The following is a 56,269-nucleotide window of genomic DNA, read 5'->3' as shown; positions in this document are numbered from 1 at the left end:
TAGTTCAGCGGCTGCCGTTGGCGTGGGGGCGCGAATGTCGGCAACAAAATCCGCGATGGTAAAATCAGTTTCATGCCCGACGCCGCTGATAACCGGAATGTCACTGGCAGCTATGGCGGATGCAACGATTTCTTCGTTGAATGCCCACAAATCTTCAATACTACCGCCGCCGCGGCACAGTATTAGCACATCACATTCTGCGCGCCGGTTTGCAACTGCTATAGCCTCTGCAATGGTGTTGGCGGCAGCTTTACCTTGTACCAGCGCCGGGTAGATGATCACCGGTAAGAATGGCATGCGCCGCCGCAATGTTGTTAGTACGTCGCGCAGCGCGGCCGTATCCGGGGAGGTGACGATACCAATTTGTTTGGGGAATGTGGGTAACGGTTTTTTCTTGATCGGATCAAACAATCCGGCTTTCTCCAGTTTGGCTTTAAGCTGCTCGAATGCTGCAAATAACTCACCCAGCCCGGCGCGCCGCATTGTTTCAACATTGAGCTGAAAATCGCCGCGTGGTTCATAGAGGGTGACAAGTGCAAGCACTTCAACCTGCATGCCATCTTTCGGTTGCCAATCGATATATTGATTTCTGTGACTGAATAGCACACAACGGATTTGCGCACCGCTGTCCTTGAGGGAAAAATACCAGTGGCCGGACTGATAGCACTTCAAATTCGAGATCTCGCCTCTGATCCACAGCAGTGGAATATTTTGTTCCAGGAATAGCTTGGTGCTGCTGTTTAGTTCGCTGACGGTCAGCACTTTATGCGTAAGATTCGAAATTGGAAATAGATTTATCATGGAGTTAGGCAATCTTCACCTGCTGATCGGAGCGGAGTCAGTGTAGCGTTTAAGTCCTGGAGAATGCTATAATTTTAAAGTAAATTATTGTTTATTAAACAGTATCGTTCGAGATTAAAAAATAATCAAACTAGAAAAAATGTTTGAATTGGGCAACTTAATTCTCGTATTGGTTACATACTCACAAACTTATCCACAGAAATTGTGGATAGAAAATCGGGTATTTTTTGCAGCAAGGCGGCGATCACGATACATTGCATGCCGAATCCAGCATCGTTATGAAATCAATTAATCGGGTAATATAGTAAGCCACAGAATAATACCCGGATCAATATAGAGAGTGAGGAGATTATCACGTGTTATCGTTAATTCAAGCAGCCGGATGGCCGATCTGGCCGATCATCATTGCTTCTGTCGTGGCTTTGGGCATCATTGGGGAACGTATGTGGACATTGCGGCTACGTGTTGTTTCACCAAAGGAATTACTGCCCAGGGTGTTAAACGAATATAAACGCAATGGTGTGAATGCAGAGATGCTGGCGCGTTTACAACAGCATTCGCCGCTGGGACAAATTCTTGCCGCCGGGCTTAAAAATGTTAAAAGCACCCGCGAGGTGATGAAAGAATCCATCGAAGAATCGGGCCGGGTGATCGCACACGATCTGAATCGCTATTTAACAACTTTGGGGACGATTGCCGCACTGAGTCCTTTGATGGGTTTGTTTGGAACATTAGTGGGTATGATCGAGATTTTCGGCTCGAATTCTCCAACGGGTAGCAATCCGGCGCAACTCGCGTACGGAATTTCAGTGGCTTTATATAATGCGGCTTTCGGGATACTGGTGGCGATTCCCAGCATGATTTTCTACCGTCATTTCCGTGCCAAAGTCGACGACATTGTCATAGAAATGGAATTGCAGGCCTTGAAGCTGGTTGAAATGGTTCACGGGGAACGGGAGAGCTGAGTAGTATGCTCCCAAATGCGCATCTTCTAACAGGATTAATCCGCGGTTATACAAGGATTATCCGGTCATAAACCGGAATGGCAGAGGTAGCAAAAACATGTCAGCAAAGTAGTAGTGTATACTTCGGCTGGATTAATTTTTGACTGGAAAAATGGCATTGGAACAGCCGGGGAGGGATAGTAATGGGAACTCGCCGTTATCAGTTGATTCACAAACCAGAAGTGCATTTGCTCAAACTACCCGCAAGGCTGATCAATAGTTTTCTGATATGAAATGCATGATTGTTTTACACGCACATGAATGAGAATATTCGCATCTTGAGAAATACAAACTCGATAATTAATCATGACTACCTGATGGTTATCTTGCTGTTTATTGGCATTATTGTGTTGCAAGGTTGCGCATCAGCTCCAAAGAATAGCAGTCAGGACTTGGATCCGGCCGATCCGCACGAAAACATTAATCGCGCTTCGTATGATATTACCGACAAAGTGGATCGGACCGTGTTTGTGCCGATTGTGAATGCCTACATTGACTATGTTCCCAATGCTGCGCAGCGGTCGATCGGAAATTTCTACGATAATTTGTCTTATCCTAACGTTGTGCTGAATTCTTTTCTGCAGGGAAAAGTGACGCAGGGTGCCTCGGATACCTTACGTTTTTTTGTGAATTCAACGGTCGGCATGTTCGGGCTTTTTGATATGGCGACGCATATGGGGCTACAAAAGCATGACGAGGATTTCGGCCAAACGTTGGGTGTTTGGGGAGTAAATCCCGGATCTTATCTGTTTATTCCGCTCGTGGGACCCAGCAGTGAGCGTGATGTCACGAATATTCCCGTCGGTATTTTCACCAATGTGCTTTTTTATGCCGGTCTTGTGGTGGGTTCCTACTTCGCGGCTCCTTTGACCATTCTGGGTGCGATCGATAAGCGCGCGCGTTTGATCGGTCCGATGCGGATTCGCGATGAAGCTGCAATCGACCCCTATTTGTTTGTGCGGGAAGCCTCGTTGCAGCAACGCGAGTTTCTTGTGCATGATGGCAAACTGCCATTAGATCTTTATGACTATGAGCATTTTCAGGATAATCCTTTTGATAAAGACGGAAAAAAGCAAAAGTAATGAGTCAGTGTGATCATCGTTTCATGGCTTTTGCAGCGAAGCATCGACAGGCTGCTGCTCTTATTTAGAAATAAAATCAGTTTGGATCGCAGCAAGTGTTTTATCCATTGGGTAATTTGTAACGTACAGTGTTAGGAATATATGGACGGACTTCAGAGAGTAGCGAATCTATCGCAGCAACAAAGTGATTTTACGGTTAACGGTGAAACCCCTGAATCGGATACGGCAACAACCCTGAATCAGGATGGCATCAACACCGCCGAGCTGGAAACGAAGTTTAACCAAGCTCGCTCAGCCATGCTGGCGTTACAAAATCCGGATGGACACTGGTGTTTTCCATTGGAAGCGGATTGCACGATTCCGGCCGAGTATATTTTAATGATGCACTTCATGGATGAGATCGATGTGATTTTGGAAAACAAGATCGCCCGTTTTATCCGTGACAAGCAGGACATGACGCACGGCGGCTGGCCGCTCTATTATGGCGGCGCGTTTGATATCAGCTGCACGATCAAGTCGTATTATGCGTTGAAGCTGGTGGGAGATTCGACTGATGCGCCGCACATGGTACGTGCACGGGAAGCTATTATGGAACGTGGCGGTGCTGCCAAAGCCAATGTGTTCACGCGCTTGTTGCTAGCCATGTACGATCAGATCCCGTGGCATGGCGTGCCGGTGGTGCCGTCGGAACTGGTGCTGTTGCCAAGCTGGTTTCCTTTTCATATCAGCAAAGTTTCGTACTGGTCACGTACCGTGATGATACCGCTATCTATTCTGTGCACCATGAAAGCGCGCGCGATCAATCCGCGTAAAGTGAATATTCGCGAATTGTTTATCGTGCCGCCGGAAGAGGAAAAAAATTATTTTCCCAGAGCGGATACCGTTCTGAAGCGTGCGTTTATGCTGGTTGAGCGTATTCTGTCGCGTGTGGAGCCGAAGCTGCCGCAATCAATCCGGCAATATTCGATCCGCAAAGCGGAACGCTGGACGCTTGAACGTCTGAATGGCGAATGCGGTATTGGTGCGATTTTCCCGGCTATGGTCAATGCGCATGAAGCATTGACGTTGTTGGGCTATGCCTATGATCACCCCAATCGGGTGCAATGCCGTAACGCGCTGCGTGGATTGCTGGTCGATGAAGGCGAGCGCATTTGGTGTCAGCCCTGTACATCGCCGGTATGGGATACGGTATTGACCAGCTTGGCATTGCAGGAAGATCCAACCACCGGTCAGGAGCCGGTATTGAAAGCATTGGATTGGCTGGTTGAACAGCAGGTTCTGGACGAGCCGGGCGACTGGCGCGACAAACGCCCCGAATTGTTGGGCGGCGGCTGGGCATTTCAGTACGCTAATCCGCACTATCCGGATCTGGACGATACAGCCGCTGTAGCATGGGCATTGGATCAAGGTGGCGCGGAGCGGCATCACAAATCCTTGGAGCGCGCGGCCAATTGGCTGGCAGGCATGCAATCGCGTAATGGCGGCTTTGCTGCTTTCGATATTGATAACACGCATCACTATTTGAATGAAATTCCTTTCGCCGATCATGGCGCTCTGATCGATCCGCCTACCAGCGATGTGACCGCGCGTTGTGTCGGTTTGCTGGGAAAATACGGCAGACACCAGCTCGAAGTGTGGCGCGGCATCAGCTTTTTGTTGCGCGAACAGGAGCAAGACGGTTCCTGGTTCGGGCGCTGGGGCACTAATTATATTTATGGCACATGGTCAGTGCTGGAAGCTTTCCAGCTGGCCAAGTTCGATATGCAACACCACTCGGTGCGCCGCGCCGTGAAGTGGTTGGAATCGGTGCAAAGAGCCGATGGCGGCTGGGGCGAAACCAATGATTCTTATTTGGATAAGCAGCTGGCGGGGCGGTTTCCCGAAACCAGCACGGCATTCCAGACCGCTTGGGCTGTATTGGGCTTAATGGCAGCGGGTGAAGTCAACAGCGAGTCGGTTCGCAGAGGAATTAATTATCTGTTGCACAATCAATCCAGCGATCACTTGTGGGAAGATCCTTGGTTTACCGCGCCTGGCTTCCCGCGCGTGTTCTATTTGCGCTATCACGGTTATTCAAAATTCTTCCCGATATGGGCGCTGGCGCGTTACCGTGCGCTGACCAGAACAGTCGCCGCGTGCGTGTAACCGGACTGGTGACAGCCTTACGGGCTGAAGCCAGTTGCATATCACCGGCGCGAATTCCATTCAATCAAATGGTGCAGCTGAATGACCATGCGCGTTTGTGGTTAAGCGGCATGGGCGCGCAGGCTGCGGGTGCGGCAGCCGAAGGGTTGTATCAACAGGGTACGATGGCGCTGGTGAGCTTTGGTGTTGCCGGTGCGCTGGATTCGACCCTAAAACCAGGCGACTTGGTTTTGCCGGATGTCATACACGCAGGTGAGCAGTTGTCGGTTGATCTGGCATGGCGTGACCGGTTGCAAAGTTTACTGCCCACGGATATTACCGTCGTCAACGGCGGCTTGGCGGACAGTGCCGTGCCGCTGACGGATGAAAAAGCCAAGCGAAATCTGGCGCAAGCAACAGGCGCCTGTGCGGTGGATATGGAAAGCGCCGCCGTGGCGCATGTGGCAGCGACAGCAGGTATTCCGTTCATCGCCGTGCGCGCCATTATCGATCCGGTTCATTTCTCCCCACCGGAAGCATTGCTCGGTGCCGTGTATCCCGATGGCGGCGTGAATCCGCTGCGCCTCACGGCATTGCTGCTGAAACGCTCGGTTCGTATCGGTACATTGCTGCAAATGGGTGCCGGTATGCGTGCGGCACGCAAAACTTTATCAAAGGTTATTCAATCCGCCGGTACAGGGTTGGCCTGAATCTAAGCCGGTGCCATTGATCTTGACTCTGTTTGAGCCGGCCGGGCATTGTCACTTGCCGCTGTCTATCCGAATCACATCCGATAATCATACTGTGTTACAGAATAAGTAACTGATCAGAATTGTATTTTTCTAATCAGGGTCGTTCCCGGCTCTTTGGGAAAATTCTGGCAGTTTGTATTTTTCCCTATCCAAATAATCATTCCGATCCAGTTCTAGGTTAAGTGTGACAAATTGCCGCTGTGGCAATTTGTCACTTTCGTACCCTCTTGGGTTAAGAAGATAATGGCAATTATCTTTAGCTCAAATCTCAAGCAGATGCCGCAAGTTACTCAAAAATATGAGAAACGATCGACCATGATCCTCGCATTCGGATCACTCATGCTGTTATCTTTTTTCCTGCCGCAAAACCCAGCAATGATGCTTGTCATTAACAGTGATTGGCACGACGGTTTTCATCATCCATTGGAAGGGTGGGATCATATTTTGACCATGATTGCGGTGGGAATATGGGCCGCGCAATCGCGCGGGCAAGCTGTCTGGGTATTACCCCTGGTATTTGCCAGCGTCATGAGTCTTGGCGGATTTGCCGGTGCAGTGGACATCGCACTACCTTATACCGAAAACATCATTCTGTTGTCCGTTCTGCTACTCAACGTATTCGTTATCCGGAAAATTCAATTTAGCGCCTCGTTTAATATTCTGATTATCGCGCTTTTTGCTTTTTTTCATGGCTACGCGCATGGCCAGGAAATATCGGCTTCCGCCAGTCTGATTTCCTATACCGCCGGATTTGTATTCGCCACCTTGCTACTGCACGGGACCGGCATACTGATTGCACGATTAGTGGTATTGGCATTGGCCTTTTCCGTCGGTAACAACGTGCAAGCTCAAGAAGCTGCTGAATTGATCAATGCGACCCCGAAGGCGATGACGGAAATTAAGCCTGAAAGCGGCAAAGCAAAATTGGTGGTATTCAACGAGATGCGCGTGACTGAGCGGGCCAATTCAATGATAGGTATCGCTGACAGCGCTTCTCAAGGTAACGTGGGGCAAGCCCAGATCAAATTCCGGCCGATTACGCGCCCGGCGGAAGTGCTGGAAACCATTCCCGGTATGATTGCCACACAGCACAGCGGCGAAGGTAAAGCCAATCAATTTTTTCTACGTGGATTCAATCTCGATCACGGCACCGATTTTCTAACCCAGATTGAAGGCGTGCCGGTCAATCAATTATCGCATTCCCACGGACAAGGCTGGACGGATACCAATTTTCTCATCCCTGAGCTGATCGAAACGCTGGAATACAAAAAAAGCATTCACTATGCCGAGAATGGAGATTTTTCCAGTACCGGTTCGGCCAATATCCGCTATTTTAAAAAGCTGCCGGAAACCATGGTCAGATTCACGGGAGGCAGCTTTGATTATTACCGCGGATTGATCGCCAGTTCCCGCGCATTAGGAACAGGTAATTTGTTGTATGCGGGAGAAATCGTGCACAACAATGGCCCGTGGACGGTTGGCAACGATTATTTGAAGTTTAACGGTCTGTTGCGATACAGCCAGGAGTATGGCAATCATGGCTGGAGTGTAACTGCCATGGCCACGAAGTCCGATTGGAAAGCGACCGATCAGATTGCCAGGCGCGCGCTTCAACAAGGCATCATCGGCCGCTTCGATGCGCTCGATCCTACCGATGGCGGCAGCAGCCAGCGTTATAGTCTGACCGGTGAATGGCATCACCGGGGGGAGAACAGTATCACCAAGTTAATGGTTTACGGGGTGAATTCCAAGCTGAGTCTGTTCTCAAACTTCACATTCTTTCTGGATGACAATGAGCACACCAACCTTGCCGGTTGTGCCGGTTTAACTGGATTGGATTCAGGGAGACAATTCAATCCAGCTCTTTTTAATACATGTGGCGATCAATTCGGCCAACCGGATGATCGTTGGACAACCGGCTTCAAAGGCAGCCATACGATTTTTCACACCATCGGTTCTGTTGATTCGGAAACCACCTTCGGCTTGCAAGTGCGTAACGATAATATTCACAACGCACTGACCAGAACGCATGCGCAAAGAAGAACCGGCATCACGCGCCAGGATACCCTATGGGTAACCAGTATCAGTCCGTACGCAGAAAACAAGCTGACCTGGACGGACTGGTTACGCACCAGTTTGGGGCTACGTTTCGACGGTTTCCGCTTTGATGTTGATCGCAGCAATATCAGACAAAACATGGGCGAACGCTACGATGGCTTGGTCAGCCCTAAATTTGGCATGGTTCTCGGACCTTGGGCGGATACCGAGTTTTATCTGAATGGCGGTCTTGGGTTTCATAGCAACGATGCGCGTGGCATCAACACCCGCATCGATCCGCTAAGTGGTGATTCCGTTCGGCGTGCCGATCCGCTGGTCCGTACTTACGGCGCGGAGGTTGGTGCACGCATGGTGCGGATTAAAGGATTGCAAAGCACGTTGGCGTTGTGGTGGCTGGATATTGACTCGGAGCTGCTATTTGTCGGGGATGCCGGCACGACGGAGGCCAGCCGTCCTAGCCGCCGCTACGGGCTTGAGTTTGCAAATTACTATTCGCCGACGGACTGGCTGACCTTTGACGCCGATGTCAGTTTCTCCCATGCACGTTTCCGCAATAAAGTACCGGATGAAGGTAATTATGTGCCGAATTCGGTCGAGGCCGTAGTTGCAACCGGCGCGACTTTTCATCATGTTTTTGGCGGTTTTTTCGGTGGCCCCCGGTTACGTTTCTTAGGGCCGCGGCCTTTAGTCGAAGACAACAGTAGACGCTCGGATTCCACGATTCTGCTGTCTGCCATGCTCGGTTATGAAGTCAACAGAAAATTAAGCTTGCAGGCCGAGGTGTTCAATATGCTCGATCGTAACGATCCTGCGATCACTTATTTTTATACGTCGCGGCTGCCCGGTGAATCAGCTGACGGCGTAAGGGATTTTCACTTTCATCCGGTAGAACCGGTGAGTTTCCGCTTGAGCTTCACATTGAAAATTTAAATTGATCCGGGATACCCGGAATTCATCACCAAAGGGGGGAAAACATGACCTTAAGAAAAATCTTTTTACTATGCACACTCATTTTGTCATCCGGTTTTGTGTTACCGGCCGGAGCTGAGCAGGTGCAACTCAAACCTTTTACTCCCGGCAGTTATCAGAGATTGCTTGATAGCAATGCGGATAAACCTTTCATGCTGGTTATTTGGTCGACCACCTGTTCATCATGCATGAAGAAAATGCCACTGCTGCATGATCTGGCAAAAAGCAGACCGGAAATCAATATCGTGATGCTATCCGCTGACGATGCCTCAGCAACCGGTTTAGTCCAAACCGTGTTGGCGAGAAACGAATTGACCAATTTGGAGCACTGGATTTTTACCGAAGAAAATGCACAAAAATTGCGCTATGAGATTGATCCTAAATGGTATGGCGAGTTACCCAGAACCTACTTCATCAATAAGAATCATGAACGCCATGGCATTAGCGGCGCGTTATCCAAGGAGGACTATAACAATATCTTCAAGGTACTCCTGAATTGAAACAGTGGATGTACGCAATGACCAATGACATGCAATCCGGAAGAAAACACGGATTGATTGTTTCCCTGAAAGTAGTTTGCCAGATCAGCTTAATGATTATTAGCTGCTCGCCGGGGCCGGTGCTGAGCATGGAGGTGCCGGAAAATACCACACTCAATCCGGCAAACAATACGGTTTATGCCAAATCGACGCTGGGTTTATACGATATTTCATCATTCGACGTTTATGTGGACAAAGAAACTATCCACCTCATCGCGAGCGGAAAATGCGTTGCCCATAATAAGCATGGCTCGATTCGCTATACACGTTCTGAAGATGGCGGGCGTCAATGGAAAAGTCCGGTGACTGTAAATGAGTCGTTGCCTGCCGCACTGGCCAGCCGTGGAAACGATGTTCAGCTGGCGGCTGACGGTAACCATTTGGTATCACTGTGGCAAACTGAAGGAGAGTTCCCGACGATGGGACCGATGGTCAGCGCTTATTCCGCGGATGCTGGCCAAACCTGGAAAAGAGGCGCCAATCCGGCCATGGACAATGACGGTAGCCAGGCTCACATCGATGTGGTTGCTGACTGGAAAGGCAACTTTCATGCGGTTTGGCTGGCGGATCCTAATGAAAATGGTTACCAAGGTTTGCACTATGCCCGGTCGATTGACCAAGGTAAACAGTGGAGTCAGCCGGTTACTTTGGATGACTCCACGTGCTCATGCTGTTGGAACACAGTGACAGTGTCACCTGACAATAAACTCGCTGTTCTTTATCGCAATACCGCACCTCGCGACATGTCGCTGGCGCAATCGCTCGATGCGGGATTAACCTGGCGGCACGCCAGCACAGTCGGTGATTTTCAATGGAAATTCGAAGGCTGTCCGCATGTTGGCGGCGCTTTAAAATATGCTGGCACAGACAATATCGCTCAACTGCACAGCGTTGTTTGGACCGGTATTGAAGACAAATCCGGTTTATATCATCTCTCTTCAAACGATAACGGCCAAACCTGGTCGATTCCCCGGAAACTCGGAAGTATGGCTATGCATGGCGATATTGCGGCGCGCAATCGCAATGCTGTTGCGGCCATTTGGAATGAAATGGAACCGGATGGAGCGAGTATTTTTTACACGAAATCAGAAGATGGCGGCACGACCTGGTCAGTGCCTAAACGACTAACCGAAGCAAAGTATTCCGCAACGCAACCCAAATTAGTGGCCACAAAACATGGATTTTTAGCCCTATGGACGGAAAAAAACAATCAGCATTCCAGTGAATTGGCTTGGTATGTTTTTGAATGATGAACAGTGCGGATTGCTACGACAATATTTTTACAGGAGAAAACGCTATGGCACGTTGCAGTATCTTTTTTTCAATGAATCTACTGATGTGTTTGTTCTTTATTACTTTCTCAATCTTACCGGAAGCCGCTCTCGCGCATGCTGTCATGGTGAAATCGATGCCTGAAAAAGACAGCACCATTAGCAAATCACCGAAGCAAGTGGATGTCTGGTTTAACGAGCATGTCAGGAGTGCTTTCAAATCGCTTGCCGTGATGAATAGTGCAGGAAAGCGTGTGGATAACAAAGATATTGAACAGGAAATACTGGATCCATCGCATATCTATATCAGCATTCCGCGACTCCCTCCGGATACTTACACCGTCCGGTACCGGGTGATATCGGCGGATACACACGCGGTTTCTGGCAAATTTGATTTTACTGTTGCGGAATCCGACTAGTTTCAATACCCATATTCCTTATCGATAGGAGCGCACTACATTATGAAATCACTCACTACCAAACAGTTATTAACGATTCTATTATGCGGCAGCATTTTGCTGTTACCTGCCTGCAGCAAGAAAAATGTAACCGCCTCCGTGCAATTTGACTATACCGAAACGGTAGGTTGCCTCGTCACCAATGATTTATATGCGATTTATTTCAGTGCTTATCTGAAGCCCGAAGGCGATCTGGAGAATATAAAAGGGAAAGATAGAAATAAATTGTTACGATCCTATTGTAAAAAAATCCCCAAAACGGGCTCACTTTACTTTACCGCAGATCTGGTTGACGAAGACGTAAGGGAAACACCCATCAGTGTTCGCTTGGTTAAACAAGAACTGATTGGAGAGGATGAGAGGAAAGTGGAAAACTTCAAGGATACCGGCACCATTTTTGAAGTACCGGCCAAGCTGTACCCGCGGGGTATGGTCGAGACGCATATCGAACTGGACAAAGAGGGTTTTTACGCGTTATACCTTTCAGTTGGGGAAGAAAATACGATGACCGAAGAAAATATACTCAGAATTCCACTGCATGTCGGTGTTGATCCTGACGCGGTATCTCCGTGGCATATTGCGCTAAGGATCCTGGCCGTTTGTTTGGGATTAATTATTCCAGTCATACTGGGATTGATTATGTTCTCCCCCATCATTCCGGCTAAGCAATGGGTTCAGGAAATCAGTAGAAGAAGTTTCTTTTTGAATCATAAGCAAGGCATTGAAACTCAGAAATAACAGAGGATTAGTGAACGGTAACCGCAGGTATCTTGCTAGGCTAGCTGCTGCACCGTGGAACCGGATACTTTACCGGGGGACACGTAACTCCCGGTAAAGTACTTCTAAAGAATCAAAGTTCTCCGGCCAACATTGAATACATGAGGCCAATATCGTGATACTCAGAAGCAGTGAGATCACGGCAAATATCTTTCTCGGAAAAACATCAGGTCAATCATGCGAAACCGCGCCATCAGCAAGCAATAATGCTGACACATCAATCAATCCGCTGATACTCCCAGAAGTCCGATCGCCGCTGTAGTGTCAATAGCAGTACATTCTTATAGGCGTGAATCCGCGCGCGTTCAATTTGCGTTATTATGATCATGCAAAATTCTTTCCAATACGATGCTGGCGCGTTATTATGCCTTGATAAGGGGGGCTTTCAATTGAAGATTATTGGAGTTGTTACGGCACTGAAGTCAGAAGCAAGCTGTTTGGTGGATAAACGTTTTCCTCTTTATCAAGTGGTGGATATAGGGGATAGAACCTCGTTGTGTCTCAGTAGCATAGGAAGTAGCGCGGCGCGCGGAGCGGCGTTGAAATTGTGCGGGCAAAACATTAATGCCTTAGTCAGTTTCGGTGTGGCTGCGGCATTGGATGACAAATTAATTCCCGGTGATTTGGTGTTGCCCGAAGCGATTATGATGGACGGTGAGGTCCTACCGGTGGACATGGAATGGCGCGACCGGCTGCACGGCATAATGTCAAAGCATGTTACGGTTACGAGTGGAGTCTTGACGTCCTGTGAAGCACCGCTCACTACCCGCGCGCAAAAACTGGCGTTGGGTGAGGCTACCGGGGCTTGCGCGGCGGATATGGAATCGGCGGCAGTGGCGAAAGTGGCGGCCGATGCCGGCATTTCGTTTCTCGCTATCCGGGCGATTGTCGATCCGCTCGAATTTTCGCCGCCGGAGGCATTGATGGGCGCGGTATATCCCGATGGCAGCGTGGATGCCATTCAGCTCATTAAATTGGTGCTTAACCGATCGGTCTCAATCGTGACGTTGATCCATCTCGCACTCGGGATGCACGTAGCGCGCTATGCTTTAACGGAAGTCGTGCAAAAAACGGGATTGACTTTCGCAAGTGACTACATGCCTTATCGTGATGCCGAATTAAGCGAGAGCAGATCAGTCAATAACGAGTGACTGAAACTGCAACGCCGCCAGCCGTGCGTACAACGGGCTGGATTGCAGCAATTGCGCATGCGTGCCGATCGCGTCCAGCCGTCCGTGATCGAGCACGGCAATCCGGTCGGCGGATTGTACAGTGGCCAGACGATGTGCAATGACCAACGTAGTTCGATTGCGCATCAGCTGCTGCAATGCTTGCTGCACCCAATATTCGCTCTGTGCATCCAGTGCACTGGTGGCTTCGTCCAGCAACAGAATCGGTGCATCTGCCAGAATCGCCCGGGCAATCGCCAGCCGCTGTTTCTGCCCGCCTGACAATCCTAATCCGGCATCTCCCAAATGCGTTTGATAGCCTTGCGGTAATTGGCAGATAAATTCATGCGCGTAGGCTGCTTCGGCTGCCGCTTGTACATCCGCGTCGCTGGCGTCGGGTCGGGCGTAGCGCAGATTGTCGCCGATGGTGCCGTAAAACAACGCCGGGGTTTGCGATACCAGCGCAAAGCAGCGGCGCAGGGCAAACAGATCGAGCTGCCGGATATCGATACCTTCCAGTTTTATAGAGCCGGATTGACTGTCAAAGAAACGCAGAAGCAAATCAAACAACGTCGACTTGCCCGCGCCGGAAGGACCGACCAGCGCCAGCGTTTCGCCTGCCCGGATCGTCAAGGTCAGATTGTCGATGGCCAGCACATCGGGGCGGGAAGAGTAAGCGAAGCACAGTTGATCGATAGCGATATTTCCCGATACGCTGGGCAGGGGATGGGATTTTTCCGGCGACTGAATCAGATTCGGCGCTTGCAGCAATTCCATGGTGCGCTCGGCGGCACCGGCGGCGCGCTGCAATTCGCCGATGACTTCCGAAATGGAAGCGACGGCTGAGCCGACAATGACGCTGTAGAAAACAAATGCGGCCAATTCGCCCGCGCTGATCCGGCCTTCGATTACATCGATACCGCCGACCCACAGCATCAATCCGACGGCACCCATTACCAGCAAAATAACCAGGGTGATCAACAATGAACGTTGCAGCGTGCGTTGCTTGGCGACGGCGAAAGCTTCCTCAACCTGAGTGTGAAAGGTACGCTGATCGATGGATTGGTGATTGTAGGCCTGCACGGTTTTAATTTGCCCCAGCACTTCGCCGACATAAGCGCCGACCGCGGCGATTTTGTCCTGGCTTTGGCGCGACAAATGCCGCACGCGGCGGCCATAAATCAAGATCGGCACTACCACCAGCGGCACGCAAATCGTCACCAGCGCAGTCAGCTTGGCGTTGGTGATGAATAACCAGACGATGCCGCCAACCATCATGATCAAATTGCGCAGTGCGAACGATACCGATGAGCCGATCACGGTTTGCAGTAACGTCATATCGGCAGTCAGACGCGATTGGATTTCGAGACTGCGGTTTTCCTCGAAAAAGCCGGGATGCAGATGGATCAGATGGTTGAATACTTTACTTCGAATGTCGGCAATCACTCGCTCGCCTAACCAGGTGACCCAGTAATAGCGTGTGAACGTGCCGACAGCCAAAGCGATTACCAGCAGCAGAAATATGCCGACATACTGACTGAGCAGTTCTTTGGATTGTGTGGCAAATCCCTGATCGATCATCAACCGGATGCCTTGCCCGATCGACAGTGTAATCGTGGCGGTGAATAACAACGCCAGCAAACTATAAACGACCTGGCGGCGGTACGGCGCGATAAACTGCGCTGCTTTTTTGATGCTCTGCCAGCGGGTTTGCGTGTTCTTTGAAGAATCTGTCATGGATAAATCTCGCCGGATAGCGAGCGCTGCTGTGATTGCTTTAAGCTGGATAGATTAATCTTGGGGATCGGGTTTTTTCACAAATCCGGCAATGAGCAGTATCCAGGCAACGATCAGCCCGATAATGGCCGGAATATGCGTCAGTTTCACAAACTGCTCCTGCCACATAGCAGCGCCGCTTGCACCGGCCTGCTGCGCCGCGATCGCCAGCGATTCCGCAGTACCCCACCAGGCATTGGCGATTTCGGAAATGACGGTGAGCCACGTCAAACAGACGGCAATCAGCATGATCAAAGCCGAGCGGGTACTGACCTTATGCGGCAGCGTAAGAAGCAGCACCGCCATCAAAATGAACAGCATGCCGTTCAGCACTGCTTGAATGTGCGCGCTCAAAGCCAGCCGAGGGAAGGGCGTGTGCGGTATCACCAATCCCCAGATGATGCCGACTAATACTAAAGCCAAGCCGTGGATTAGGATTTTTCTTGCTCGGTTTTGTACATTCATGTCAATGCTTTTGATCGTATCGGATTAAAAATTTATTAGTCAAATTTGACAAATTCTTTTCACAACTTATGAAGACTACATGTCATCTCATCTCATGTAATTCAGGTTTGATTTATTGTACTTTAGCGACATGTTTCCGTGAGTTTCCTTCTCTTGCGAGCTTTCCTTCGCGCATAAGCAAACCGATAATACTATATGAGAGATAATCCTTCGAACCACCACCATAGTCACTCTTTAGGCCTAAAAGGCTTGCAGCATCAGAATTTGAGATTCCTGATTGATTCGCTTTAGCAAATTCGAGAATCGCATCTTTTAATAATGAGAGTCCGATTTGAGCTTTTTCTTGTGCGCCGTGAGGTACAACGATAGAAGTTCTCACTTTTCCGGATAACCCGGAAGGAATGATTACATTTGTAAGAAAACCGCCTGTATCAATTGTGCCAAATGCGGATATCAATTCAGCTTCGAGCTTAATTGATTGCGCTTCACTGACTGAATCAACCAATATCGTAACAAGAACCTGAGCGCCTTGGTTCATAATCTCTTGGATTAATTTACCTTTCCGAGAGTTATCAGGTTTTACCAGGTGATCATAGGCTCTTACACCAGTTCCTTTCCCAATGTAAAAAGGCTTGGCTGGTGAAGAACGCGGATCTTTTAAAGCATAGACGTAATAGGAGGTTTCTATCATTGGGAGGATTTAAGGATTAAACAAAGTCGATTTTTCTATTTATGATGATATTGTAAAAATCTTTTACTGTTTTCCCATTAATCTCTTATCCAGTGTCAGCAATTCAAGCTGATGGTGCTGAGCTGTTGCAGAGATAATTGAATCGGGTAATTTCATTTGTTGATTGCGCCTGATTTCGATCGCTCTGTTTTCAATGCCAATTACGATAGGTAAGTGGGTCATTCGAGTCAGTAAGGATTCGATGGTTTTAATATCCGCAGGCGTTATCGCGGGATAGCTCAATAACTCCATACGAGTTATTGAGCTATAAGCACATTCGTCGATTTTAACCTGCTTGGATTTTAATAAATCTAGAACTATCGGATTGCGTTGATACAGTCCGATAATAATATTCGTGTCAAGCAGATACTTAATGCCACTCATCGCGTAACTGCATTTGCATATCCAGTGGATTTTGATATTTGAAGCATGTTACCTCAGGCAGATCGTTGATAATTTCAATCAACAATCCGGATTCCTGCTTTCGCTGGATATATTCATTGACCAACCGGGTAACAATTTCATCCGGTGAACTATGTTCCTGTTTGGCTAGCGTTTCTAATTTTGCTTCCAATTTTGGGTCTATCGTCAGCATAAAATACCTTTTACTTAATTTTTATCGGCATCTGTAATCATTTTCGCACGCTTACGTTCAAGTATCCGTTGTGTTATCACGAAGTCATGGACCGATAATGAGTGTAGCGCTCATACGGCATCTACGGTGCAGTTCGATTTAATCGCTCCGTTTAGTCACTTCCACCAAGTGATACCCAAACTGTGTTTTAACCGGACCTTGCACTTCGCCGACCGGTGCGCTGAACACGACAGTGTCGAATTCCTTCACCATTTGACCGCGGCCAAATTCACCTAAGTCACCGCCTTGCTTACCGGATGGGCAGAGTGAATGTTGTTGCGCAATTTCGGCGAAGCTGGCGCCGTTTTCGATTTCGCTTTTCAAGCTGTTACATTGTTCTTCGGTTTTGACCAAGATATGACGTGCGCTGGCTCGTGCCATAAGATTCTCTCCTGTATTTATCAAAAATAATTGTTCGTACGTGATACATTTAAGCACAGATTGGCGTGCTGATTGAAGCATTGTGCCATTTTTACGCGAAGAGGGTTAGATGAAAATTTTGTGTGGTGGCGGTGCGAATGCTTGAGTTAATGAATGTCAACAAAGCGTATGCCGAAGGGCGGAAAGTGCTGACCGGTTTAAGTTATACGCTGGAAGCGGGCGAGTACGTCGCGATCATGGGTGAGTCGGGTGTGGGTAAGTCGACCTTGCTGAATCTGATCGCCGGATTGGATACGCCGGATTCGGGTGAGATCCGCATTAATGGTGTGGCGATTTCATCGCTGGACGACGACGCGGCGACGCGATTGCGGCGCGAGCAATTCGGGTTTATTTTTCAGGCGTTTCATGTGTTGCCACACCTGACCGTGTCGCAGAACATTGCCTTGCCGCTATTGCTGAACGGTGCGCCAACGGAGCGCGTGACACAGATGCTGGCGGATGTGGGATTGCACGATCGCGGGCATCATTTTCCCCGTCAGTTGTCCGGCGGGGAGCTGCAACGCGTGGCGATTGCACGGGCGCTGGTGCATCGGCCCAAATTGGTGCTGGCGGACGAACCGACCGGTAACCTCGATCCCGATACGGCGCATGAAATTCTCCAATTGATGCGCACCGAAATCAAAGCCAATGGCGCTACCGGCATTCTCGTGACGCATTCGCATGCCGCCGCGGCGACAGCGGACCGGGTGCTGGATCTGACCAAGGATGGCTTGCATCCAGCTAAACCCGGCGAACGCGTATGAACACGGCGACGTTATCGCGCTGGCTGCTGTTTGGCGAGTGGCGCGCGCACCTGGTGCAAGTGACCGTAGCGCTGATCGCCATCGCGATCGGCGTGGCCATGGCGTTTTCCATTCATCTGATCAATACCGCGGCATTCAATGAATTTTCCGCAGCCAGTAAAAGTTTGTCCGGGCAATCGGATTTGCAGGTGCGCGGGCGTAAGGCCTTTTTTGACGAAGCGTTATACCCGGTGCTGGCGCAGCATGACGGTGTCGCAGTGGCGAATCCGGTGCTGGAATTCGATGTGGCGATACCCGGTAAGCAGCAAAACAGAAACGATCACAAACTGAAAATCATCGGCATCGACATGTTCCGGGCGATGCGGATTTCACCTGATCTGCTCGGATTGGTTGAAGAAGGGAAAACGCTGGACCGGTTGGCGGACGATGCGATTTTTCTTTCACCTGCGGCAATGGAGTGGTTACAGGTTGAACAAGGCGATTCGCTGCAATTGAATGCCGGATTGCAAGCAGTTACGTTGCGTGTGGCGGGTGGCTTGGTGCGCGCCAGAGCAGGGCAGCGCATTGCGGTGATGGATATTGGCGCGGCGCAGTGGCGCTTTCAGCAGCTTGGCGTGTTGTCGCGCATCGAGCTGAAACTGCGCGATGGCGTCAATCATGCGGCATTTAAAGCCAAACTGGCGGAAGAGTTAGGCGAAGCGTATTGGGTGACCGAGGCGGTCGATCAGGAAAAGCGCATTGCCAATATGTCGCGCGCGTATCGCATCAATTTGAACATGCTGGCGCTGGTGGCGCTGTTTACCGGTACCTTTCTGGTTTTTTCCACGCAAGTGCTGTCGGTCATCCGGCGGCGGCAGCAATTCGCGTTGCTGCGCGTGCTGGGTTTTACGCGGCAGCAATTGTTGCGGCAGATCATGACCGAAGGCGGGATTCTGGGGGTGAGCGGTTCGTTGTTGGGATTGGCGCTGGGTTATGCGGTTGCGGTGCTGGCGATCCGGTTGCTGGGTGGCGATTTGGGCACTAATTTCTTTCCGGGTGTTAAACCGGGCATTCATTTCGATCCCTGGGATGCTGGGATTTTTTTCGCAGTGGGCTTGGGCGTGACGCTGCTGGGGAGCATCATCCCGGCATTGGAAGCGGCGCGGGCCAAACCGGCATTGGCATTGCGCTCCGGCAGTGAAGATACGGCGATGGCGAAATTGTCCCCACCGTGGTTTGCGCTGATCTGTTTGTCAGTCGCGGCATTGTTTACACAATTGCCACCGGTTTTCGAGCTGCCGATTTTCGGTTATCTGGCCATTGTATTGCTGTTAATCGGCGGCATTGCGTTAATGCCGCGCTTGACTGCAGGGTTCTTTTCAGCAGCGCTGGCTAAATGGCAGCGCCATCAAAGCGGTGCTGTGTCTACGCTGGCATTGGCGCGCTTGGCGAATGCGCCGAATCAGGCCGCCATTGCGCTGGGTGGCATATTGGCGAGTTTCAGCCTGATGGTCGCGATGGCGATCATGGTGACGAGCTTTCGTATCTCGATCGATAACTGGCTGGGGCGCGTGTTACCGGCTGATTTATATGTGCGCGCCGCAGCCAGCGGCGATTTGCAAACGGATGCGCAAAAGGCGATCGCCGATCTGCCCGGTTTCGACCGGGTGGATTTTTTCCGCACCCAGCAATTGACACTCGATGTCAATCGGCCGGAAATCACGCTGTTCGCTCGTCCTGTCGATAAAGCGGATGCACGCAATACATTGCCACTGACAGATGACATGATCGCTTCGGAATCGTTGCCGGAAAATGTCATGCCGATCTGGGTGTCGGAAGCGATGGTCGACCTATATGGTTACCGGGTAGGGGAGCGAGTAACGTTGCCGATCGGCACGGCATCGAACGAATTTTTGGTTGCCGGGGTATGGCGCGACTATGGCCGTCAATTTGGCGCGATTCAGATGCAATTGGCAGATTATCAAGCGTTAACCGGCGATTTGGGTGTCAATACCGTGGCCCTCTGGTTGCAACCGGGGACAAGCTCGGATGCGGCTACTGCCGGATTGCGCCAACTGCCGTTCGGTGCCGCGTTGGAGATATCGAGATCGAGCGATATGCGCGCGTTAAGCCTGGAGATTTTTGACCGCAGCTTTGCGGTGACGTATTTGCTGGAATTGGTCGCGGTGGTGATTGGTTTGCTTGGTGTGGCAGCGAGTTTTTCCGCGCAGACACTGGCGCGTGTTAAGGAATTCGGCATGCTGCGGCATATCGGCGTGATGCGCCGGCAGATTCTGGTAATGCTGGCGGCGGAAGGTGGTTTATTGACCGCGCTCGGCATGGTGCTAGGTTTTCTATTGGGGTGGAGCATCAGCCTGATTCTGGTTTTTATCGTCAACCCGCAATCGTTCCATTGGACCATGCAGCTGCATCTGCCGTGGAATTGGCTCGCAATGATTGCGGTGATCATGCTGGTTGCAGCCGCATTGACGGCATTGCTGGCCGGGCGGCGGGCGATTTCCGGCGAAGTGATACGTGCGGTGCGGGAGGATTGGTAATGAAGCAAAACGAGTGTGGCGGCGCAAGCGTTGTGATCGCCTTGGTGCTGCTGTTTCTTAGTTTATTGGGAACAGCAGCACTGGCTGAATCGGATCGGTTAAAACCGGTTACGCCCGGTTATAAATTTGTTTTTCCGCAGGATTACGGCGCGCATCAGGATTTCCGCATCGAATGGTGGTACATCACCGGCTGGCTGGAGACTGAAGATAAGAAGCCATTGGGGTTTCAGGTTACCTTTTTCCGTTATGCGACCGGCCACAATCAAGATAATCCCAGCCAGTTTGCGGCGAAGTATTTGATCATCGCGCATTTGGCGTTATCCGATCCCGCCGCGGGTAAGCTGATGCACGAAGAAAAGTCGTTGCGGGAAGGTTTCAATCTGGCTTATGCCAAAGAAGGCAATACCGATGTGAAACTGGACGATTGGACGCTGGTACGCGAGGAGGATGGGCGTTATCAGGTGGAGATGCAAGGCAGCGATATCGGTTTGCGCTTAACGCTGACCCCGGCGCAAATGGCGATGTTGCAAGATCAAAACGGTTTCTCGCGCAAGGGCCCGAAACCGGAACAAGCGAGTTATTACTACAGCGAGCCGCATTTAAGTGTGACCGGCACTGTCTTCCGCGATAACAAGCCGGTTGCGGTGAGTGGCCGCGCCTGGCTGGATCATGAGTGGTCAACCGCCTATCTGGATCCGGAAGCAGATGGCTGGGATTGGACGGGCGCTAATCTGGACGATGGTTCAGCGTTGATGGCTTTTCAAATACGCCGTAAAGGCGGAGGCAAGGTATGGGCGTATGCGGCACTGCGCGATCCTTCCGGTAATATGCGATTGTTTGAACCGGAGCAAGTCGAATTCACCCCGATTCGCACTTGGCAATCGCCGCATACGGAGGCGGTTTATCCGGTTGCAATGCATATCCGCACCGGCGAGATCGAATGGCGGCTTACGCCCTTGCTGGATGATCAGGAACTGGATTCGCGTCAATCCACCGGTTCGGTTTACTGGGAAGGTGCGGTAACGCTGACCAAGGACAATCAGTCCGCCGGAAAGGGCTATCTTGAGTTAACCGGCTACGTGAAACCTTTGGCATTATGAAAATGATTTTTATCCCGGAAAATATTGATTCAATGAATCGAAATAGCCTGAAAACACAGGGTGAATCAGCAGTTAGCGCGCGCGATATTTTGCCGGATTGCATGGATTCTTATAGTAAAAGTAGAGCATACTCGATTTCAATACTTTCATTGTTGTTAAATGTGAGTTAGAATTTGCGCACGCAGTGATCTTAATGGTGCAAGATGATTGCGAATAGTTTACTCGGTTCTGTAAAGAAAGGATTGCTGTCACAGTGAATCTAAGGAACAGAGATAAAGTAAAACGGTTATAAAGTTTTGTAATCGTATATGGAGGGGCCGGTCACTGATCGGTTTTAATTCTTAATCAAAGGAGATTGTTATGGCCGAAATCAACAGAAGAGAAACAGATGCGCAAGTTTTAAGATTATTCTTCATTTCAACAGCTGTTTTCCTCGTTATCGGGGCAATTATTTACGGCGTATTCTAGGCTGAAATACTCGCTAATGTCCTTTTAAGGTTTGAGTTTTACTAAAAACTTATCCCATCACAGTAAGTGACAAATAGGGCAGAGTCAGTCAATTATTCCCAAAAAATACCCATCTGACGGAGAATCCGGTAGATGGGTATTTTTTATTGCAGTCGATGAAATGAGTGTGTGTTGTAACGGCCTATGCAAGATTGCTATATTCCGTGCCAGTTAAGTAATTGTTGATTGTATAGATTTCCTCAGTCTTAACCTCATACTGTGGGTTTTTACCCTTTGGAAGCTTGATGGTTCATTTCTCGAATGAAGTCCTGTTCATGCATGGGTAGATAGAAGAAATAACCCTGTATAAAATCGCAGCCATACTGTTTCAGCTCCGCCAGTTGTACCTCGGTTTCAACACCCTCCACAATCAGCTTCAGTCCTAAAGAATGTCCCAATCCAATGATTGTGCGAATCAGCACTTGTTTTTCATGTCGGCTTTCTAAATCGTCAACGAACGACTTGCTGATTTTTAATAAGTTGATGGGCAACTGAATCAATTGCGATAACGAAGAGTATCCAGTGCCAAAATCATCGATGGCAATTTGTAGACCGAGATCTGCCAGCTGATGAAAGATTATTGAATTCGATTCAACATCCGGCATTAGCGCGGCTTCGGTTAACTCAACCACAATCCCGGCGGGATTGGCCCCCGTTTCTTGCAGGATAGCCGAAAAACTATTTAGTAATTGCTTATGGTTGAGCTGCCGGGCTGATAGATTGATCGATACGTAGGGCGCCTGATCCTTCCAACGCCGTTGCCAATCCGCTTGTGCTTTGCAACCTTCACGAAAAACCCAATCGCCGATGGAAAAAACCATTCCGTTCATTTCTGCAACCGGGATGAAAATTTCCGGCGATATGGATTTTCCATTCAAATTCCAGCGCAGCAGCAATTCTGCGCCGACGATTTGCTCGGTATCTGGTGAAATGATCGGCTGGTAAACTGCCGAAAGCTCGTTGTGTTCAAGTGCTCGCCGCAATCCTTGGCCGATTGAATTTTTCTGATGCGCTTTTTTTTGCAACTGATCATTAAAGAATTGCCATCCACCCCGGCCTTTTTGTTTCATCTCGTACATAGCCGTATCCGCCGAGCGCATCATTTCGTCTGCTGAGTATTGCTGGCCATGGCCGATAATTATGCCGATACTTGCCGTTATCGACAGACTCGGATCCTGGCAGGTGATGTTTTCCTTCAAAGCATCATTAATGCGCGTTGCTAAATTTGCAATTAATTCCGGTTTTTCAATTTGTTCGCATAATACGATGAATTCATCGCCGGATAGTCTGCCTACGGTGTCGTCAGGGCGGATTTGAGCCAACAAACGGTCAGCGATTATTTTTAATACCTCATCGCCGGTTATGTGACCGTAGGTATCATTGATCAGTTTGAAACCATCCAGATCAATAAACAGTAACGCGACATTCAGTTTGTTTCGCATGGAGCGTTGCAGCGCGTTATTTAGCCGTTCATGGATCAATTTGCGGTTGGGTAACCCGGTCAGCGCATCATGTGTCGATTGCCGGATTAATTCCTGCACTTGCTGCTTACGCTGCGTGATATCGAGCATGTTGACTACCAATATCCATTGGCCGCCGCTATGAAATTTGGCGATTCCTGCTTCGAGCTCGATCAACGCGCCATCCTTGCGATAGCCGATGACTGAATCGCGTTGACCCATGCGGCGGTGTGTTTCGCCGCCGGAGATAAATTGTTTCAGTGCATCAATATGCCGCTCGCGGTACCGCGGTGGTAACAGGAGATGTACCGGCATGCCGGCCAATTCTTCCGTGGTATAACAAAATAATTCGCAAGCACTACGATTGGCCTCGAGAATGATGCCTTCTTCGTCGGTGACAATAATAATCAGATCGACTAAAGATAAAATCTTTTGTGCTGCGTCATTGATTACTTGTTTGTGCGTCATGGCCGTATTCGCCGTGACTGGATGGGGTGCCGGGAATGTTCCGGCGTAACTTGCTGGATACGTACAGAATTCTCAATATAGCTGCACATATTGTTTGCGCTCAATAGGCTTGATGAACGCACCGGTGCAATGGCGGCACCATCAATACTCGCCGCTCCATTTATAGCGGGGGGCATTGAACCAAACCGTATTGGTTCGATAACTACTTTCATAAAATCCCGTTTTGTTATAGTTATTGGGATAAAGCAATAAGTATTTGGAATATGAAATAGAAGAAATATCCTACAACAATGGTAGGAATTTTACTATAATCCTAGTACTTATGAAAGATCTCTAATAGTTTGCAGCAGGATGCGGATTGATTATTTTTAATCCACGACATCAAATCCGGCATCAATAATAGTTTCTTTGAGTTGATTCAGACTGGTGTTTTCAGGATCGAATTGAATGATGGCTTGCGCGGGATCAAGCGTAACTTCCAGTTGAGCGATTCCCGGCACATTCCTGAGGACATTTTTGATGCTATTGACACAGCCCATACAGGTCATACCTTTTATTTTAATAGTAGCGGTTTGCATTACGGCGACTCCCTAACAATGATTTTATTTTTAATGATTGGCTTGCCAGCGTTTTAGTAACAATGAATTACTGACAACCGATACCGAACTCATGGCCATGGCGGCACCGGCGATGACCGGGTTGAGCATGCCCATTGCGGCTAAGGGGATGCCCAGGATATTGTAAACAAAAGCAAAGAACAAATTCTGGCGGATTTTCTTGAGTGTAGCACGCGATAAGGAAATGGCGTCGGCAACGCTCATGAGGTCATTGCGTATCAAAGTGATATCAGCCGCTTCAATCGCGACATCCGAACCGGCGCCAATGGCGAAACTGACATCCGCGGCAGCTAAGGCTGGCGCATCGTTGATACCGTCACCGACCATCGCGGTAAACTGGCCGCTGTTTTTCATTTTTAACACTTCAGCCGCTTTATCCTGTGGCAAAACTTCGGCATGGTATTGTGTAATGCCGGTACGTTTGGCAATCGCTGCCGCAGTCACGGCGTTATCACCGGTTAACATGATCACTTCAATGCCCATGGATTGCAGTTGTTTGATTGCTTTGATGGATGTATCCCGCAGGCGGTCCGCGATGGCCAGGTAGCCGAGCAGCTGAGGTACATTGCCAGCCGTGGATGCCACACCGATTACGGTTTTTCCTTCTGCTTGCAACGCCGTGATTTGTTCCTCATTCACAGCGATATCGTGCTGTGTCAAAAATTTGGGCGAACCGAGCAGGTACTGGATGCCATTCATGCGAGCGGTGATGCCGCTGCCGGCAATGGCCGAAAAATCTTCAATGGCTTGCAGCGATAACTGTTGTTTCTGTGCGCGATCCAGAACCGCCCGCGCCAGCGGGTGTTCGGATCCTTGTTCCAGGGAAGCGGCGATGTGCAGCAGTTCTTGTGCACTCAATGATTCCGCCGGAACAATATCGGTGACCTCCGGTTGCCCTTCGGTCAATGTGCCGGTTTTGTCGACAATCAGCGTTTGGATTTTTTCCGCGTGTTCCAAAGCCGCTGCATTTTTCACCAGCACCCCGGCTTGCGCGCCGCGTCCGGTGCCGACCATGATGGCGGTCGGTGTGGCGAGTCCCAATGCGCACGGACAAGCGATGACTAGTACGGCAACGGCGTTGATCAGTGCGGTGACAAATTCGTGCGTAAGCCACCAAGTGATTCCCAGAGTCAGGATGCTGATGATCACGACGACCGGAACGAAAATTCCCGAAATCGTATCCGCCATGCGTTGGATGGGCGCTTTCGAGCCTTGCGCTTCTTCGACCAGATGGATAATCGCGGCGAGCTGCGTATGCGCACCCACACTGGTGGCGCGGCATTTGAGCAAACCTTGCTGATTCAGCGTGGCGGCAAACACTTTGGCACCGGCTTGCTTGCTGACGGGAAGGCTTTCACCGGTCAGCATGGATTCGTTGACACTCGATGCGCCTTCAATGACGATGCCGTCGACCGGCAAATTTTCACCCGGGCGCACGATAAAAATATCGTTCACTTGCAGGCTGCTGGCCGGTACTTCGAAAATTTCACCATTGCGTTCGATACGGGCTGTTTTAGGTTGCAGCCTGATCAAAGCTTCGATCGCCGCGGAAGTTTTTCCTTTGGCGCGCGCTTCCATCAATTTGCCGAGTAAAACAAGCGTGATGATGGCCGCGCTGGCTTCAAAATAAACATGCTGATCCAATGTAAATACGGTGACTGCGGCACTGAAGAAATACGCCATGCTGGTGCCTAACGCTACCAGCACATCCATATTGGCGCCGCCGCCTCGCAGGGAATGCCATGCGCCGGTGTAGAAACGGCGCCCGATCCAGAATTGCACCGGTGTAGCCAGCGCCCATTGCAGCCAGCGCGGCAGCATGTCCATGTCGTGACCGGTAAACATGGCGCCCATTTGCAGCACCAGCGGTAGTGTGAGCGTTGCTGAAATCCAGAATAACCGCAATTCAGCCTGGTAAGCGGCACGCCGCCGCGCTTTTTCTTCAGCATGACCGGATTCGCTGATTTCAGTGGCGTCATATCCGGCATTGATGACGGCTTCAATCAAATGACCGGTCGTTACTTCGCCCGGCATGAAACTGACCTTAGCGGTTTCGGTTGCGATATTCACAGTCGCCGTGACGCCGGGCAACTTGTTCAGCGCTTTTTCGATATGACCGGCGCAAGCGGCGCAAGTCATTTTGTGCAGTTGCAGTTGCACGGTACGCGGTGCAATGTGAAAACCGGCTTTCTCGATGGCCCGAATCAGCGTTTCCGTGTTTACTTGATTTGCGTCGAAATTCACATGCGCTTTTTCATTGGCGAAATTGACGGCGGCTTCCACACCCGGCAGCTTGTTCAGGTTTTTTTCGATACGCGCGGCACAGGCTGCGCATGTCATGCCTTCAACCGGTAGTTCAATGTGTTTGAGGGATGGGGAATTCACAAGTATTTTCCAATGGATGCTGGATGAGTAACGTTACTGGCGGTCAGGCACCAGCACGCCATCAACCAGCCTGACCCGATCGCCTTGATGGAAATTCGCCGCATCCGGGAGCGCGATGATAGCTTGCCTGCCATCGTTCATAGTGATGCCGACCTGATATTGATCGTGCGGCTGCGGTGTGTTTTCCGCATGAACGCCATCCATGACACCAGGATAGTTTGTGCCGAGCGGATACGGATTCTGGCGGATAACCTCCCGGGCGACAGTTCCGGCGACGATCGCGCCTGCAATGGCATTCAGGCCGGGACCTTGTCCGATTCTATTGATGGAATTGATAACGCCGCAGTTGATACACCCTGTTGTTGATGGCTGCCGGGGTATGACGCCGGCATCGGTGCTTTTGATACTAACGCTGTTGCGGGGTGCGCCAATGGCGGTGCCAATGCGATGAATGGTTCTGAGCGGCCGGTTGATATCAGGCGAAGTTTCCGGCGGTTGGGTGGTCAGATGCTGGGACTGCAACTGCGGATGATTTTGCTCCGTAGCGGTTGATTGTGCGAGTGCAATAGCCGGAACACAGACACTAAAAATGATGGTTGATCCTATCAACCCTTTTATGGCATTCAAAACGGAACGGCTAGTCAACATCGCGAATCTCCTTGCAGTCAATTGCTGTAACGAATTTTTTAGATCGGGATGAATGGCGTTGGTTTCATTATAGCGATTTCCGCCGGGTTTGATGGATTCCTCGTGCGGATCCGGTCAGTCGGTTTTTTCCGGCACATCTTTTTGTGCTGAAGCATCCTGCTTAGCGGGTGTTATATCCGTTGCATCTACTTGCTGCTGCTTTTTGATCATCAATGCGGCAATGAATATACCGAGTTCGTACAGAAGGCATAAAGGCACCGCCAGCATAAACTGCGAGACTACGTCGGGCGGGGTGAAAATGGCGGCGATGATGAATGCGCCGACAATCACATACGGGCGGATTTCCTTCAGTTTCTCAATGGTAATGATGCCTGTTCTAACCAATATGATGACAAACACTGGTACTTCAAAAGTGACGCCGAAAGCGATAAACATCGATAAAACAAAACTCAGATATTTGCTGATATCGGTCATTACCGCGACACCTTCCGGCGCGAAATAGGTAATGAACTCAAACACCAGCGGCAATGCGGCGAAGTAAGCGAACGACATGCCGCAAAAGAACAACAAGCTGCTGCCGAAGACCAGCGGCAGGGCCAGGCGTTTTTCATGCGAATAAAGCCCGGGTGCGACAAAAGCCCAAATTTGATATAGCGTGTGCGGCAGTGTAATGACAAAAGCCATCATCATCGCGACTTGCATCGGCACAAAGAAGGGTGTCGCCACATCGGTGGCAATCATTTGCCCGCCTTGCGGCAGTTTCTCCAGTAGCGGTTGCGCCAGCAAGGTATACAGTTCACGTGCATAGAAAGCGCAGGGCAGGAATCCAAGCATAAGAACCGCCAGGATGCGGATCATCCGGACGCGCAATTCCACTAAATGCGACAGGAATGAGCCTTCAAGCATGGTAATCGCGGTAGTGCTGGTTATGTTGAATCGGCATCGATAAACACCTTGTAGTCCGCGCTAAACGGCTACTTTCTTTCCTGACCGGAACCATGTTGTGCGGTTTCATCGTTGCTAGAGACCATTGTTTGTGGCTCTTGACTGGACTGTGGCGGTAACGAACCAAGGGATGGGCTGTCTTCGGGTTTTGCATCGGTCATCGTTGTTTTCAGTCGATCAACGCCTTCGTGTACCGAGTCTTCGATCGATTGCACCGTCTCCTGCACCGAGGACTGCATTTTTTTCAGCTCCTCCATGCGCATTTCGTTATGAATATCGGTTCTGATGGCATAAACGAAGTTGCGGCAGCGGCCGTATAGATGGCCTACTGTGCGCGCCACGGCGGGCAGACGCTCGGGTCCGATGACGATCAGTGCCACGATCGAGATAACCAGCAACTCCATAAAACTGATATCAAACATGTTGTTGCGTAGACCGAATTCAAAGTGGTGAAACGATTGATGTAAGCATGACCGGATTCTCCTGCGGAAAGAAGCTTCCTAAGTCCTGGTGTGCGATTTTTCCTTGATTTCAGCGTCTGCTGCCGCACTATGCGCCGCATTGGCTGTGCCGGCAGACGGTTGCGTGTTATTCTCCTTGAAGGTATTCGCGGCCGATTCCTTGCTTGCCGTCACTTCAATCACAGTTTCATTGGCTGGATTTGCGCGGGCTGAAGCAGTATCGGTTTCCGATTCTTTCATGCCTTCCTTGAACCCTTTCAGCGCTCCGCCCAGATCGCTACCGAGGTTGCGCAGTTTTTTTGTGCCAAATACCAGTACAACAATAACCAGCACGATAATCCAATGCCAGATGCTAAATGTACCCATGACTTTCTCCTGTGAGATGGAACAGTGCTGGCCTAGCCGTGGTGAATCATCCCAGGCAGACGTTCCCGGCCGCCGATGATGTGGAAATGGATATGAAATACCTCTTGTCCGCCTGCCCGTCCGGTATTGATAATCGTGCGGAAACCATCTTCGCAGCCTTGCGCTTTCGCCAGTTTAGGCGCTAATAATAGCATTTTCCCCAGTAAATCCTGATGATTATCTTGCACCTCAGCGAGTGAATCGATGTGAAGCTTCGGGATCAACAAGAAATGCACCGGCGCGGCCGGATTGATATCGTGAAACGCGAGAATATCATCATCTTCGTAGACTGCATTGGATGGGATTTCTTTGCGTGCGATTTTGCAGAATATGCAGTTATCCATGGCTAATCCGATTTTCGAGAGGCTTTTTCTACAATGCCGGAAACGCCTTCGCGTCTTTCCAGCTCTCGCAACACATCGTCCGGCGTCAGTCCGTGGTGCGCGAGCAATATCAGGCAATGAAACCATAAATCGGCGGTTTCATAAACCACCTGATCGGTATTGCCATCTTTGGACGCCATCAACGTTTCGGCAGACTCTTCCGCGATTTTCTTGAGTATCTTGTCCTGTCCGCCATGCAACAGTTTTGCGACGTATGAGCTGTTCGCGTCGGCTGATTTGCGTGCTTCGATGGTTTCCGCCAGGCGGCGAAGAATATTGATATCGGTCATTGAGTGTAAATTTCGTCCGGATCTTTGATAACGGGGGCTACGGTAACCCATTCAGCACCTTCCAATTTCTGGAAGAAACAGCTGTGACGCCCGGTATGACAGGCAATTCCGCCCGTCTGTTCGACCATCAGGAGCAGCACGTCTTGGTCGCAATCCAAATAAATCTCTTTCACTTTTTGTGTGTGACCGGATTCTTCGCCCTTGTGCCACAGTTTTTTACGCGAGCGTGACCAGTATACGGCTTCACGTTTTTCTACGGTCAGTTTGAGTGCGTCGCGATTCATCCAGGCAACCATGAGAATTTTACCGCTATCCGCTTCTTGGGCGATCACCGGTATCAATCCGTCTTCCGACCAGTTAATTTTGCTAAGCCAAGTATCAGGGGGCATACATTCAGCGATACTTCCGTTCAGTTATGATTTTTACCAGTAATTCTAGCATTATAACCGCACTTCGATGCCATGCTGCGCCATATACTGCTTGGCCTGCTGCACGGTAAATTCACCATAGTGAAAGATACTAGCGGCCAATACAGCATCCGCATGTCCTTGCAAGATACCGTCGACCAGATGATCCAGATTGCCAACTCCGCCGCTGGCGATGACCGGGATATCGATCGCATCCGATATCGCACGTGTCAAAGCAAGATCAAAACCATTCCGTGTGCCATCCCTGTCCATGCTGGTGAGTAAAATTTCACCAGCACCAAACGACTGCATTTTGATGGCCCACTCAATGGCATCAATACCGGTTGCTTTACGTCCGCCATGGGTGAAAACTTCCCAGCGCGGCGTGGTGCCGGGTGGATTGACCTGTTTGGCATCGATTGCCACCACAATACATTGCGAACCGTAATGATCGGATGCGTCGGCGACCAGTTGCGGATTCAGAACAGCTGACGTATTGATACTGACTTTGTCGGCACCGGCATTGAGCAAACGGCGTACATCCGCCACTTGGCGTACACCGCCACCAACTGTTAACGGAATGAATACTTGTGTTGCTACAGCTTCAATGATGTGCAGAATCAGATCGCGGTTATCCGAGCTGGCGGTGATGTCGAGAAAAGTGAGTTCGTCCGCGCCTTGCTCATCATAGCGGCGCGAGATTTCCACCGGATCTCCCGCGTCGCGCAGTTCAACGAAGTTTACACCTTTAACCACACGCCCATTGGTTACGTCCAGGCATGGAATGATACGTTTAGCGAGGCTCATCGGATTTTAAAGCCGGTTGTGAAAATGAGAAGGAGATAATGTGTGCGATAGCGACTGTCAGTGGATCAGTATCAGGAGATGCAGTTATCTTTGCTGAGCTTGTCCGCTAATACCTGCGCTTCCCTGAAATCCAGCGAGCCTTCGTAAATAGCGCGCCCGGTAATGGCACCCATGATGCCTTCCGATTCGATTTCGCACAATTTGTGGATATCATTGATGTTGGTGATACCGCCGCTGGCAATGACCGGTATGGTGAGCTGTCTGGCCAGTTCAACGGTAGCAGTGATGTTGATGCCGTTCAGCATGCCATCTCTGCCGATATCCGTGTAGATAACCGCCTCTACGCCATAGCTTTCAAATTTCTTCGCCAGATCGATGACATCATGCCCGGTGATCTTGGACCAGCCGTCGACCGCCACTTTGCCTTCCTTGGCATCCAATCCGACCATGATCTGTCCTGGAAATGCATTGCAGGCATCTTGCAGGAATCCGGGAATTTTAATGGCTGCGGTACCGATAATGATGTACGTGATGCCATCATCGAGATAACGCTCAATCGTATCGAGATCGCGAATGCCGCCGCCCAATTGAATCGGAATTTGGTCACCCAGGGCGTCGACAATTTCACGAATCGCAGCTTCATTTCTCGGTTTTCCGGCAAATGCGCCGTTTAAATCGACCAAATGCAATCTGCGCGCGCCTTGATTCAACCAGTGCGCCGCCATTTCGCCTGGGTTTTCGGAAAATACCGTGGCATCTTCCATAACCCCTTGTTTTAGCCGGACACAATGTCCATCTTTAAGATCTATTGCAGGAATAATCAGCATAGCTTAATCAGAATTGATAGTTGATTACAGAGTCAGTTTACTACTTTTGGTTTTAGAAGTGCGGTGTCCATTTGGCAAAGTTACTTAACAGGGTTAATCCTGCCAGTTGACTCTTTTCCGGATGGAACTGTACCGCGAAAATGTTATCTTTTGCAACGGCGCAAGTAAATGGGAAAGGATAATGGCTTTGTGCCGCGATCAATGCCGTATCGGGTGTTGCGACATAATAGCTGTGCACGAAATAAAAACGCGCATCCGCCGCAATGCCTTCCCATAAAGGATGCTTGATTGCCTGGTAAACTTGATTCCAGCCCATATGCGGCACTTTAAGTTTTTGCCCGTCCGCGTTTGTCATGGCCGAAGCGGGAAAACGCACGACTTTCCCGGGCAGAATGTTTAAGCCTTTGACATTTCCTTCCTCGCTTTCTTCGAACAGCATTTGCAGACCCAGGCAGATGCCAAGAAATGGTTTGTGCTTAGCGGCTTCGATGACGGCCTCGCGCAATCCGCGGGTTTCCAGCTCATCGATACAGTTACGCATGGCGCCTTGTCCAGGCACCACGACCCGATTGGCTTTGCGAACGATGTCAGGGTCGCTGGTGACCGTTGTTGAGACCGTTGGTGCCACATGTTCAAGCGCTTTATGGACGGAACGTAAGTTTCCCATTCCATAATCAACAATTGCGATATCAGTCATACCGTGATGTATAGAGGCAAAGTGACTTACAAAGTACCTTTGGTGGATGGAATAATCCCGGCTGCCGCGGGATCGTGCTCGATCGCCATGCGCAAGGCACGCCCGAATGCTTTAAAGACAGTTTCGGCCTGGTGATGGGCATTTCTGCCGGATAAATTGTCGATATGCAGCGTCATCAAAGCGTGATTCGTAAGGCCCTGGAAGAATTCATGAAACAGATCGACATCAAAATCACCGATGCGCGCGCGCGTGAAAGCGACATTGAAGACCAGACCCGGGCGTCCGGATAAGTCTATGACCACGCGCGATAGTGCTTCATCCAATGGCACGTAAGCATGACCATAGCGGCGCAATCCTTTTTTATCGCCCACCGCTTTGGCAAATGCCTGACCCAAAGTGATGCCGATATCTTCAACGGTATGATGGGCATCGATATGCAAGTCGCCTTTTGCGGCAATGGCGAGATCGATCATGCCATGACGCGCGATCTGATCGAGCATATGATCGAGAAACGGCACACCGGTTTCGAGTGTGGATTTACCGGTTCCGTCCAAATTCAGATTGACACTGATTTGGGTTTCCAGCGTATTTCGTATGACTTGTGCCCGGCGCATAGATGATTAATCTTGGATGAATGCAAGGAAATTTGAAAGGATTCTAAACTGTTTCACTCAGGATGGTACGTAATGCCGCGCAAAATTGTGAATTTTCATCGGGGGTACCCACAGTTACACGCAAACAATTCTCTAATAATGGATGACTACCATCCAGGTTTTTGATCAGTATATTATGTTGTTTGAGCGCCTGAAAAATCTGGCTGGCTGCATTGACACGAAACAAAATAAAGTTAGCATCGGACGGATATACTTCAACACCGCGCATTGTACCAAGAAATGTGTTCATTTTCGTGCGTTCCGATTTGATGGCTTCGGCTTGCTGCGATAATACCGTAGTGTGATGCAATACCTTTTCAGCGATCAATTGCGTCATTATGCCAATATTATAAGGCAGACGCACCTTTTCCAGCTGTTTCAGCCATTCGGACCGGCCAATCAGAAGCCCAAGCCGCAAACCGGCCAATCCTGATTTGGATAACGTGCGCATTAGCAGCAAATTCGGATATTGGCTGAGTTTATCGATAAAACTCGCGTCCGCAAAAGCATGGTAAGCCTCATCGACGACGACAATGCCCGAAGTGGTTTGCAGGATGCTTTCAATCGCTGCGGGATCGAATAAGTTGCCTGTCGGGTTATTCGGGTAAGCCAGGAAAATGACTGCCGGCCGATGTTGAGCAATCGCCGCTAACATGGCATCCAGATCCAGGGAAAAATCTTTCCGTAGTGGTACTCCGGCATACTGAATATTTGCAAATGTTGCGATCATCCGGAACATCACAAATGCCGGTTCAGCACTCATCAGCACAGCACCAGGCTTGGCGACCGCCATTGCGATGATCTGAATAATTTCATCCGATCCGTTACCCAGCAGGATATCCATGTCATCGGCAATGCCCAGAGCCTGGCGTAACGTTGCTTTAAGCGTAGCGGCGCTGGCATCGGGATAACGATTGACAGGCGCGTTCAGCGTCAGTTGAGCGATTTCATCGCGGAGCGCAGACGGTAGCGGATAGGGATTTTCCATCGCATCCAGCTTGATCATGCCGGTTGCCGGAGGCACATGATAAGCGGATAACGCGAGAATTTCCGGACGGATAATGTCTTCTGGGCTATAAAAATTAGGCATAGGGGCCTATTTTAACTCAATACAGGGTTTATAGTTCAAATTGTCGCCGGGCATTTATCCACCGGCATTCAGCAGTGGTGAGTGACGATGCTTTTTTATGCCGCCAAATCTTGCGCCAATGTACGAAACTCGTTTTGACAGCCGCGTATTTTTTCTTGTACTGCTTTAGCCTGTATGGCATCAATTCTCAAGCATTCCATCAGTGAAGATGTATCGATATACGGACAGCCGTCAGCCTGAGCCTGGTCTTGCCGCATGCGGTTAGCGATGGCGAGCAGTTTGACATAGGATGCATGTTTGCCCGAGTAATCTGGAAAGTTTTGCTCGGCAACCGCAACGGCTATTTCTTCCGGAAAATCCCATGCTTTGATCAGATACATGCCGATCGTATCGTGGGTGATGCCAAAAACTTGCTGCTGCAATGTGCGCGCCTCTTGTTCCGGGTAGCGGGTAACCAAATCATTCAGATAAGCAAATTCTTTGGGATACAGGTGTCCGAACAATAAATATCCAAAATTGTGAAATAACCCGCTCAGATAAATCAGTTCGCAATTGACGAGATGCTTTTCCGTCATGATCTGGCAAAGTTCGCGGCATAAGGCGGCGCATTCCAAGGTTTGATGCCAAATGCGGATACGGCCCAGCGCGCCGTGATTCGGCAGTTTGAGGCAACCGGATGAGACGATGCCCATCGCGAGATTAAGTGCGGTATTAAAGCCCAATACCAGCGATACGGCATGATGAACCGAATTGATCCGGCTGCCGTAGCCGAAAATAGACATACGGGCATATTTCATAATAAAAGCTGCCAGATTGGGATCCTTTTCAATGACTCCCGTCAGTTGCTCCAGATTGGCTTCCGGATTGTTGCGTAACTTGAATAGCTCGCGTGCGGTTTCCGGTAGTGGGGGAATTTGTCCGGCTTGTTGCAGGATACTGCGGAAATTCTGGCTAAACTCCAGTTTGTTAATAATCAACATTGATTCGTTCTCGAAATATTAGTTTGCAGTATCGGTGACTGCTTGATTCGTTTTGCGAGCTTTATATGACAAGGCGCTAGTGGCAGCAGAACAGTTAATGAATAAAATGGAGGAAATTTTCCCGTTAGGTAAATCGGCAAGTTTTCCGCCTTATTTACCGGAATCGCGTTTTTATAATAAGCGGCTCATATCGCCAGCACTAAACCCGCTCAGCGGTTCGGAAAAATCTTTGCCAAAAGCAATGACCTTAAACAACTCCCCCATTTCCGCCGGACTGACCAGTTTTTGCAATTGATTCGATTGCGGCAAGTAATGACTCGTATCTTCCGCAGATGTTTGCGCGAGAATTTCAGTGATACCGCAATTGAGCAGAAAATAGGCCTGTGTTGTGTAGCCCAGGAGCTGCAAACCGGCATTTTCCGCAGCCTGCGTAACCGCGCTGAAGTCGACATGACTGGTGATATCTTGCAAGCCGGGTACATAAAACGGGTCGTCATGCGCATGGTGGCGGTAATGGCACATCAGCGTACCCTTGTTGCGTTGCGGGTGATAATATTCGCTGCGGCCAAAGCCATAGTCGATGAGCAATATGACCCCTTGTTGCAACGTGCTTGCCAGGCTGCGCATGAAATGAACGGCGGCAAGATTGATTTCGCTGACGTAGTCGATGGGTTTATTGTCCGGATTGATTTCGGGAGTGAGCTGTTGGGTGATTGTCAGAAGTTCTTTATCTTGAATCGCACGATCTTGCCAAGTGAATTGATCGTTCTGCCAAGTGACGCCGCGTTCCAGCACGTTATCATTACGCCATTTGATGATGTGAACCGGCATTGCATCTAGCACTTCATTGGCGAGTATGACACCAGTGAATTGATCGGGTAACTGTTCCAGCCATTCGATTCGATCCGCAAGATGGGGTATTTCTTGCTTAAGGCCTGATTGCTGCCGCTCGCGCAGATCGGCACTGACTTCAAGAATAAAATATTTCTCTGGCAACGCAGCGGTTTTTTCCAGTTCAAGTAAGATATCCCGCGCCAGTTTGCCTGAGCCGGCGCCAAACTCAAGAATATTAAACTGGGCAAGGTGCTGCGAAATTTGCCATAGCTGCTGCGCCAGTGTGCGGCCGAATAGCGGAGAGATTTCCGGCGCAGTGACGAAGTCTCCTGCATTGCCCAGTTTGGTTGCGCCGCTGCTGTAATAACCCAGTCCTGGTGCATACAATGCAAGATTCATATAATCTTCAAAAGAAATCCAATGATGGGCTGCAAGAATCTTTTCCCGGATCATCGCTTGTACCGATCGGCTATGTGCTAAAGCAATTTCACTGGGAGGTAGCATGTTTATGATCAATGATATAGGAAATAAAGTTAGAGTAGATTGTAAAGTTTATTCGTAAAATGGGCCATAGTGTATCAGTTCTTTGAAGGAGACGTACGTGCAAGGAAATGTGATTTTGGTGACCGGCGGTGCAAAACGGGTAGGGGCGGCTATCTGCCGCAGGCTGCATGCGCAAGGCGCACGGCTGGTTGTGCATTACCGCGCTTCATTCGATGAAGCCAAAGCGCTGCACGACGAATTAAATCAAAAACGTGCCGATTCGGTGGCTTTGGTGCAAGCCGACTTATTGGACACGGAACTATTACCGGAACTGGTGGAAAAAGCAGCCAGCCGTTTTGGGCAATTGGACGTGCTGATTAATAACGCCTCAAGCTTCTTTCCGACCTTGCTGCCGCAATGCACACTAGACGATTGGCGCGATCTGGTCGGTAGCAATCTCCAGGCGCCGCTTTTTCTGGCACAGGCGGCCGCACCCTATCTAAAGGAGCGGCACGGCTGCATCGTCAATATTGTTGACATTCATACCGAGCGGCCATTGAAGAATTACGTGATCTACAACGCCGCTAAGGGTGGACTGTTATCGCTGACCAAATCGCTGGCGGTGGAAATGGCCCCTGAAGTGCGCGTCAACGGCGTTTCTCCAGGGCCCATTCTGTGGCCGGAAGACGGCGAATGGACCGATGAAGCGGAACGGAATCAAATTATTGCCAGCACCTTACTTAAACGCTGCGGCGAACCCGATGATATCGCCAAAACCGTGCAGTTTTTGATTGCCGATGCCCCTTATATCACCGGGCAGATCATTGCCGTGGATGGCGGGCGGAGTATTTATTTATGAAGAGTGTTCATTTAGATTGAATGGCTATTCACCAAACGCATCCTTAATCCATTCAATTTCCTGTCCATGGCTACCCGATAACAGCAACGCATCAAAGCGGCAAGCCGGTTCGCTATTGAGCTGGGATAGATAATGCCGGGCGGTGTGTAGCAATTTGGCTTGTTTCGCCGTTGTAATGCTGGTAGCAGCGCCGCCGAATGCCGCATTGGATCGCATGCGGACTTCGACAAAAACCAGGGTTGCGCCGTCGCGCATGATCAAATCGATTTCACCGAAACGGCAGCGGTAGTTTTGTGCCACGAGCACCAGGTTTTGCCGTTGCAGGTATGTTAGCGCTATCTGTTCGGCGTCACTGCCCTTCATCTTCAGGCGTATTCTGGGGTGTTTCCGGCGTATTCGACGGTATTGCGATCAATCGCACTTTACCATTGTCGAATTGCGCCGCTACGGGCTCGCGAGTAAATAGGTTGGGTGGCGCGAAGCGGATATTGCCAGTGACGCCATCCAAAGTAATTTCTTTGGCGGATTGCCGTTGCAGTAGATTGGTCATCAAGCGGAATGCGTCGATACCCAGCGCGTAGAGACGTTCCATTTCGGTATTCCGGGCTTTGCCGGTGTGACGGTAAGCCATAACGGCGGGATGATCCGGTTGCAGCAGCCAAGGCATGTCGAGAAACTGAATGTCATTTAAATCGCTATTGAGCAGGAGGTTATCGGTTCCGGTAAAAATCTGCGATGTTGCATACACTGGTGCTTCAGGGTCGAGATAAGTCCGCAGGATGCGTGACTTGGCGGCATCCAGGGCCAGAAAAGCCAGCCGGTCAGTACCGGTTGTCAATTCGCGCAGTTGTTGCAATATCAACGGATTCTCGCTATAGCGCAGCGATTCAAGGGTTTTGCCATATTCATCCTGCCACCGCTGTTTAAAAGCATTTTGCAGGCGCTTCGACAGGGCGCTATCGTCGCCGATGATAACGGCATGGCTTCTACCGCTGGCGAGCGCCAATTTTGCCATTTGAGCGGCTTCGGTATCCGTTTGCAAACCGAATAAGTATAGTTTTTCGGGGAGGGTCTGATGGTTATCGGCCGTGTTGAGTGTCAGTGTCGGTACTGCTAGTGTCTGATTGGAAGCGATGGCAGCAACCCCGTCCCGCGTTAGCGGTCCGACCACAAACGCCGCGCCGGAAGTCACGGCGTGATAATAACTCATCACGATATCGAGCGGATCGTCACTGGTCGGGTACAGACGGATTGTCAGCGGCAACGATTGTCCGCGCTGTGCGGCAGCTTCAAATCCTTCTTTGACCACATTTGCTGCTTCTGCAAACGCCGCGGATTCAAGCGGAAGCAGCAGCGCAATATGTGCAACGATCAGCGGCCCGGGTACAATTTCCGGTTGTGTGGATTCTTCCACGCCGGTGGCCATGGCTGGCGGGTTGCCGTATAGTGCCAGGAGTAATACCGCGAGAATTGTCAATAAACGAGGCATAGTGAGGATTATGCTGGAAAAAAGTGCATTATATGTGGTTGCTACCCCAATAGGAAATTTAAGCGATATCAGCTTGCGCGCGCTGGATGTATTAGCTAAAGCCGAAGTGATTGCCGCCGAGCATGTGCAGAATTCCAAGCATTTATTGGCGGCGCATGCCATTACGGCGAAATTGATCGCATTGCATCAACATAACGAGGCGGCGGTCGCGGGCAAAATAGTCACTTTGCTGGAATCTGGAAAAAGCGTTGCCTTGATAACTGATGCAGGCACGCCCGGCATTTCCGATCCCGGTGCGATTGTTGTGCAACGCGTGCGCGAAAGTGGCTACCGGGTTGTTCCGGTTCCCGGGGCGAATGCGGCAGTTTGCGCCTTATCGGCGGCTGGAATGATGAATCCACATTTTTTGTTTTATGGTTTCCTGCCGACAAAAAGCGGGTTGCGTAAACGCGAATTGACGGCGTTAAAATCGCATCCCTATACATTGATATTCTATGAAGCGCCGCATCGGATTCTGGAATGCATTGCGGACATGATCGATATTTTCGGAGCGCAACGCGAAATTACCTTGGCGCGGGAATTAACCAAATTATTCGAGACCATTCATAGCGGAACACTAGCTGATGCGCTGTCTTGGTTACAGGCGGATACCAATCAGCAAAAAGGCGAGTTTGTTTTGCTATTATCCGGCGCGGAAACTCCGGATAAATCCGAGATCAGCGATCAGGCGCGGCATACATTGACGTGTTTGCTGGTCGAGTTGCCGTTAAAGCAGGCGGTTAAGCTGACAGCAGAAATTACCGGTGAAAACAAGAATGCGCTGTATCAATTGGCGCTGGATCTGAAGACAGGAGGAGATGCCGGATAGTATGGATGTGGATGCCTGCACTATAATGCTCTTATTCAACACAATCACGGATAAATCTTGACCAGTATTACCTTTACCCACCCCGACGACTGGCATTTGCATTTGCGTGACGGCGAGCAACTGCGCGCCGTGTTACCGCATACGGCAAAACAATTCGCGCGCGCCATTGTTATGCCGAACTTGCGGCCGCCGGTGGTGACGGTCGAAATGGCGCTGGCGTACCGCGCACGAATCCTGGCGGCTTTGCCTGCGGCATTGCAATCCGGTTTTGAACCGTTGATGACCTTGTATTTGACGGACAATACCCTGCCATCGGAAATCATCCGGGCCAAGGAAAGCGGTGTGATACATGGTGTGAAATTATATCCAGCCGGGGCGACGACGAATTCCGACGCCGGTGTCACCGATATCGCCAAATGCTATGCCACGCTGGCGGCGATGGAACAAAATAATTTACCGCTGCTGGTGCACGGCGAGGTGACGGATGCCGATGTGGATGTATTTGATCGCGAGAAAGTTTTTATCGACCGGATACTGGCGCCGCTGATACAGCGTTTCCCGGATTTGCGTATCGTATTTGAGCATGTCACCACGCGCGATGCGGTACAGTTTGTGGCGGCAGCATCCCGCCATATCGCAGCTACGATTACGGCACATCATCTGCTACTGAACCGCAATGCGATTTTTCAGGGCGGTATTCGTCCGCATCATTATTGCCTACCGGTGTTGAAGCGTGAAATACACCGGAAAGTTTTGTTGGAAGCGGCGACCAGCGGCAATCCAAAGTTTTTTCTCGGGACCGATAGTGCTCCACATTCACAGATGAACAAAGAAAATGTCTGCGGTTGTGCGGGAATTTTTACAGCGCATGCCGCCATCGAGTTATATGCGACAGCCTTTGAACAGGCGGGAGCATTGAATAAACTGGAAGCGTTCGCCAGTTTTCATGGCGCGGATTTTTACCAATTACCGCGGAATACAAGTTCGATTACGTTGAAGAAAGAAAGCTGGGTTGTCCCGGAGCAGTTTGATTTTGCAGGAGAGCAGTTAATACCGCTTTATGCGGGTAATCCTTTGAACTGGAAACTGGTGTAAAGCTGGGGAAATTCTTGCGAAAATGTGAGCGCGTAGAATTACTAGTGTTTTAATGCCCGGTTCCAGCGATAAAGCAACAGGGCAAAGCCATTGTAGGCGAGTCGTGCCAGTGATCCGATGACCGGCAATTGCAACAAGTTTGCCAGCCAACGCTGATTCGGAGTCTGTTGCCAAAGATAGATGAATGCATCGATACCGATACGCAATCGGCCACTATTGTCTTTCACGTGTAATCGCTCGCGCACCTGTTCCAGCGGATTGCCCGTTTCTGACACAGTGCCCGGGCTGTTGTGTACATCCACCCAGTCAACGTCTTTGATACCACACTGTTCCATGCGCTGGCGTTGATCTTTTATGCCTGCATTGCAAACAGGGCAAGCGCTGTTGTAATACACTTTAGTCGGCATTCCGGAGTTTGTTTCTATTTAACAATCGACTGAATACTAGCTTGGCTGTGATCAATATATTCACTAAGCCATTGATGTGGCTAGTGTAATTCTGGATGCTGATTGATGCTTGTGCGTAAGTCTTTTTGTCTGCTCTCATTTTTCTTATGCCCCAATAGTTTGTAGGAGCAATATACGCCTACGCCCAGCGCGATGATAGTTAAAAGAAGCGGAATAGGTGTTGGTATTTCCAGATACCAGCGCCACCACTCCAGGCCCGCAAATATCAGGAAAATAGATGGCGCGATGATCAAAGGCAATACATCGTTGTCGAGCATCTTGTGGATTTTTTCTTGTACGAAGCGGCCAGTAATATTAAGAAGATTGTCTATTTGAGATAAATGTTTTTTTGTTCTGGGTTTAATGATTTTTAGGCGTAATTTTGGCATAGGAATAATTGCGTCAGTGTGTGATTGTAAATACGAGTTTAACGAAATGAAGTCGGATCAAATTCCTGATCTTGGTTTCTCAGTATTTATCGGAAGCGGATGCTAAAAGTTTATAGTTTGATAGAGTGTAGGACTGAACTCATAGAGTGATGGCTGTTATGAAGGTTGCGTCACAAGCGCAATGTATTATTAAGCCGACAACCGTTTTTCTGACGAAACCTCGCTTCCCAGCGAGGTTGAATCAGTTCTTTGGGAATTTGTTGCAAATGTGCAGAGAGAAGTTATTCAGTATGAAATGTTGCAGTGGACTTGCTTGCCGCTGGTGTAGGTAATGCCGGGTATAAGCGGTTAAATGAAAACTACCCGATAAAATCGGGCAGTTTTTTTAGACGGTTTGATTTCTGCTGCGTATTGCTAATCCCAGCAATCCTAGACCGGCTAGTAGCATAGCGTAAGTCTCAGGCTCAGGAACTGCGCTGGTAAATGAGATATCGACGTTTACGCCATCCAAAGATCCAAAAGATTGTCCGGCGCTTTTTGTAAAGGCAAATGAAAGTGTATCTCCGGCAACAACGGCCAAATCATCACCACTCATGTGCCATGGATTAGTTCTATCGCCATAAGACGCATTTGATATTGTGGCTGAGCCTAGGAAAGATCCGCCTAATGATATAGAAGCATCATTTGAGCGGCTCACAGTCGAATGGGCGTACCAGATATCACTGGTGAAATCGACTATGCCGTCACTGGGTGCAGTCCATACTACAAATAATGGATCTCCGCTGTTGGGGCTATGAATGATTACATCTCCAGCTAAGAAATCGGTATCGGTTTCACCCGCACTACTGCCGCTTACTGCGGTTTTAATGACATCCGGTGTGTCGACATTCAAATTAGGCCCTGTGCTGAAATAACCTGAAGTAGTAGCAGGATAAAGCGGGTTGCCATTGTTTAAAGGGATTTGAGACGCCAGCGGTGTTGTCCCTTGTAAGAAAGACCAAGTCCCGTTTGGATTATTTATATTGCTAAAGTCACTGGATAAATTATAGTTTGTTGCTGCAGAAGCAAGCATTGGTGATGCCAGCAAAGCGCCAACTATATAGTGATAAATTTTTTTCATTGTCGTCTCCAACTGTATGAGGGTAAATCTCAAAGTGTTTTGCGGAATCTACTTAAGTGCTTAAAAATAAAGTAACTCATTTTTAAGCTCAAAATACTACCCTAAATAGAGACCGGTTTCTATTATTGATTTGTCCTATCTTTGGGGGTGTTCAGCAGCGTAAAGTTGATTGGATCGACCCATTCTCAATGCGCTGATTAGTCAACGTGTTCGCTGTCATTTATGACTAAAACAAAACTGCAGAACGGAGTGTGTATTTTGCGGAATGCTACGGAGTGCTTTTAAGCTCCCAAGGGATTGGCAGCTTATTGTTTATTGGTGCCCGGAGCCGGAATCGAACCGGCACGGGCGTTTTAGGCCCGAGGGATTTTAAGTTGGAATTATAAATGTTTATAATCATTGGCCTATAAGAGAATTGCGTTCCGCAAAAGAGCAAAAATGATGCTTCTGAAATCCTTTGTTCATGCGGGGTAAATTTTTTTAGCGGAACAAAAACGATCAATTTTTATCGGTAAAATGGCTATTTAGTGGGTGTAACTTTGCTGCCTTTCCTATCTCTTACATAATGTTCTGTCATGGTGATAGTTGAATGTCCTAGCTGTTTTTGAGCCTGTCTGATGTCTCCACTTGATTCCGCTTTATCGGTACCAGCTTTTGCGCGGAGATCGCGAAATTGAAATGATTCCTTGTTGATTCCTGCAGCCTCCCTGGCTCGGTCAAAATGACCACGTAGCGCGCACGCTGTGAGTCTCTGTCCTTTGTCATCAACAATTAATGAGAAACTTCTGACTTTATGGTTTGCTTTTCTGGTTAAAATTCTTTTGATCAGTATCGCCAATTCGCCTTCTATGCTGATTCTTAGTCTCGCTTTGGTCTTGTTTTGCGTGACACTTAAGGTGTTATCTACACCAATGTCGTGATCAGTCATTTTTAGCACATCAGCAGGTCTTTGCCCGGTTAAATAGGCCATATCCATAGCATCGCGTAGTGGTTGACTGGCTTTTTCGTAAACTGCGTTGAAGACTGAATCTTCTATGTAAATATACTTGCGGCCTTTCTCAGAGATACCTTTTATTCCTGCGCATGGGTTTGGCAGGTTGGTGTATCCCTGCTCCCTGGACCAATTCCAAATGTGGCTGAAGAGAGCCTTTTCTCTCTTGCCGCGTATATTTCCACGCCAGTCTAGGTATTGCCGTATGTTGATCGGTTCAATTTTTTCCAGCGGTGCGGGCGGATTGTCAAAGAATTTATATAGCCAGACAAGTTCCCGCAGATTGCCTTTTTGTGTGGATGGTGCTTTTGTCGGGATGACTTTTTTTGTGTAACGTTCGGCGACATAGCGGAAGGTTATGATTGCCGCGTGGCTAGGGGTTGCATCAATTTCCAGTTCTGCCCATTTTTTTATGGCCATCGCGTAATCATTGCCTAGTGGTATTTCTTTGCGCGGTTTTCCGCCGGTGTCGAGGTAATACCAAATCTTCGCGCCGCGTTTCCTGGCCCGCACGCCTTTCGGCAGGTTTAGGTTTATTGATGGCTTTCTACCCATTTTTCAGCACGTTCGGTTTCCAAGGTTTTTCGATGGCGTCCGGTTGTTTGCTGCTAGGTTCTATCGCTGACCTTGGTACAACGGGTTTTCCCACCGCGTTAACATAAAATAGTATGCCCATCCGGCGCAGTGCGTCAATCTGGCCGGATTTGGTTTTTCTGCCGGTCAGTATGGAGACGTCTTCTGAATCAAGGAACAAACTCATGGCAATCTATTGATTCGGTATTTTTAATTTATCTGTACGTATGAGCGCGTAAGGGTTGTCATTTATCTGCTGGAATCAGATACCATTCAGTATCCTCTGCTGCGTAATAGTTGCACCGATGAAAATCCAGGCTGACTATTTTTCCGAGCACTTTTCCTTTGACTTTTATTACTATCAAACTATAGTCCTCTGGCGGCATCTGTTCGCTGCATTTTATCCAGTGAGTTTCGCTCATTTGGTCATAACCCCATTCAAAGATGATATCAATTATTGAATTGCTTAGATCTGAATCAGTCGCTCAGTAGTAACGCGCCAAAATTTTCTGACCCAATGTTAACAACCGAACAGATCAATAAATTTTTTACAGATACATTTCAGCTTTTATTAAAAAGGAGGTTCCCATGAATACGAATAATCCCGAAGAACCAACCAGCAAAACCGTCAATTTAGAAGAGCCGCGATTTAGCAGTAGCGATATTCTGATGTTAGTTGCTGTCGCTTTAATTGTCGCTTTCCTACTCATTGCGGGCGGATATTATTGGTATACAAACCCGGACTGGATTAATAGCTTGATTAATAATCCATAAAGTTTTTTAATGCCCGTCCGATAATCAATTTAACATATGCTCGCCATATGTCCCGTCCGGTCAAGGATTGGTTCGCCTTGCCGGGCGTTTCACTTCGATTATTTCCTCGAATCCTTGATTATTTCTTTTATTGTTACGAAAATCATCCCGGCTATAACAACGCCAAGAATTAATGCCAACAATGCTTTTGTCATTACGAAAAAGCTACAAACACTAAAAACCAGTTCACACGGCCACTCTAAAAAATTCATTTCATCCTATCCTTATAGGATCTAATCTCAATAATCCTGCCTGCTTCACCGACTACGCCGCAGCTTCCATAGCTTTATCAACAATTATGCCATCCTGAATCCAATTAGTGCTCATCGAGTTTATTAGTCATATTCGATCCTTTCGGTTATCCATTTGACAAAACCGTCTCCCTTTTCTAAAAGCTCTTCTTGATGATCATTGTCCGCTGTTACTGTTTTTCCATCGACAGTCAGACCAACCCTGTACCAAGGCTTAGCATTTGATATCCGGTAATAAAAATTTTCTATGTCAAATACCTTTCCATGTTTAGGATCCCGCTTCCATTTATCTGTATAGGGAGAATCTTTTTCTAAATACTCTAATTTAATATTGCAATCTTTCAGGTAAGCGATAATTGCTTCCTTGCTTTGATTCTCTAATTGATTTGGAGTTAATTCATTCATTCTTTTCTCCTGTTGATCCCCACCGTACTGGCCGCCCTGAAATTGACTTGTAGCGCTTCCATGTAAATCTTTTCCAACGCTTTATCTGCTGATATGAGTGCCTCGCGCATCGCAATGAATTCATCCCAGGGCGCAGAGACATCATGGCCGTCTGCTCGCATTTCGTTGAGTAAGTGCATTAGGGGTGAGATAAATGCCTTGGTATTCGCCAACATGGAGAGGTTGAGCCTGGCCGGGTGCTTGCCATCGGCTGAGACAAAGCCGGATTGCTCCAGCAGTTTTTAATGTCAATGCGTTATTTGAAACGGGTGGGCAGAACATAGCAATATCAGAACTTTCGGTCATACGGCTGGAAGTCCTTCGATTTAAAACTGTGTTCTGCCCATAAACGAGAAGTCCAGCGCGCCAAGTGAGTAGAGCGAAGTGAAGCGCACTGGATAGGAGTAATCTTCCAGCCCTCCGACTAGATGCCGGGCAGCATCCGGGCTGGTGCGGGCTATTCCCGAATTGGGTAACAGGAATAGACTTACTGGGCAGTGTCGCAGTAAATTCAACAAAGTTCTGTTCGATATCGAACATAAATGTTGGTTTTGTCACTGGTTTGTTCACGCCGCCGCTTCCACAACTTGATCCACCAGAACGCCATCCTGAATCCAATGCGCAGCGACTTCTGGCGGTAGCTTTGCCGGTTTTTCTTTGAGAGTTCCGAATAACAGAACCGAGTCAATTTCATGGTTGCGCGCCAATCCGATGAGCCACTTTAGACAAGCGCTGCGGTTTGGCAGATCGAGCAGGTCGAATTCATCAGCCATTAAAAACTTGATGCCGGATACGTGACTGATTGCTTCCGCTATCATTACGTTTGCACGCCACTTTGCGGATACTGAAGATAATCCGTAGGGACGTTCTTCGTAGCTGATCGACATATCAGGGTTGATAACTGCCTGCTTCCACCCGGTATCAACTGAACTTTTTGCTAATCTGACGTTAATTGGCCCAAGTGCGGCGTGAAGCATTTCGCTCGGTATGCCGTCCGGTGCCAGTGCTGATGCTATTTTGTCCCACGCCTGCACGCTGGCATGGTGTTCTGCTGCTTTTTGAGTTATTGCTTCTGCTTCGCTGGCAAGGCGGATGTTTTTGTTAATAGTTTCCAGATCGGTCGAGGCTTGCTGCCTACCTGATCTGAGAACCGAAATTTTGGCTTTCAGTGCGTCGATATCTTCTTGATTTGGCGTCTCCTGATCATCTTTCATCAGAGCCAATTGCTCACGTGCTGCTGTTGCAGCTGCTAAATCGCGTTCTCCATTTGCAACCGCGTTTTTAAACATCGATAAAGCGTTCTCATATTTCCCCAAGCTTGCGGCCGCATCTTCATCGCCATGCATATCACCCGCGCGAGCAACTAATTCAGTTCCGGTGAAAACCAGTTCCGCATCGCATTCCGGGCATTTGCACGCAACAGCTCCTGGGCGAGAACCAAGCGCCAATTTTCTGGTTTCTTCAATCTTGGTTTGCCATTCTTCAACTTGATGGCGATCATGATCGAGCTTTTCACGGATGCGGCTTTCTTTTTCAGATAATTCCTTAAGCCGGGTAATTTCACCGGCTCTATGATTTGCACCATTCAATGCAGCCTGCATAGCACCAAGCTTTTGGTTTGCTTCCTCAAGCTCAACGTCGATTCTTGATAATTCCGCTTCAGCTTTTTCTTTTGCCGATGCGTCAATAGCCGGTACCGGAGCTTTCCATCCTTCGGCCTTTTTGTCGCCGTAGGTTTCACCTGTGACAGCTTTCCAATTAGCACGTGCTTGCTTTACGTTTTCAGTGGACTGCTTATGCGCATTCTCGAAACTAGAACGCAGGAATGGCATGATTTCACCTACTTTCCCGGCATCACACCCATGATCCAGCAGCTTTTGTTTAACTTCCGCGCCATCACTGCGAAGATTGCCAAGGTCAAAAAGAAACTTGGCGCGATCATCCGGCGTGATGCTGGCGAATAATGCCGGGTTCAGCACATAGGGCAGGGCGGAATGAAGCGCCTGAGTTAATTCGTGCGTGCCATTCGGTATGGTAATGGCGGCTTTTTGATTGCCGTCATAGTCAATATAGGTGTATCCGGCATGGTCCTTGTCATTCACCAGAAATTTATAGTTCTTCTTGAGCTGCACGCGCGGATTTTCACCCGTGAATGCCTGATGGATACCATCGCGCAGACTGGATTTACCGGCTTCATTCGTGCCGCAAAACAATACGATGGGTGAGCGCACGTCCACTTCGATATTTTTCACGGCAAGAAAGCCACTGGATGCGATTCGTTTAATTCTCATGATTACTCAACCTCCACTTCTTCAGCGGTTTCGGCGTTTTCTTCATGCCATGCTTTCCAGCCTTTCACCCACTCGATAACCAATTCGCTACGGATGATCGGGCAGTCGCTTTGCGGCTTGCCTTCTTGCGCTGCTTGGTAACCGTCATCAAAAGCTTTTTCCAATTCTTCATCGGTTGGTTTTACCTGATCTGGCGATGGTAATCCTTTAATTTCTCCGGTGTTTGGGTCAACATCGGATGCGCCTTCAATTCCTCCGCCGTCGTTATCGTGGTATTCGTGCCCTAAATCCATGGCGCGCTGGTCGTTTTCTCCCTGAACTTCATCCATGCCTTGCGTGTGAGCCGCAGGATCAGCAACGACAACCAGGACTGTTCTGCTATCCTGATCAGCTGCCGCGGCGAAAAGCTCGGGCAAATTCCCTGCATTGATCCCAAACTTGATTACCGCTTCAACATTTCCCTTGATGGTTACTTTGTCCAAGCTACCGGCAACAGTCGTTCTGTTCTGCGATGCGATGGTGAATACAACCATCTTCACGTTTTCTTCCATTCGATTGCGCAGCCGGTCGATTACATCATCTTGCTTGGCTTTTGAAAGCTTTTGCCACACATCCGGCAAAAGTTTGAGCTCGGTAACCAGTGCACCTAGCAAATCCTTACCTGCCGTTTCCGCAGTCATTTGTCTGAAGTCGTTCATTGTGTTTCTCCTCAAAAAAGTGATAACTGAACTGTTTCTTGTTTCTTTGCTGCAATTGGGATTGGCACTGGCTCTTCGGTAATTACCAATTCCTCTGTAACTTGATGAATCTGTGTTTCAGGTTCAATCAATTCCGGTTTTTGCGCTTTTGATCTCAGCCGTATGCTCCAACCATCAAGGATGTGAGCTGGCGTGTACCAGCGCGACCATTCTTCCAGCGACAGCGTATTGCCGTGAATGACCGTAGCTGGGATATGGAGCAATGAAAATTGCACATAAGCCATACAAGCCGCCTTGATATCCACATCTGTCGCCGTTACATGCAGGTGCTGTTGGTAATTGATTCCCGCTTCTTTCATTACTTCAGCAAAAGCAATTACCATCGCGCCACCCCCGGCTGCTGGCTCCTGCATGCTTATATAACCTTTGTCGGCGATGATTGAATCAACGTGCGGCTTATCGAATACCATTTTTGCAGACGCCTGACATAGCGAATAAGGCGTAAATACTTGGCCACGATCCTTGTTACCTAATTCCAGCTCCATATAAACCTGCCCGAGCACATCCGCCATTCCATCTTCAAGTCCGTTCACCAACTCTGCCAGCATCATGGGGAATCTGTTTGCTTCATCCTTGCTGTACTGACCGATAATCCGCATATATTCGCTTTCTCGTGCATCACGGTTGCGCATATCGACCGCATTGCTGATCGCAAACGCGGACAATTGCACGAAATCGCTGAACACTCTCCATCGGTCGTGGCGATAAGCGTTCTCTCCGATCAGTTTTATGATCGCTTTGGCGGACATGAGGTATGAGGCTGGCTTTGGTCATTAACGAGCGGTGTTACTCAATTACCAGCTGCTCAGATTCTGGTTTTTTCTTTTTCTCGGGTGGTGGGGTTTCTTCCTGCCTGCCAGAATAGGCTTCCGCTTCTGCTATTTCGCGCTGGCGGATTGCTTCCTGCTCTTCTGGCGATGGAACGAAAGAGCCTTTTGATTGGATTTCTTCCGGTTTTATGTCTGGCTTGTCTTGAGAGATTTGCTTTGGCTGGTCGGTTATTTCACCGGTCGATTTGTCGACACTACCTTTAATTGAGTCAATATCAACCGAGTAACTACCATCCGAAGACTTCTGAGCCTCAAACACATCGCTTGCCTCATCAGCTGTCATCAGGCCCATTGATAGCTCAGGGGCATAAGCCCGTACCCACCATGCGCCAGATCGGTACATAAGCATTTGCTGTGGTATTGATTGCCATTTGCTACCATTTTTTGCGAACCAACCTTCTTTTTTTGCTATTCCGATAGTGACATCGGAACCAACTAGTTTCTCACCCGTTGCATGCTCAATAGTCCAAGCCCTGCATCCCCATCCGTCAGTATTCTTCTCTCCGAAAAACTCAAATCTAATAGCAGAAAATCTGCCGCACATATTTGCGGTTGCTATCAAATATTGCGATGACCATGTTGGCTTTCCGTATACAACTACCAAATTTTGCATAACCATCAGCGGATCACCGCCAATGCGCTGAGCAAGATTAAGTGCGATCATGCAGTTGCTAGGATTGTTTTGATATTCCTTTGGAACAAGTGTTGATGAAGCGAATCCTTTGGCTATTCGTAGCATCAGTTCGAACGATTGCAAGTCGAAGAATCCAACATGCACTTGCGGAATTAATGATTCTGCTGCTTTTGGTTGCTTCAGTTCTGTTAAATTTGTTGCTGCCATTTTCTAATCTCCTTTAAAGTGGCATGTTTTCCAGCGTGGGCAATATTTTTCCGAGCAGAGAAGTGATTTTGGATTGGGATAAAACCGTCCGGATCTGAACATATCCGCGGCGAATTCAATCAACCCGGGGTTGTCTTGATCGCCGGTCATTACTTTTTTGGCGTTGCTGATGAAACCGGTAGCAATCACGGCTTTGCCTTTGGTATTGAGGCCGATGATTTCAGCCTCCGATGTGATCGGTTCGCCGGTTGTGTGCTCGAACAGTAATTCGTAAGTTCCAACCTGAGCAGCGTGGCCTTTGGTGACCGCTGCGCCTTTTTGTACTGCGGAAGAACCGCTCTTGAGGTCAGCGATACCGATTCCATTCGTTGATTTCTTGATCCTGGCCCGATCCATCGTGCCGGTAAGTTGCACGATAATTCCTCCGCCACAGTCAATATCCATCGGCTTTGTTTCCATTTCAACTGCCACAAAGTTGTAATTTGGCGATACTTCCAGGCAATACTTTGAAAGCAGTGTTATCCCAATGCTTTCCGCTTCCGGTTTAGTCAGATCGTCTTTATTGGGGTCGTATTCGTTTTCTGGATCGCGTAACTTATCGACCAGCACGCCGGCCGCATCGTTAACCGTAACCGTGTCCCCGGAAATGCGTGCCTGATCGAATACCGCAGAACCGGCATGAATTGCAGTGCCAAGTGCGGCACGCAAGCCGACAGTGTTTTTCATTTTGAGCAGGTGAATTCCTTCCCAGCGGTACGCGCAGTCGAACAAACCGGCCCAAGATGATGCGCGGATGGTGATAGATGGCTCATTCATGATCGCCAAACTCCCAATATTCACGTTCATGTTTCCAGCCACTCGCCCACGCCTTGTGCAATTGTGGTTCGAGTTCTTTGCTGTATGGGTTCTCGTGCGGCAGAATACTTTCACTGTAAGCACACGCACCTAAATCGAAGGCGATATCTTCCCGGTTCTGGATCCCGACAATCTTGATTGCGGCGCTCATTACAGCGTCCTCTCAGCCATATTCCATGCGATACCCGGCGAATATCCCCGGCGCACGTAATAAACGAAATTGGCGAGCAGTTTTTGGGAGCGCTCGAATTTAATGGCTAATCGTCTTTTCAAATTCATCGCTTCACCTCAAGCTTCGTGACGCATATTGAAGTGATCGATTAACACTTGCAGAGCATCCACATCCCGCTGAATATCTTTATGTTCAAAAGATTCCATTGGTAAAAATCCTTGCCGTTTTGTCAGCGATGCTTGGATACACTCGAGCATTTTTGGAATATCGAGCGGGTAATTCCGGTTTAACACCAGATCATCGATGGTACGCTCAAGCGCCACCCACTCGTTTTCCCGGATGCGTAGCGCGACAATCTGTGGCGATAATTTCATCATCGGAATGCTCATCTAATCACCTGCACAGTTATCAATCGCACGGGATTGGTTACTTTTGCCGCGGCATCAACCATCGCATGCCACGTTGATTGAAATATTCCGGAGTAGTGGTATCTGAAATCTTTTGTTATCACTTTCACTCTGCACTTGATCATTTTTCACCTCGCGCTGTTATTTGAATTCGTTCGCCTGGCTTCCACAGGCTCCACCGTGTCGACGGCTTAAGGAGGTAGCCTTTCAACCTCACCTGCTTTCACGACTTATGGTGGCTGATTGATGGTTTATATTAGCGTTGCGCTAAAATATTGTCAATAGCGTAACGCTAAAATTCTTAATTGGGAATTTGTGTTGAGATTGCACTGCCGGACGGTTGATAGGAAAGATGCCGTGATTTTGTTCGTGAGGGGGGATGGGCGGAATCCTACGCGGCTATGCGCTAATCGCTGCGGATAATTAAGAATCATCCGACTCAATATATTTCACCGCAAACCGTAACAATCCTTCAACTTCAACCTGATTGTTAATGATCGGATAAATACTGTTGTCTTTAATAAAAAAATTACTTTTACTCGAATGCTCAAAGATATAGATGTGAGACAAGTGCTGTCATTGCGGAATGGTATTGCGTTGAATCTTAGTTCTAATCGTTGTTCTAAGATGATGGCCTCAACTGATTCGCATACCAATAAAAATTATAAAATTATGGAAATATTCCACGCGCACATTTATTTTAAGGAAAATGAAATCGAGCTCGCAAAACAAGTCAGGGAAGATTTGATTCTCGCGATCCCGCAATTAATCTATGTGGGAGAGCTGATATTAAAGCCGATCGGCCCGCACCCAATGCCGATGTTTGAAATTCATATTCCTTCACGCAATATCAATAAAGCTGCATTGCTGATTGACAAGAAAAGGGCGGGGTTGCCGGTATTGATTCACCCCGTTCAAGCCGATGAATTGGCAGCGCATACCGTTTTTGCCCGGTGGCTTGGTGAGGGGTTGCCTCTTAATTTGGAGGCATTGTAGCAAGAAGTTATTTCTAAAGTTCTGGGACATCATGCCGATACTACAACTGCATTGCTTTCCTTATCAAAAGCAAACGGCCCCGTAGAGTGGATTCTTCCGCTTTGCGGGGTTTTTTTGTATCTCAAAATTATTTTAAAAGCATTTAAACACCCGTTTGATGGGTTTTCTCTACGGGTATTTACAATGGCACTTAATTTATTGAATATCGGGAGAATCCTACAAAAAGCAATCTTTATGCCAAGAAAAAAAAGAATAAGATGACAGAATGTATTTTTTGGTAATCCGTTTATGGTTTTGTTCGTTCTGAAATTTAACCTGAGAGGATTGCCATGCAAAATTATTCACATGCTTCTATTACAGCGCCGCGTTCTGATGATTTTGTTTCGGAAACAATCGATCCGGTCGTTGCCTTAAACTTTATCAATGGCATCATCGATGGACGTTATCCGGATCTTGGCGGGCATCAGCAGCGGATGAGGAGAAATACGATTTCATTCGCCAGGCTAATCGGGTTGTCCCTGGAAGAGTCGGAGTTTCTCGCTATTGGTGCCGGTATGCACGATATTGGTAAGCTGCATATTAGTGACTACATCATAAACAAGCCATCGCAGTTGACCACCAGTGAGTTTTTGCTGATCCGGCAGCATGCTGAAATTGGCTGTAGGCTTTTGAATCCATTGAACCTGGATCCGCGCATTACAGATATCGTTCTCTATCATCATGAAAATTATGACGGCAGCGGTTACCCGAAAGGTTTATCCGGGGATGAGATTCCTTTATTAGCGAGAGCTGTCAGGATTTTGGATTCCTACGATGCGCTGATTGAAAGCAGGCCGTACCACAAAGGAGTTGCAACGGACGAGGCATTGCTGATCATGCGGCGCGATTCGCAGCAATATGATCCGCATCTGCTTAAGCTATTCGGTGAAATTAAGTTTGCGGATTGATAAATCAATTATTTGTACGGAATATTTTCCTGTTCTGTGAGAGTATTCTTAAAGATGTTGGAATATTTGCCGAAATAATTGTGGTGTTATATCCGTAATGACTTTTACCCGGAAGATAGGAATATCCTCCGGGTTTTTCTTGCTTAAATTACCTAGGATTAAGTTTGTCTATCGATCGATTCCAGAGAACGATCAATCGCTTTATTGAGTAACTCTCCTGCCCGAGTTCCTTCAAGTTTGGTTGCGGCTACAGCAATTTGAGCGGCAAATCCCAGATGAAGATCAGTAAACCATTCGGGATGAGGATCAGGATCCGGTTCCGGGATCGGCGGCCACCAAGGTGGTAGCTTAGGTAGCTTCGGCAAGGTTGGGCACCAATCATCCAAGTCGGCAAAAATTGCGCTTGGATCAGAACCCAAACGATTGGCTAGCCATACGGCATGAATAAATTCTCGTGCAATGGCTGCGCCTAGTTCATGAGGTGGCAGCGGTTGAGGGTTAAGTGCGACTTCCGATAAGCGGTTAACAAAAATAGCCTGCGGCCCGCGTGGAATGACATCGTAAATAGCGGGAAAGCGACGGCCAATAATGGATAGAAGGCGACGATCAATATTCATAATAATCACTCCTAACTTAATGCGGCATTGGGGGCGATGCCGCTACGCCTTGCCACTTACTATTTTAAGTATACGACTGGGTTGTTAAGTTTATGTGATTATTTATGAATATAATTAAGTGGTAACTTATGCTGATAGCCCGGTAGACTGCCGCGCGCTCGGTATCATTGAAATGATGGTTATTTTTTCATGAGATCAAATTAAAAGGAACAATCCTACATAAAAACAGAATATTCCGACTCAATCTATCTAGATATTTAACCGTAATTCTCATCACTTATTCTTTAAGATAAAGATGATGAATTTAACGCAAATCCAGTTATCCGATTTAAAAATAGGCCAGCCGTTACCGCATAATTTAGTAGACGAAAATCAAGCGGTGCTGCGAGAGCAGGGGCATATATTTAAAACACCGGATGAGCTGAGAAAACTGCCCGATAGAAAGATTTTCTTTCAATACAAAGAAAATCAATTAAATAATAATAAGCTAAACGATTATTCAGCTTCGTTCGATTTTAACGGTATGCAGCTTAAAGTCGGCGACAAGCTGATGTTAAAGCCGCAATCAAATGCAGGAATCCTGTCTTTTTCAAAGACTGGTGCTTGCATGGTGACCGTAATCGGATATATTCCTAACGTAATGTTGTTGGTTTCTTTGCCGGTAACCGATCAAATGGTAGGGACTTCATTTGTGGAAGGCGATCAAATGCAGGTCAATTTTTTTAATGGGAAAAATGCATTTAGCTTTAGAATTTTTGTCGATTATGTAATCAAACATCCCTTCAAATGTCTTTGCTTATCTTTTCCTAAACAAATCAAAGGTCAGATAATTCGAAAATCAAGAAGGATTAGAACCGGAATCAAAGCAAGAGCCAATGTAACCGGCGCGCAAATTTTAATTACCAATTTGAGTGCGAGCGGCGCGCAAATTACTTTGCAAGACGATTTGGGATTAAAGCTTAACGAAAAATTGGAGCTGTCTTTTGAATTGCAACTTGAAGAGCGGAGTATTCCCATGCTGTTAAATGTGAATATTAAATCTTCGAATATTAAACAGGATTTGCTATTTTGCTACGGCGTTGAGTTCGCCAATCCGAATGCGGAACAAGTCTCGGCTTTGCGTAGTTTCGTACATCAGGAGATTGTGAGAGATCCTACAATCGTTATCTGAATTACCCATAATCATTCTGCACAACATCTCTGTAAGTAAGGATTCCGTTCTACGGGTTTTTTTAATTCGAGATTAAGTCGGCAATAAAAAAACCGCCGAAGCAGGTTAAGGCAGTAAAAAGAGGTCTACTGATGATACAGAATTTGCGTATAAATTTGGAGTGGTTTGCCCAGCATACGTTTTTTATCTATTAGTCCTATGGATATCTATATTTACTATTTGGTCCTATGGAATTGTCTGGATTTTCTATTATGGGCCTTGTTGAATAG

At 48.6% G+C, this 56,269-nt stretch carries 62 protein-coding genes and 1 pseudogene (1 of these 63 cut by a window edge); 20 read left to right on the top strand and 43 right to left on the bottom strand.

From position 1 onward, the window contains the following. A protein-coding gene (gene xseA, locus BLU57_RS08360) for an exodeoxyribonuclease VII large subunit (protein WP_090319192.1) crosses the window boundary here: on the bottom strand, positions 1–798 show its 5' portion. The gene continues 549 nt to the left of window position 1, outside the view; the window shows 798 of its 1,347 coding nt (coding positions 1–798); it begins with the start codon at positions 796–798; its stop codon lies beyond the left edge, outside the window. Between the two features lie 359 nt (positions 799–1,157). Here xseA and BLU57_RS08355 point away from each other — a divergent pair, with 359 nt between their 5' ends. The 10 genes from BLU57_RS08355 (at position 1,158) to BLU57_RS08310 (ending at position 12,986) form a co-directional block, all read left to right on the top strand. Next, positions 1,158–1,766: a MotA/TolQ/ExbB proton channel family protein gene (locus BLU57_RS08355; RefSeq protein WP_090319101.1), complete on the top strand. Its 609-nt coding sequence runs from the start codon at positions 1,158–1,160 to the stop codon at positions 1,764–1,766. 296 nt (positions 1,767–2,062) lie between these two features. After that, positions 2,063–2,887: an MlaA family lipoprotein gene (locus BLU57_RS08350; protein ID WP_090319098.1), complete on the top strand. Its 825-nt coding sequence runs from the start codon at positions 2,063–2,065 to the stop codon at positions 2,885–2,887. A 141-nt stretch (positions 2,888–3,028) separates the two neighbouring features. Further along, positions 3,029–5,032, top strand: a complete 2,004-nt coding sequence (gene shc / locus BLU57_RS08345) for a squalene--hopene cyclase (RefSeq protein ID WP_090319095.1) — start codon at positions 3,029–3,031, stop codon at positions 5,030–5,032. After that, complete coding sequence (locus BLU57_RS08340) at positions 5,023–5,721, top strand: phosphorylase family protein (protein WP_256334389.1); 699 nt, start codon at positions 5,023–5,025, stop codon at positions 5,719–5,721. Before shc ends, BLU57_RS08340 begins: the two co-directional genes overlap by 10 nt. 381 nt (positions 5,722–6,102) lie before the next feature. Beyond that, complete coding sequence (locus BLU57_RS08335) at positions 6,103–8,751, top strand: TonB-dependent receptor domain-containing protein (protein WP_218131654.1); 2,649 nt, start codon at positions 6,103–6,105, stop codon at positions 8,749–8,751. A 44-nt stretch (positions 8,752–8,795) separates the two neighbouring features. After that, positions 8,796–9,290: a TlpA family protein disulfide reductase gene (locus tag BLU57_RS08330; RefSeq protein WP_090319091.1), complete on the top strand. Its 495-nt coding sequence runs from the start codon at positions 8,796–8,798 to the stop codon at positions 9,288–9,290. A gap of 17 nt (positions 9,291–9,307) precedes the next feature. Continuing rightward, positions 9,308–10,579 (top strand): sialidase family protein, encoded by a 1,272-nt coding sequence (locus tag BLU57_RS08325; RefSeq protein WP_176776398.1) that lies wholly within the window; start codon positions 9,308–9,310, stop codon positions 10,577–10,579. A gap of 47 nt (positions 10,580–10,626) precedes the next feature. Then, positions 10,627–11,019, top strand: a complete 393-nt coding sequence (locus tag BLU57_RS08320; RefSeq protein WP_218131653.1) for a copper resistance CopC family protein — start codon at positions 10,627–10,629, stop codon at positions 11,017–11,019. A 42-nt stretch (positions 11,020–11,061) separates the two neighbouring features. Then, a complete protein-coding gene (locus BLU57_RS08315; RefSeq protein ID WP_090319083.1) occupies positions 11,062–11,796 on the top strand; it encodes a hypothetical protein in 735 nt (244 codons plus the stop codon). A 365-nt stretch (positions 11,797–12,161) separates the two neighbouring features. Then, a complete protein-coding gene (locus tag BLU57_RS08310; protein ID WP_256206206.1) occupies positions 12,162–12,986 on the top strand; it encodes a phosphorylase family protein in 825 nt (274 codons plus the stop codon). Here the strand turns inward: BLU57_RS08310 and BLU57_RS08305 are convergent. The 6 genes from BLU57_RS08305 to BLU57_RS08280 form a co-directional block, all read right to left on the bottom strand. Further along, positions 12,969–14,741, bottom strand: a complete 1,773-nt coding sequence (locus BLU57_RS08305) for an ABC transporter transmembrane domain-containing protein (protein ID WP_090319080.1) — start codon at positions 14,739–14,741, stop codon at positions 12,969–12,971. The genes BLU57_RS08310 and BLU57_RS08305 overlap by 18 nt on opposite strands. 54 nt (positions 14,742–14,795) lie before the next feature. Next, entirely contained in the window at positions 14,796–15,245 is a 450-nt protein-coding gene (locus BLU57_RS08300) for a styrene oxide isomerase (RefSeq protein ID WP_090319077.1), read from the bottom strand. Positions 15,246–15,357: 112 nt separating this feature from the next. Further along, the gene (locus BLU57_RS08295; RefSeq protein ID WP_090319074.1) at positions 15,358–15,936 is read right to left on the bottom strand and encodes a GIY-YIG nuclease family protein; all 579 of its coding nucleotides are present in this window, start codon (positions 15,934–15,936) and stop codon (positions 15,358–15,360) included. A 63-nt stretch (positions 15,937–15,999) separates the two neighbouring features. Beyond that, a complete protein-coding gene (locus BLU57_RS08290) occupies positions 16,000–16,359 on the bottom strand; it encodes a type II toxin-antitoxin system VapC family toxin (RefSeq protein WP_090319071.1) in 360 nt (119 codons plus the stop codon). Next, a complete protein-coding gene (locus BLU57_RS08285) occupies positions 16,346–16,570 on the bottom strand; it encodes a hypothetical protein (protein ID WP_090319068.1) in 225 nt (74 codons plus the stop codon). Before BLU57_RS08285 ends, BLU57_RS08290 begins: the two co-directional genes overlap by 14 nt. 138 nt (positions 16,571–16,708) lie before the next feature. Next, positions 16,709–16,990 (bottom strand): peptidylprolyl isomerase, encoded by a 282-nt coding sequence (locus BLU57_RS08280; protein WP_090319066.1) that lies wholly within the window; start codon positions 16,988–16,990, stop codon positions 16,709–16,711. A gap of 137 nt (positions 16,991–17,127) precedes the next feature. Between BLU57_RS08280 and BLU57_RS08275 the strand changes: the two genes are divergently transcribed. From BLU57_RS08275 to BLU57_RS08265, 3 genes are read left to right on the top strand one after another with little or no spacing between them, the layout of a single operon-like run. Then, positions 17,128–17,793 carry an ABC transporter ATP-binding protein gene (locus tag BLU57_RS08275; RefSeq protein ID WP_090319063.1) on the top strand — a complete coding sequence of 222 codons (666 nt, stop codon included), beginning with the start codon at positions 17,128–17,130 and terminating at the stop codon, positions 17,791–17,793. Then, positions 17,790–20,330, top strand: coding sequence for an FtsX-like permease family protein (locus BLU57_RS08270; RefSeq protein ID WP_090319060.1), 2,541 nt, complete (start codon positions 17,790–17,792; stop codon positions 20,328–20,330). The genes BLU57_RS08275 and BLU57_RS08270 overlap by 4 nt, the downstream gene beginning before the upstream one ends. Further along, a complete protein-coding gene (locus BLU57_RS08265; RefSeq protein WP_090319057.1) occupies positions 20,330–21,430 on the top strand; it encodes a lipocalin-like domain-containing protein in 1,101 nt (366 codons plus the stop codon). The genes BLU57_RS08270 and BLU57_RS08265 overlap by 1 nt, the downstream gene beginning before the upstream one ends. Positions 21,431–22,164: 734 nt before the next feature. Here the strand turns inward: BLU57_RS08265 and BLU57_RS08260 are convergent. The 17 genes and pseudogenes from BLU57_RS08260 to BLU57_RS08180 all read right to left on the bottom strand — a co-directional run bounded on the left by BLU57_RS08260 (position 22,165) and on the right by BLU57_RS08180 (position 36,798). Further along, complete coding sequence (locus tag BLU57_RS08260) at positions 22,165–23,865, bottom strand: putative bifunctional diguanylate cyclase/phosphodiesterase (RefSeq protein WP_090319055.1); 1,701 nt, start codon at positions 23,863–23,865, stop codon at positions 22,165–22,167. 368 nt (positions 23,866–24,233) lie between these two features. Further along, positions 24,234–24,443: a heavy-metal-associated domain-containing protein gene (locus tag BLU57_RS08255; protein WP_090319053.1), complete on the bottom strand. Its 210-nt coding sequence runs from the start codon at positions 24,441–24,443 to the stop codon at positions 24,234–24,236. A gap of 30 nt (positions 24,444–24,473) precedes the next feature. After that, complete coding sequence (locus BLU57_RS08250) at positions 24,474–26,867, bottom strand: heavy metal translocating P-type ATPase (protein WP_090319050.1); 2,394 nt, start codon at positions 26,865–26,867, stop codon at positions 24,474–24,476. A 33-nt stretch (positions 26,868–26,900) separates the two neighbouring features. After that, positions 26,901–27,515, bottom strand: coding sequence for a hypothetical protein (locus tag BLU57_RS08245; RefSeq protein ID WP_090319046.1), 615 nt, complete (start codon positions 27,513–27,515; stop codon positions 26,901–26,903). A gap of 114 nt (positions 27,516–27,629) precedes the next feature. Then, positions 27,630–28,421, bottom strand: a complete 792-nt coding sequence (tatC, locus tag BLU57_RS08240; RefSeq protein WP_090319043.1) for a twin-arginine translocase subunit TatC — start codon at positions 28,419–28,421, stop codon at positions 27,630–27,632. 68 nt (positions 28,422–28,489) lie between these two features. Then, positions 28,490–28,864 carry a Sec-independent protein translocase protein TatB gene (gene tatB, locus BLU57_RS08235; RefSeq protein ID WP_371113157.1) on the bottom strand — a complete coding sequence of 125 codons (375 nt, stop codon included), beginning with the start codon at positions 28,862–28,864 and terminating at the stop codon, positions 28,490–28,492. Positions 28,865–29,128: 264 nt separating this feature from the next. Beyond that, positions 29,129–29,287, bottom strand: a pseudogene (gene tatA, locus BLU57_RS08230) (Sec-independent protein translocase subunit TatA); the annotation flags it as partial. 32 nt (positions 29,288–29,319) lie between these two features. Beyond that, positions 29,320–29,670: a histidine triad nucleotide-binding protein gene (locus BLU57_RS08225; protein WP_090319035.1), complete on the bottom strand. Its 351-nt coding sequence runs from the start codon at positions 29,668–29,670 to the stop codon at positions 29,320–29,322. Between the two features lie 2 nt (positions 29,671–29,672). Beyond that, a complete protein-coding gene (locus tag BLU57_RS08220) occupies positions 29,673–29,999 on the bottom strand; it encodes a phosphoribosyl-ATP diphosphatase (protein WP_090319032.1) in 327 nt (108 codons plus the stop codon). After that, the gene (gene hisI / locus BLU57_RS08215; RefSeq protein ID WP_090319029.1) at positions 29,996–30,388 is read right to left on the bottom strand and encodes a phosphoribosyl-AMP cyclohydrolase; all 393 of its coding nucleotides are present in this window, start codon (positions 30,386–30,388) and stop codon (positions 29,996–29,998) included. Before hisI ends, BLU57_RS08220 begins: the two co-directional genes overlap by 4 nt. Positions 30,389–30,439: 51 nt before the next feature. Continuing rightward, positions 30,440–31,213 carry an imidazole glycerol phosphate synthase subunit HisF gene (gene hisF, locus BLU57_RS08210; protein WP_090319027.1) on the bottom strand — a complete coding sequence of 258 codons (774 nt, stop codon included), beginning with the start codon at positions 31,211–31,213 and terminating at the stop codon, positions 30,440–30,442. Positions 31,214–31,284: 71 nt separating this feature from the next. Beyond that, entirely contained in the window at positions 31,285–32,040 is a 756-nt protein-coding gene (hisA, locus tag BLU57_RS08205; protein WP_090319024.1) for a 1-(5-phosphoribosyl)-5-[(5-phosphoribosylamino)methylideneamino]imidazole-4-carboxamide isomerase, read from the bottom strand. Between the two features lie 52 nt (positions 32,041–32,092). Further along, positions 32,093–32,737, bottom strand: a complete 645-nt coding sequence (gene hisH, locus BLU57_RS08200) for an imidazole glycerol phosphate synthase subunit HisH (protein WP_090319021.1) — start codon at positions 32,735–32,737, stop codon at positions 32,093–32,095. Positions 32,738–32,763: 26 nt separating this feature from the next. Next, on the bottom strand, positions 32,764–33,351 hold the full coding sequence (gene hisB / locus BLU57_RS08195) for an imidazoleglycerol-phosphate dehydratase HisB (RefSeq protein ID WP_090319018.1): 588 nt from the start codon (positions 33,349–33,351) through the stop codon (positions 32,764–32,766). 43 nt (positions 33,352–33,394) lie between these two features. Continuing rightward, positions 33,395–34,480, bottom strand: coding sequence for a histidinol-phosphate transaminase (gene hisC / locus BLU57_RS08190; RefSeq protein ID WP_090319015.1), 1,086 nt, complete (start codon positions 34,478–34,480; stop codon positions 33,395–33,397). A 95-nt stretch (positions 34,481–34,575) separates the two neighbouring features. Next, positions 34,576–35,460: an HDOD domain-containing protein gene (locus tag BLU57_RS08185; RefSeq protein ID WP_090319013.1), complete on the bottom strand. Its 885-nt coding sequence runs from the start codon at positions 35,458–35,460 to the stop codon at positions 34,576–34,578. Positions 35,461–35,631: 171 nt separating this feature from the next. Further along, positions 35,632–36,798 carry a class I SAM-dependent methyltransferase gene (locus BLU57_RS08180; RefSeq protein ID WP_090319010.1) on the bottom strand — a complete coding sequence of 389 codons (1,167 nt, stop codon included), beginning with the start codon at positions 36,796–36,798 and terminating at the stop codon, positions 35,632–35,634. Between the two features lie 97 nt (positions 36,799–36,895). On the opposite strand from BLU57_RS08180, the gene BLU57_RS08175 reads away from it, so the two are divergent. After that, positions 36,896–37,636 carry a pteridine reductase gene (locus tag BLU57_RS08175; RefSeq protein WP_090319008.1) on the top strand — a complete coding sequence of 247 codons (741 nt, stop codon included), beginning with the start codon at positions 36,896–36,898 and terminating at the stop codon, positions 37,634–37,636. A 24-nt stretch (positions 37,637–37,660) separates the two neighbouring features. Here the strand turns inward: BLU57_RS08175 and BLU57_RS08170 are convergent, their stop codons facing one another. Together BLU57_RS08170 and BLU57_RS08165 are read right to left on the bottom strand one after the other, a co-directional pair. Further along, positions 37,661–37,999: a YraN family protein gene (locus BLU57_RS08170; RefSeq protein WP_090319005.1), complete on the bottom strand. Its 339-nt coding sequence runs from the start codon at positions 37,997–37,999 to the stop codon at positions 37,661–37,663. After that, positions 37,986–39,125, bottom strand: coding sequence for a penicillin-binding protein activator (locus BLU57_RS08165; protein WP_090319003.1), 1,140 nt, complete (start codon positions 39,123–39,125; stop codon positions 37,986–37,988). The genes BLU57_RS08170 and BLU57_RS08165 overlap by 14 nt, the downstream gene beginning before the upstream one ends. A gap of 10 nt (positions 39,126–39,135) precedes the next feature. On the opposite strand from BLU57_RS08165, the gene rsmI reads away from it, so the two are divergent. Continuing rightward, a complete protein-coding gene (gene rsmI, locus BLU57_RS08160; protein WP_090319000.1) occupies positions 39,136–39,993 on the top strand; it encodes a 16S rRNA (cytidine(1402)-2'-O)-methyltransferase in 858 nt (285 codons plus the stop codon). A gap of 54 nt (positions 39,994–40,047) precedes the next feature. Continuing rightward, the gene (gene pyrC, locus BLU57_RS08155) at positions 40,048–41,088 is read left to right on the top strand and encodes a dihydroorotase (RefSeq protein WP_090318997.1); all 1,041 of its coding nucleotides are present in this window, start codon (positions 40,048–40,050) and stop codon (positions 41,086–41,088) included. Between the two features lie 41 nt (positions 41,089–41,129). Here pyrC and BLU57_RS08150 read toward each other — a convergent pair whose 3' ends face one another. The 6 genes from BLU57_RS08150 to BLU57_RS15830 all read right to left on the bottom strand — a co-directional run bounded on the left by BLU57_RS08150 (position 41,130) and on the right by BLU57_RS15830 (position 45,029). Next, on the bottom strand, positions 41,130–41,495 hold the full coding sequence (locus tag BLU57_RS08150) for a thiol-disulfide oxidoreductase DCC family protein (RefSeq protein WP_090318993.1): 366 nt from the start codon (positions 41,493–41,495) through the stop codon (positions 41,130–41,132). Between the two features lie 80 nt (positions 41,496–41,575). Further along, complete coding sequence (locus tag BLU57_RS08145; RefSeq protein WP_090318990.1) at positions 41,576–41,923, bottom strand: hypothetical protein; 348 nt, start codon at positions 41,921–41,923, stop codon at positions 41,576–41,578. A gap of 385 nt (positions 41,924–42,308) precedes the next feature. Further along, positions 42,309–43,043, bottom strand: a complete 735-nt coding sequence (locus tag BLU57_RS16545; RefSeq protein ID WP_256206205.1) for a PEP-CTERM sorting domain-containing protein — start codon at positions 43,041–43,043, stop codon at positions 42,309–42,311. Between the two features lie 520 nt (positions 43,044–43,563). Continuing rightward, positions 43,564–44,589 carry a tyrosine-type recombinase/integrase gene (locus tag BLU57_RS08135; protein WP_090318987.1) on the bottom strand — a complete coding sequence of 342 codons (1,026 nt, stop codon included), beginning with the start codon at positions 44,587–44,589 and terminating at the stop codon, positions 43,564–43,566. After that, on the bottom strand, positions 44,582–44,794 hold the full coding sequence (locus BLU57_RS08130; RefSeq protein ID WP_090318984.1) for a DUF4224 domain-containing protein: 213 nt from the start codon (positions 44,792–44,794) through the stop codon (positions 44,582–44,584). The genes BLU57_RS08135 and BLU57_RS08130 overlap by 8 nt, the downstream gene beginning before the upstream one ends. 58 nt (positions 44,795–44,852) lie before the next feature. Continuing rightward, positions 44,853–45,029, bottom strand: a complete 177-nt coding sequence (locus BLU57_RS15830) for a DUF551 domain-containing protein (RefSeq protein ID WP_143026952.1) — start codon at positions 45,027–45,029, stop codon at positions 44,853–44,855. Positions 45,030–45,195: 166 nt separating this feature from the next. Between BLU57_RS15830 and BLU57_RS08125 the strand changes: the two genes are divergently transcribed. After that, positions 45,196–45,381 carry a hypothetical protein gene (locus BLU57_RS08125; protein WP_090318981.1) on the top strand — a complete coding sequence of 62 codons (186 nt, stop codon included), beginning with the start codon at positions 45,196–45,198 and terminating at the stop codon, positions 45,379–45,381. Positions 45,382–45,755: 374 nt separating this feature from the next. Here the strand turns inward: BLU57_RS08125 and BLU57_RS08120 are convergent, their stop codons facing one another. The 10 genes from BLU57_RS08120 to BLU57_RS08080 form a co-directional block, all read right to left on the bottom strand. Continuing rightward, a complete protein-coding gene (locus tag BLU57_RS08120) occupies positions 45,756–46,076 on the bottom strand; it encodes a hypothetical protein (RefSeq protein ID WP_090318978.1) in 321 nt (106 codons plus the stop codon). Then, positions 46,073–46,291 carry a hypothetical protein gene (locus BLU57_RS08115; protein WP_090318975.1) on the bottom strand — a complete coding sequence of 73 codons (219 nt, stop codon included), beginning with the start codon at positions 46,289–46,291 and terminating at the stop codon, positions 46,073–46,075. Before BLU57_RS08115 ends, BLU57_RS08120 begins: the two co-directional genes overlap by 4 nt. A gap of 390 nt (positions 46,292–46,681) precedes the next feature. Next, complete coding sequence (locus BLU57_RS08110) at positions 46,682–48,406, bottom strand: ATP-binding protein (RefSeq protein ID WP_090318972.1); 1,725 nt, start codon at positions 48,404–48,406, stop codon at positions 46,682–46,684. A 2-nt stretch (positions 48,407–48,408) separates the two neighbouring features. Further along, positions 48,409–49,104, bottom strand: coding sequence for a ribosome modulation factor (locus BLU57_RS08105; protein ID WP_090318970.1), 696 nt, complete (start codon positions 49,102–49,104; stop codon positions 48,409–48,411). A gap of 11 nt (positions 49,105–49,115) precedes the next feature. Beyond that, positions 49,116–49,796 carry an N-6 DNA methylase gene (locus BLU57_RS08100; protein ID WP_176776397.1) on the bottom strand — a complete coding sequence of 227 codons (681 nt, stop codon included), beginning with the start codon at positions 49,794–49,796 and terminating at the stop codon, positions 49,116–49,118. Between the two features lie 154 nt (positions 49,797–49,950). Next, on the bottom strand, positions 49,951–50,835 hold the full coding sequence (locus BLU57_RS08095; protein WP_176776396.1) for a hypothetical protein: 885 nt from the start codon (positions 50,833–50,835) through the stop codon (positions 49,951–49,953). Positions 50,836–50,838: 3 nt separating this feature from the next. Continuing rightward, entirely contained in the window at positions 50,839–51,651 is an 813-nt protein-coding gene (locus BLU57_RS08090; protein ID WP_090318965.1) for a PD-(D/E)XK nuclease family protein, read from the bottom strand. Next, complete coding sequence (locus BLU57_RS08085; RefSeq protein WP_090318962.1) at positions 51,644–51,841, bottom strand: hypothetical protein; 198 nt, start codon at positions 51,839–51,841, stop codon at positions 51,644–51,646. Before BLU57_RS08085 ends, BLU57_RS08090 begins: the two co-directional genes overlap by 8 nt. After that, on the bottom strand, positions 51,841–51,969 hold the full coding sequence (locus BLU57_RS16540) for a hypothetical protein (RefSeq protein ID WP_256206204.1): 129 nt from the start codon (positions 51,967–51,969) through the stop codon (positions 51,841–51,843). The genes BLU57_RS08085 and BLU57_RS16540 overlap by 1 nt, the downstream gene beginning before the upstream one ends. Positions 51,970–51,978: 9 nt before the next feature. Beyond that, positions 51,979–52,251 (bottom strand): hypothetical protein, encoded by a 273-nt coding sequence (locus tag BLU57_RS08080; protein WP_090318959.1) that lies wholly within the window; start codon positions 52,249–52,251, stop codon positions 51,979–51,981. A 690-nt stretch (positions 52,252–52,941) separates the two neighbouring features. On the opposite strand from BLU57_RS08080, the gene BLU57_RS08075 reads away from it, so the two are divergent. Next, positions 52,942–53,265: a DOPA 4,5-dioxygenase family protein gene (locus BLU57_RS08075; protein WP_090319177.1), complete on the top strand. Its 324-nt coding sequence runs from the start codon at positions 52,942–52,944 to the stop codon at positions 53,263–53,265. Positions 53,266–53,594: 329 nt separating this feature from the next. Further along, on the top strand, positions 53,595–54,212 hold the full coding sequence (locus BLU57_RS08070; RefSeq protein ID WP_090318956.1) for an HD-GYP domain-containing protein: 618 nt from the start codon (positions 53,595–53,597) through the stop codon (positions 54,210–54,212). Positions 54,213–54,370: 158 nt separating this feature from the next. Here BLU57_RS08070 and BLU57_RS08065 read toward each other — a convergent pair whose 3' ends face one another. Further along, positions 54,371–54,829 (bottom strand): hypothetical protein, encoded by a 459-nt coding sequence (locus BLU57_RS08065; protein WP_090318953.1) that lies wholly within the window; start codon positions 54,827–54,829, stop codon positions 54,371–54,373. Between the two features lie 295 nt (positions 54,830–55,124). Here BLU57_RS08065 and BLU57_RS08060 point away from each other — a divergent pair, with 295 nt between their 5' ends. Further along, entirely contained in the window at positions 55,125–56,000 is an 876-nt protein-coding gene (locus BLU57_RS08060; protein ID WP_090318951.1) for a flagellar brake protein, read from the top strand. Positions 56,001–56,269: the final 269 nt, after the last annotated feature.

This window comes from Nitrosomonas oligotropha (assembly GCF_900106555.1).
Taxonomy (GTDB): Bacteria; Pseudomonadota; Gammaproteobacteria; order Burkholderiales; family Nitrosomonadaceae; genus Nitrosomonas; species Nitrosomonas oligotropha_A.
Note: the sequence above shows the minus strand (reverse complement) of the source record. Positions and strands in the feature narration are given on the sequence as shown.

Excerpts from the sequence above, each read along its gene's own strand:
- hisI (WP_090319029.1), bottom strand. The coding sequence starts at position 30,388 with ATGCCCCCTGATACTTGGCTTAGCAAAATTAACTGGTCGGAAGACGGA.
- BLU57_RS08350 (WP_090319098.1), top strand. The coding sequence starts at position 2,063 with ATGAATGAGAATATTCGCATCTTGAGAAATACAAACTCGATAATTAAT.
- BLU57_RS08145 (WP_090318990.1), bottom strand. The coding sequence starts at position 41,923 with ATGCCAAAATTACGCCTAAAAATCATTAAACCCAGAACAAAAAAACAT.
- BLU57_RS08255 (WP_090319053.1), bottom strand. The coding sequence starts at position 24,443 with ATGCAAACCGCTACTATTAAAATAAAAGGTATGACCTGTATGGGCTGT.
- BLU57_RS08075 (WP_090319177.1), top strand. The coding sequence starts at position 52,942 with ATGGAAATATTCCACGCGCACATTTATTTTAAGGAAAATGAAATCGAG.
- BLU57_RS08170 (WP_090319005.1), bottom strand. The coding sequence starts at position 37,999 with ATGAAGGGCAGTGACGCCGAACAGATAGCGCTAACATACCTGCAACGG.
- BLU57_RS08060 (WP_090318951.1), top strand. The coding sequence starts at position 55,125 with ATGATGAATTTAACGCAAATCCAGTTATCCGATTTAAAAATAGGCCAG.
- BLU57_RS08110 (WP_090318972.1), bottom strand. The coding sequence starts at position 48,406 with ATGAGAATTAAACGAATCGCATCCAGTGGCTTTCTTGCCGTGAAAAAT.
- BLU57_RS08105 (WP_090318970.1), bottom strand. The coding sequence starts at position 49,104 with ATGAACGACTTCAGACAAATGACTGCGGAAACGGCAGGTAAGGATTTG.
- BLU57_RS08165 (WP_090319003.1), bottom strand. The coding sequence starts at position 39,125 with ATGCCTCGTTTATTGACAATTCTCGCGGTATTACTCCTGGCACTATAC.
- BLU57_RS08260 (WP_090319055.1), bottom strand. The coding sequence starts at position 23,865 with ATGACGCACAAACAAGTAATCAATGACGCAGCACAAAAGATTTTATCT.
- BLU57_RS08085 (WP_090318962.1), bottom strand. The coding sequence starts at position 51,841 with ATGAGCGCCGCAATCAAGATTGTCGGGATCCAGAACCGGGAAGATATC.
- BLU57_RS08290 (WP_090319071.1), bottom strand. The coding sequence starts at position 16,359 with ATGAGTGGCATTAAGTATCTGCTTGACACGAATATTATTATCGGACTG.
- hisF (WP_090319027.1), bottom strand. The coding sequence starts at position 31,213 with ATGAGCCTCGCTAAACGTATCATTCCATGCCTGGACGTAACCAATGGG.
- tatB (WP_371113157.1), bottom strand. The coding sequence starts at position 28,864 with ATGGAGTTGCTGGTTATCTCGATCGTGGCACTGATCGTCATCGGACCC.
- BLU57_RS08285 (WP_090319068.1), bottom strand. The coding sequence starts at position 16,570 with ATGCTGACGATAGACCCAAAATTGGAAGCAAAATTAGAAACGCTAGCC.
- BLU57_RS08335 (WP_218131654.1), top strand. The coding sequence starts at position 6,103 with ATGCTGTTATCTTTTTTCCTGCCGCAAAACCCAGCAATGATGCTTGTC.
- hisA (WP_090319024.1), bottom strand. The coding sequence starts at position 32,040 with ATGCTGATTATTCCTGCAATAGATCTTAAAGATGGACATTGTGTCCGG.
- BLU57_RS08100 (WP_176776397.1), bottom strand. The coding sequence starts at position 49,796 with ATGCGCAACCGTGATGCACGAGAAAGCGAATATATGCGGATTATCGGT.
- BLU57_RS08275 (WP_090319063.1), top strand. The coding sequence starts at position 17,128 with ATGCTTGAGTTAATGAATGTCAACAAAGCGTATGCCGAAGGGCGGAAA.
- BLU57_RS08220 (WP_090319032.1), bottom strand. The coding sequence starts at position 29,999 with ATGACCGATATCAATATTCTTCGCCGCCTGGCGGAAACCATCGAAGCA.
- hisC (WP_090319015.1), bottom strand. The coding sequence starts at position 34,480 with ATGCCTAATTTTTATAGCCCAGAAGACATTATCCGTCCGGAAATTCTC.
- hisB (WP_090319018.1), bottom strand. The coding sequence starts at position 33,351 with ATGCGCCGGGCACAAGTCATACGAAATACGCTGGAAACCCAAATCAGT.
- BLU57_RS08120 (WP_090318978.1), bottom strand. The coding sequence starts at position 46,076 with ATGAATGAATTAACTCCAAATCAATTAGAGAATCAAAGCAAGGAAGCA.
- BLU57_RS08325 (WP_176776398.1), top strand. The coding sequence starts at position 9,308 with ATGACCAATGACATGCAATCCGGAAGAAAACACGGATTGATTGTTTCC.
- BLU57_RS16545 (WP_256206205.1), bottom strand. The coding sequence starts at position 43,043 with ATGAAAAAAATTTATCACTATATAGTTGGCGCTTTGCTGGCATCACCA.
- BLU57_RS08245 (WP_090319046.1), bottom strand. The coding sequence starts at position 27,515 with ATGTTGACTAGCCGTTCCGTTTTGAATGCCATAAAAGGGTTGATAGGA.
- BLU57_RS08090 (WP_090318965.1), bottom strand. The coding sequence starts at position 51,651 with ATGAATGAGCCATCTATCACCATCCGCGCATCATCTTGGGCCGGTTTG.
- BLU57_RS15830 (WP_143026952.1), bottom strand. The coding sequence starts at position 45,029 with ATGAGCGAAACTCACTGGATAAAATGCAGCGAACAGATGCCGCCAGAG.
- BLU57_RS08135 (WP_090318987.1), bottom strand. The coding sequence starts at position 44,589 with ATGGGTAGAAAGCCATCAATAAACCTAAACCTGCCGAAAGGCGTGCGG.
- BLU57_RS08080 (WP_090318959.1), bottom strand. The coding sequence starts at position 52,251 with ATGAGCATTCCGATGATGAAATTATCGCCACAGATTGTCGCGCTACGC.
- BLU57_RS08315 (WP_090319083.1), top strand. The coding sequence starts at position 11,062 with ATGAAATCACTCACTACCAAACAGTTATTAACGATTCTATTATGCGGC.
- shc (WP_090319095.1), top strand. The coding sequence starts at position 3,029 with ATGGACGGACTTCAGAGAGTAGCGAATCTATCGCAGCAACAAAGTGAT.
- BLU57_RS08065 (WP_090318953.1), bottom strand. The coding sequence starts at position 54,829 with ATGAATATTGATCGTCGCCTTCTATCCATTATTGGCCGTCGCTTTCCC.
- BLU57_RS08305 (WP_090319080.1), bottom strand. The coding sequence starts at position 14,741 with ATGACAGATTCTTCAAAGAACACGCAAACCCGCTGGCAGAGCATCAAA.
- BLU57_RS08180 (WP_090319010.1), bottom strand. The coding sequence starts at position 36,798 with ATGCTACCTCCCAGTGAAATTGCTTTAGCACATAGCCGATCGGTACAA.
- hisH (WP_090319021.1), bottom strand. The coding sequence starts at position 32,737 with ATGACTGATATCGCAATTGTTGATTATGGAATGGGAAACTTACGTTCC.
- BLU57_RS08185 (WP_090319013.1), bottom strand. The coding sequence starts at position 35,460 with ATGTTGATTATTAACAAACTGGAGTTTAGCCAGAATTTCCGCAGTATC.
- BLU57_RS08125 (WP_090318981.1), top strand. The coding sequence starts at position 45,196 with ATGAATACGAATAATCCCGAAGAACCAACCAGCAAAACCGTCAATTTA.
- BLU57_RS08115 (WP_090318975.1), bottom strand. The coding sequence starts at position 46,291 with ATGTTGGCGAATACCAAGGCATTTATCTCACCCCTAATGCACTTACTC.
- BLU57_RS08130 (WP_090318984.1), bottom strand. The coding sequence starts at position 44,794 with ATGAGTTTGTTCCTTGATTCAGAAGACGTCTCCATACTGACCGGCAGA.
- BLU57_RS08320 (WP_218131653.1), top strand. The coding sequence starts at position 10,627 with ATGGCACGTTGCAGTATCTTTTTTTCAATGAATCTACTGATGTGTTTG.
- BLU57_RS08095 (WP_176776396.1), bottom strand. The coding sequence starts at position 50,835 with ATGGCAGCAACAAATTTAACAGAACTGAAGCAACCAAAAGCAGCAGAA.
- BLU57_RS08330 (WP_090319091.1), top strand. The coding sequence starts at position 8,796 with ATGACCTTAAGAAAAATCTTTTTACTATGCACACTCATTTTGTCATCC.
- BLU57_RS08070 (WP_090318956.1), top strand. The coding sequence starts at position 53,595 with ATGCAAAATTATTCACATGCTTCTATTACAGCGCCGCGTTCTGATGAT.
- BLU57_RS08310 (WP_256206206.1), top strand. The coding sequence starts at position 12,162 with ATGCAAAATTCTTTCCAATACGATGCTGGCGCGTTATTATGCCTTGAT.
- rsmI (WP_090319000.1), top strand. The coding sequence starts at position 39,136 with ATGCTGGAAAAAAGTGCATTATATGTGGTTGCTACCCCAATAGGAAAT.
- tatC (WP_090319043.1), bottom strand. The coding sequence starts at position 28,421 with ATGCTTGAAGGCTCATTCCTGTCGCATTTAGTGGAATTGCGCGTCCGG.
- BLU57_RS08265 (WP_090319057.1), top strand. The coding sequence starts at position 20,330 with ATGAAGCAAAACGAGTGTGGCGGCGCAAGCGTTGTGATCGCCTTGGTG.
- BLU57_RS16540 (WP_256206204.1), bottom strand. The coding sequence starts at position 51,969 with ATGAATTTGAAAAGACGATTAGCCATTAAATTCGAGCGCTCCCAAAAA.
- BLU57_RS08225 (WP_090319035.1), bottom strand. The coding sequence starts at position 29,670 with ATGGATAACTGCATATTCTGCAAAATCGCACGCAAAGAAATCCCATCC.
- BLU57_RS08300 (WP_090319077.1), bottom strand. The coding sequence starts at position 15,245 with ATGAATGTACAAAACCGAGCAAGAAAAATCCTAATCCACGGCTTGGCT.
- BLU57_RS08270 (WP_090319060.1), top strand. The coding sequence starts at position 17,790 with ATGAACACGGCGACGTTATCGCGCTGGCTGCTGTTTGGCGAGTGGCGC.
- BLU57_RS08295 (WP_090319074.1), bottom strand. The coding sequence starts at position 15,936 with ATGATAGAAACCTCCTATTACGTCTATGCTTTAAAAGATCCGCGTTCT.
- BLU57_RS08150 (WP_090318993.1), bottom strand. The coding sequence starts at position 41,495 with ATGCCGACTAAAGTGTATTACAACAGCGCTTGCCCTGTTTGCAATGCA.
- BLU57_RS08280 (WP_090319066.1), bottom strand. The coding sequence starts at position 16,990 with ATGGCACGAGCCAGCGCACGTCATATCTTGGTCAAAACCGAAGAACAA.